The sequence below is a fragment of the Caballeronia sordidicola genome (assembly GCF_002220365.1).
GTDB classification, from domain to species: domain Bacteria; phylum Pseudomonadota; class Gammaproteobacteria; order Burkholderiales; family Burkholderiaceae; genus Caballeronia; species Caballeronia sordidicola_C.
Genome location: NZ_MTHB01000305.1, coordinates 57317 through 114553 on the forward strand (window position 1 = coordinate 57317; position 57237 = coordinate 114553).

54 protein-coding genes, 1 tRNA gene and 1 pseudogene are annotated in these 57237 nt (G+C 59.4%); 30 read left to right on the forward strand and 26 right to left on the reverse strand.

Going from position 1 to position 57237, the window contains the following annotated elements; all coding sequences use genetic code 11:
• Positions 1-79: 79 nt before the first annotated feature.
• The 6 genes from BSU04_RS44470 to BSU04_RS44495 all read right to left on the reverse strand — a co-directional run bounded on the left by BSU04_RS44470 (position 80) and on the right by BSU04_RS44495 (position 6308).
• On the reverse strand, positions 80-1165 hold the full coding sequence (locus BSU04_RS44470; protein ID WP_089166518.1) for a CobW family GTP-binding protein: 1086 nt from the start codon (positions 1163-1165) through the stop codon (positions 80-82).
• Positions 1166-1349: 184 nt separating this feature from the next.
• Entirely contained in the window at positions 1350-2552 is a 1203-nt protein-coding gene (locus BSU04_RS44475; RefSeq protein WP_089166519.1) for a class I SAM-dependent rRNA methyltransferase, read from the reverse strand.
• A gap of 207 nt (positions 2553-2759) precedes the next feature.
• A complete protein-coding gene (gene xerC, locus BSU04_RS44480; RefSeq protein ID WP_089166520.1) occupies positions 2760-3680 on the reverse strand; it encodes a tyrosine recombinase XerC in 921 nt (306 codons plus the stop codon).
• A gap of 1 nt (position 3681) precedes the next feature.
• Positions 3682-4401, reverse strand: coding sequence for a DUF484 family protein (locus BSU04_RS44485; RefSeq protein WP_089166613.1), 720 nt, complete (start codon positions 4399-4401; stop codon positions 3682-3684).
• 28 nt (positions 4402-4429) lie between these two features.
• Complete coding sequence (gene dapF, locus BSU04_RS44490) at positions 4430-5314, reverse strand: diaminopimelate epimerase (protein ID WP_089166612.1); 885 nt, start codon at positions 5312-5314, stop codon at positions 4430-4432.
• 109 nt (positions 5315-5423) lie between these two features.
• Complete coding sequence (locus tag BSU04_RS44495; RefSeq protein ID WP_089166521.1) at positions 5424-6308, reverse strand: lipid A biosynthesis lauroyl acyltransferase; 885 nt, start codon at positions 6306-6308, stop codon at positions 5424-5426.
• Positions 6309-6601: 293 nt separating this feature from the next.
• Here BSU04_RS44495 and metK point away from each other — a divergent pair, with 293 nt between their 5' ends.
• On the forward strand, positions 6602-7789 hold the full coding sequence (metK, locus tag BSU04_RS44500; protein ID WP_089166522.1) for a methionine adenosyltransferase: 1188 nt from the start codon (positions 6602-6604) through the stop codon (positions 7787-7789).
• A 222-nt stretch (positions 7790-8011) separates the two neighbouring features.
• On the opposite strand, the gene BSU04_RS48465 is transcribed toward metK, so the two are convergent.
• The gene (locus BSU04_RS48465; RefSeq protein WP_256983958.1) at positions 8012-8371 is read right to left on the reverse strand and encodes a hypothetical protein; all 360 of its coding nucleotides are present in this window, start codon (positions 8369-8371) and stop codon (positions 8012-8014) included.
• A 382-nt stretch (positions 8372-8753) separates the two neighbouring features.
• Between BSU04_RS48465 and BSU04_RS44510 the strand changes: the two genes are divergently transcribed.
• Positions 8754-9518 carry a phytanoyl-CoA dioxygenase family protein gene (locus tag BSU04_RS44510; protein ID WP_089166523.1) on the forward strand — a complete coding sequence of 255 codons (765 nt, stop codon included), beginning with the start codon at positions 8754-8756 and terminating at the stop codon, positions 9516-9518.
• A gap of 18 nt (positions 9519-9536) precedes the next feature.
• Here BSU04_RS44510 and BSU04_RS44515 read toward each other — a convergent pair whose 3' ends face one another.
• Entirely contained in the window at positions 9537-9740 is a 204-nt protein-coding gene (locus BSU04_RS44515; protein WP_089166524.1) for a DUF3185 family protein, read from the reverse strand.
• Between the two features lie 33 nt (positions 9741-9773).
• Complete coding sequence (locus BSU04_RS44520; RefSeq protein ID WP_089166525.1) at positions 9774-10613, reverse strand: mechanosensitive ion channel family protein; 840 nt, start codon at positions 10611-10613, stop codon at positions 9774-9776.
• Positions 10614-10863: 250 nt separating this feature from the next.
• Between BSU04_RS44520 and mgrA the strand changes: the two genes are divergently transcribed.
• The 12 genes from mgrA to BSU04_RS44580 all read left to right on the forward strand — a co-directional run bounded on the left by mgrA (position 10864) and on the right by BSU04_RS44580 (position 24699).
• On the forward strand, positions 10864-11907 hold the full coding sequence (mgrA, locus tag BSU04_RS44525; RefSeq protein WP_089166526.1) for an L-glyceraldehyde 3-phosphate reductase: 1044 nt from the start codon (positions 10864-10866) through the stop codon (positions 11905-11907).
• A 628-nt stretch (positions 11908-12535) separates the two neighbouring features.
• Entirely contained in the window at positions 12536-13306 is a 771-nt protein-coding gene (locus tag BSU04_RS44530) for a ferredoxin--NADP reductase (protein ID WP_089166527.1), read from the forward strand.
• Between the two features lie 344 nt (positions 13307-13650).
• On the forward strand, positions 13651-15048 hold the full coding sequence (locus tag BSU04_RS44535) for an amino acid permease (protein WP_089166528.1): 1398 nt from the start codon (positions 13651-13653) through the stop codon (positions 15046-15048).
• A 132-nt stretch (positions 15049-15180) separates the two neighbouring features.
• Entirely contained in the window at positions 15181-16383 is a 1203-nt protein-coding gene (locus BSU04_RS44540; protein ID WP_089166529.1) for a PAAR domain-containing protein, read from the forward strand.
• Between the two features lie 83 nt (positions 16384-16466).
• Positions 16467-17003: a hypothetical protein gene (locus tag BSU04_RS44545; protein ID WP_089166530.1), complete on the forward strand. Its 537-nt coding sequence runs from the start codon at positions 16467-16469 to the stop codon at positions 17001-17003.
• Between the two features lie 175 nt (positions 17004-17178).
• A complete protein-coding gene (locus tag BSU04_RS44550) occupies positions 17179-17655 on the forward strand; it encodes a (2Fe-2S)-binding protein (protein ID WP_089166531.1) in 477 nt (158 codons plus the stop codon).
• 85 nt (positions 17656-17740) lie between these two features.
• Positions 17741-20161 (forward strand): xanthine dehydrogenase family protein molybdopterin-binding subunit, encoded by a 2421-nt coding sequence (locus tag BSU04_RS44555; RefSeq protein WP_089166532.1) that lies wholly within the window; start codon positions 17741-17743, stop codon positions 20159-20161.
• 12 nt (positions 20162-20173) lie between these two features.
• Positions 20174-20974: an FAD binding domain-containing protein gene (locus BSU04_RS44560; RefSeq protein ID WP_089166533.1), complete on the forward strand. Its 801-nt coding sequence runs from the start codon at positions 20174-20176 to the stop codon at positions 20972-20974.
• A gap of 100 nt (positions 20975-21074) precedes the next feature.
• A complete protein-coding gene (locus BSU04_RS44565; protein WP_089166534.1) occupies positions 21075-21962 on the forward strand; it encodes an AAA family ATPase in 888 nt (295 codons plus the stop codon).
• Positions 21963-21968: 6 nt separating this feature from the next.
• Positions 21969-23171: a vWA domain-containing protein gene (locus BSU04_RS44570; protein ID WP_089166535.1), complete on the forward strand. Its 1203-nt coding sequence runs from the start codon at positions 21969-21971 to the stop codon at positions 23169-23171.
• On the forward strand, positions 23162-23707 hold the full coding sequence (locus BSU04_RS44575; RefSeq protein ID WP_089166536.1) for a CoxG family protein: 546 nt from the start codon (positions 23162-23164) through the stop codon (positions 23705-23707). The genes BSU04_RS44570 and BSU04_RS44575 overlap by 10 nt, the downstream gene beginning before the upstream one ends.
• A complete protein-coding gene (locus BSU04_RS44580; RefSeq protein ID WP_089166537.1) occupies positions 23680-24699 on the forward strand; it encodes an XdhC family protein in 1020 nt (339 codons plus the stop codon). The genes BSU04_RS44575 and BSU04_RS44580 overlap by 28 nt, the downstream gene beginning before the upstream one ends.
• Positions 24700-24760: 61 nt before the next feature.
• Here the strand turns inward: BSU04_RS44580 and BSU04_RS44585 are convergent, their stop codons facing one another.
• The 4 genes from BSU04_RS44585 to cas5c all read right to left on the reverse strand — a co-directional run bounded on the left by BSU04_RS44585 (position 24761) and on the right by cas5c (position 29311).
• Positions 24761-25516: a glycosyltransferase family 2 protein gene (locus BSU04_RS44585; RefSeq protein ID WP_089166538.1), complete on the reverse strand. Its 756-nt coding sequence runs from the start codon at positions 25514-25516 to the stop codon at positions 24761-24763.
• A gap of 485 nt (positions 25517-26001) precedes the next feature.
• Positions 26002-26874 carry a type I-C CRISPR-associated protein Cas7/Csd2 gene (gene cas7c, locus BSU04_RS44590; RefSeq protein WP_089166539.1) on the reverse strand — a complete coding sequence of 291 codons (873 nt, stop codon included), beginning with the start codon at positions 26872-26874 and terminating at the stop codon, positions 26002-26004.
• Entirely contained in the window at positions 26871-28688 is a 1818-nt protein-coding gene (gene cas8c / locus BSU04_RS44595) for a type I-C CRISPR-associated protein Cas8c/Csd1 (protein ID WP_089166540.1), read from the reverse strand. The genes cas7c and cas8c overlap by 4 nt, the downstream gene beginning before the upstream one ends.
• The gene (gene cas5c, locus BSU04_RS44600) at positions 28685-29311 is read right to left on the reverse strand and encodes a type I-C CRISPR-associated protein Cas5c (protein ID WP_089166541.1); all 627 of its coding nucleotides are present in this window, start codon (positions 29309-29311) and stop codon (positions 28685-28687) included. The genes cas8c and cas5c overlap by 4 nt, the downstream gene beginning before the upstream one ends.
• A 162-nt stretch (positions 29312-29473) precedes the next feature.
• On the opposite strand from cas5c, the gene istA reads away from it, so the two are divergent.
• Both istA and istB read left to right on the forward strand, forming a co-directional pair.
• A complete protein-coding gene (gene istA, locus BSU04_RS44605; protein WP_089166542.1) occupies positions 29474-30997 on the forward strand; it encodes an IS21 family transposase in 1524 nt (507 codons plus the stop codon).
• A gap of 11 nt (positions 30998-31008) precedes the next feature.
• Complete coding sequence (gene istB, locus BSU04_RS44610) at positions 31009-31776, forward strand: IS21-like element helper ATPase IstB (RefSeq protein WP_089166543.1); 768 nt, start codon at positions 31009-31011, stop codon at positions 31774-31776.
• A 75-nt stretch (positions 31777-31851) separates the two neighbouring features.
• Here istB and cas5 read toward each other — a convergent pair.
• The 5 genes and pseudogenes from cas5 to BSU04_RS44630 all read right to left on the reverse strand — a co-directional run.
• A pseudogene (gene cas5, locus BSU04_RS44615) lies at positions 31852-31998 on the reverse strand (CRISPR-associated protein Cas5); the annotation flags it as partial.
• A 96-nt stretch (positions 31999-32094) separates the two neighbouring features.
• Positions 32095-32253 carry a hypothetical protein gene (locus BSU04_RS46975; protein ID WP_179258647.1) on the reverse strand — a complete coding sequence of 53 codons (159 nt, stop codon included), beginning with the start codon at positions 32251-32253 and terminating at the stop codon, positions 32095-32097.
• A 480-nt stretch (positions 32254-32733) separates the two neighbouring features.
• Positions 32734-33459, reverse strand: a complete 726-nt coding sequence (locus BSU04_RS44620; protein ID WP_373452931.1) for a PepSY-associated TM helix domain-containing protein — start codon at positions 33457-33459, stop codon at positions 32734-32736.
• Positions 33460-33673: 214 nt separating this feature from the next.
• Positions 33674-34738: a serine/threonine protein kinase gene (locus BSU04_RS44625; protein WP_089166544.1), complete on the reverse strand. Its 1065-nt coding sequence runs from the start codon at positions 34736-34738 to the stop codon at positions 33674-33676.
• 84 nt (positions 34739-34822) lie between these two features.
• Positions 34823-35035: a hypothetical protein gene (locus BSU04_RS44630; RefSeq protein WP_047895387.1), complete on the reverse strand. Its 213-nt coding sequence runs from the start codon at positions 35033-35035 to the stop codon at positions 34823-34825.
• A gap of 332 nt (positions 35036-35367) precedes the next feature.
• Between BSU04_RS44630 and BSU04_RS44635 the strand changes: the two genes are divergently transcribed.
• From BSU04_RS44635 to BSU04_RS44650, 4 genes are all read left to right on the forward strand, one after another.
• On the forward strand, positions 35368-36624 hold the full coding sequence (locus BSU04_RS44635; protein ID WP_256983959.1) for an MFS transporter: 1257 nt from the start codon (positions 35368-35370) through the stop codon (positions 36622-36624).
• A 292-nt stretch (positions 36625-36916) separates the two neighbouring features.
• The gene (locus tag BSU04_RS44640) at positions 36917-37102 is read left to right on the forward strand and encodes a hypothetical protein (protein WP_031357016.1); all 186 of its coding nucleotides are present in this window, start codon (positions 36917-36919) and stop codon (positions 37100-37102) included.
• Positions 37103-37418: 316 nt separating this feature from the next.
• Positions 37419-38201, forward strand: coding sequence for a DUF1295 domain-containing protein (locus BSU04_RS44645; RefSeq protein WP_089166545.1), 783 nt, complete (start codon positions 37419-37421; stop codon positions 38199-38201).
• 51 nt (positions 38202-38252) lie between these two features.
• Positions 38253-39338 (forward strand): SAM-dependent methyltransferase, encoded by a 1086-nt coding sequence (locus BSU04_RS44650; RefSeq protein WP_089166617.1) that lies wholly within the window; start codon positions 38253-38255, stop codon positions 39336-39338.
• Positions 39339-39377: 39 nt separating this feature from the next.
• Here the strand turns inward: BSU04_RS44650 and BSU04_RS44655 are convergent, their stop codons facing one another.
• Together BSU04_RS44655 and BSU04_RS44660 are read right to left on the reverse strand one after the other, a co-directional pair.
• Positions 39378-40850 (reverse strand): amidase, encoded by a 1473-nt coding sequence (locus tag BSU04_RS44655; RefSeq protein WP_089166546.1) that lies wholly within the window; start codon positions 40848-40850, stop codon positions 39378-39380.
• 78 nt (positions 40851-40928) lie between these two features.
• Positions 40929-41624: a dienelactone hydrolase family protein gene (locus tag BSU04_RS44660; RefSeq protein ID WP_089166547.1), complete on the reverse strand. Its 696-nt coding sequence runs from the start codon at positions 41622-41624 to the stop codon at positions 40929-40931.
• A 746-nt stretch (positions 41625-42370) separates the two neighbouring features.
• On the opposite strand from BSU04_RS44660, the gene BSU04_RS44665 reads away from it, so the two are divergent.
• Positions 42371-43516, forward strand: a complete 1146-nt coding sequence (locus tag BSU04_RS44665; RefSeq protein WP_089166548.1) for a branched-chain amino acid ABC transporter substrate-binding protein — start codon at positions 42371-42373, stop codon at positions 43514-43516.
• A gap of 208 nt (positions 43517-43724) precedes the next feature.
• On the opposite strand, the gene BSU04_RS44670 is transcribed toward BSU04_RS44665, so the two are convergent.
• Positions 43725-44948, reverse strand: coding sequence for an MFS transporter (locus BSU04_RS44670; RefSeq protein WP_373452932.1), 1224 nt, complete (start codon positions 44946-44948; stop codon positions 43725-43727).
• Positions 44949-45130: 182 nt separating this feature from the next.
• Between BSU04_RS44670 and BSU04_RS44675 the strand changes: the two genes are divergently transcribed.
• The 3 genes from BSU04_RS44675 (at position 45131) to BSU04_RS44685 (ending at position 47921) form a co-directional block, all read left to right on the forward strand.
• Positions 45131-45796, forward strand: a complete 666-nt coding sequence (locus tag BSU04_RS44675; protein ID WP_089166549.1) for a HugZ family pyridoxamine 5'-phosphate oxidase — start codon at positions 45131-45133, stop codon at positions 45794-45796.
• Positions 45797-46169: 373 nt separating this feature from the next.
• The gene (locus tag BSU04_RS44680) at positions 46170-46475 is read left to right on the forward strand and encodes an H-NS histone family protein (RefSeq protein WP_089166550.1); all 306 of its coding nucleotides are present in this window, start codon (positions 46170-46172) and stop codon (positions 46473-46475) included.
• Positions 46476-46727: 252 nt separating this feature from the next.
• Positions 46728-47921 carry a cation diffusion facilitator family transporter gene (locus BSU04_RS44685; protein ID WP_089166551.1) on the forward strand — a complete coding sequence of 398 codons (1194 nt, stop codon included), beginning with the start codon at positions 46728-46730 and terminating at the stop codon, positions 47919-47921.
• Positions 47922-47952: 31 nt separating this feature from the next.
• On the opposite strand, the gene BSU04_RS44690 is transcribed toward BSU04_RS44685, so the two are convergent.
• From BSU04_RS44690 to BSU04_RS44700, 3 genes are all read right to left on the reverse strand, one after another.
• Positions 47953-48411 (reverse strand): Lrp/AsnC family transcriptional regulator, encoded by a 459-nt coding sequence (locus tag BSU04_RS44690; protein WP_062168666.1) that lies wholly within the window; start codon positions 48409-48411, stop codon positions 47953-47955.
• A gap of 94 nt (positions 48412-48505) precedes the next feature.
• The gene (locus BSU04_RS44695) at positions 48506-49162 is read right to left on the reverse strand and encodes an exonuclease (protein ID WP_089166552.1); all 657 of its coding nucleotides are present in this window, start codon (positions 49160-49162) and stop codon (positions 48506-48508) included.
• Complete coding sequence (locus BSU04_RS44700; protein ID WP_089166553.1) at positions 49159-49803, reverse strand: MBL fold metallo-hydrolase; 645 nt, start codon at positions 49801-49803, stop codon at positions 49159-49161. Before BSU04_RS44700 ends, BSU04_RS44695 begins: the two co-directional genes overlap by 4 nt.
• Before the next feature lie 680 nt (positions 49804-50483).
• Here BSU04_RS44700 and BSU04_RS44705 point away from each other — a divergent pair.
• Positions 50484-51110 (forward strand): septal ring lytic transglycosylase RlpA family protein, encoded by a 627-nt coding sequence (locus BSU04_RS44705; protein WP_089166554.1) that lies wholly within the window; start codon positions 50484-50486, stop codon positions 51108-51110.
• Positions 51111-51200: 90 nt separating this feature from the next.
• On the opposite strand, the gene rsmI is transcribed toward BSU04_RS44705, so the two are convergent.
• The gene (gene rsmI / locus BSU04_RS44710) at positions 51201-52103 is read right to left on the reverse strand and encodes a 16S rRNA (cytidine(1402)-2'-O)-methyltransferase (RefSeq protein WP_089166555.1); all 903 of its coding nucleotides are present in this window, start codon (positions 52101-52103) and stop codon (positions 51201-51203) included.
• On the opposite strand from rsmI, the gene BSU04_RS44715 reads away from it, so the two are divergent.
• The 5 genes from BSU04_RS44715 to BSU04_RS44735 all read left to right on the forward strand — a co-directional run bounded on the left by BSU04_RS44715 (position 52102) and on the right by BSU04_RS44735 (position 54753).
• Positions 52102-52530, forward strand: a complete 429-nt coding sequence (locus BSU04_RS44715) for a YraN family protein (protein ID WP_373452933.1) — start codon at positions 52102-52104, stop codon at positions 52528-52530. The two genes, rsmI and BSU04_RS44715, sit on opposite strands and share 2 nt — an antisense overlap.
• A 308-nt stretch (positions 52531-52838) precedes the next feature.
• Positions 52839-53426 (forward strand): SIS domain-containing protein, encoded by a 588-nt coding sequence (locus BSU04_RS44720; protein WP_031357032.1) that lies wholly within the window; start codon positions 52839-52841, stop codon positions 53424-53426.
• A 20-nt stretch (positions 53427-53446) separates the two neighbouring features.
• The gene (locus tag BSU04_RS44725) at positions 53447-54253 is read left to right on the forward strand and encodes a BON domain-containing protein (protein ID WP_089166619.1); all 807 of its coding nucleotides are present in this window, start codon (positions 53447-53449) and stop codon (positions 54251-54253) included.
• Between the two features lie 14 nt (positions 54254-54267).
• Complete coding sequence (locus tag BSU04_RS44730; RefSeq protein ID WP_256983961.1) at positions 54268-54609, forward strand: c-type cytochrome; 342 nt, start codon at positions 54268-54270, stop codon at positions 54607-54609.
• A 68-nt stretch (positions 54610-54677) separates the two neighbouring features.
• A tRNA-Ala gene (locus tag BSU04_RS44735) sits at positions 54678-54753 on the forward strand.
• A 524-nt stretch (positions 54754-55277) separates the two neighbouring features.
• On the opposite strand, the gene BSU04_RS44740 is transcribed toward BSU04_RS44735, so the two are convergent.
• Positions 55278-56957, reverse strand: a complete 1680-nt coding sequence (locus BSU04_RS44740) for a Na+/H+ antiporter (RefSeq protein ID WP_089166558.1) — start codon at positions 56955-56957, stop codon at positions 55278-55280.
• Positions 56958-57237: the final 280 nt, after the last annotated feature.

Here is a 57237-nt window from a genome sequence, read left to right on the forward strand (position 1 = left end):
AAAGCCGCCATGTGAGGGCTTCGCGTTTCGCCGGTTTCTTCGGGTTTTTCGGTCTCTTCAGCGTAATCAGCTTCTTCGATCAGACCAGGCAGGCGTTCAGCCCGTCGATGATCAAATCCTGCGGCAGTTCAATGCCAATGAACACCATCTTGCTGTTCTTCTTTTCGATCGGTTGCCATTTCGCTGCAAGATCGCTGCCCATCATCTGATGCACGCCTTGGAACACGACCTTGCGATCGACACCCTTCATATACAGCACGCCCTTGTATCGCAGCAGGCGTTCGCCGTAGATCTGCAGGATGCCGCCAAGGAAATCTTCGAGCCGGTTGGGATCGAAGGCGCGGTCGCTGCGGAATACAAACGACTTGATCTTGTCGTCGTGATGCGCGTGGTGGTGATTCGCGTGGCCATGCTCATGGTCATGGCTGTGATCGTGGCCGCAGGTGGCGTGGTCGTGATCGTCGTCGTGCGCGTGGTCGTGACCGGCGTGGTCGTGATCATGCGCGTGATCGTCTTCCGCCAGGAAATCCGGGTCGATTTCGAGCTTCGAGTTCAGGTTGAAGCCGCGCAGATCGAAGATTTCCTTGATGTCCGCTTCGCCGAAGTTCACCACTTTGATCGCGGCGCGCGGGTTCATGTGAACCAACCGGTGCTTGAGTGCGTCGAGTGCGGCAGCGTCGACCAGATCCGACTTCGTGATGAACAGACGGTCGGCGAAACCTACCTGGCGCTGCACGACTTCGTGCTCGTCAAGCTGATGGTTGGCGTGCTTTGCATCGACCAGCGTGATGATTGCGTCGAGCAGGAATTCGTCGGCGATGGCGTTGTCCATGAAGAACGTTTGAGCGACCGGGCCAGGATTTGCCAAGCCGGTTGTCTCGATCACCACGCGATCGAAGTTCAGCGTGCCGGCCTTCTTGCGGTCGGCGAGGTCTTCAAGCGCGCGCGCCAAGTCGCCGCGGATCGTGCAGCAGATACAACCGTTGCTCATCTGGATGATCTGCTCGTTCGTTTCCTGGACGAGGATCTCGTTGTCAATATTCTCTTCGCCGAACTCGTTCTCGATCACGGCGATCTTCATGCCGTGTTTGTCGTTCAGGATGCGCTTGAGCAACGTGGTTTTGCCGCTGCCCAGAAAGCCGGTCAGGATGGTAACGGGAATCATGGTGGTCGCCCTGTTCTTTAAAGTCGAAGGATCGTGCGGCATGTTTTAGGGATGCAGGCGCGGTCTGTGGCGCCTGCGCATCGCCCGAAAACATGCGGTCGGTCGATTATTGAAACATATTTGTCAAGCGGGCGCTCTGTGCACCCCTGAACGCGCGCTGTCCGAAGCGCTCAACTATGGGCGATCACGCGATTTGCAACAATAGGCCTTTCAGATATTCCCCTTCGGGAAACGCGGTTAAAAGCGGGTGATCGACGCCTGCTCCCAGGCGCTTCAGGATACGCGCGTCAACTTTCGCATCGGCCGCGGCGCCTGCCACGATCTTCTGGAACAGATCGGCGTCAATAGCGCCCGAGCACGAGTAGGTGAACAGCAGGCCGCCCGGGCGCAACAGCCTGAAGCCGGTCAGGTTGATGTCCTTGTACGCACGCGCGGCGCGGTCCACGTGTTCCCGTGAAGGCGCGAACTTGGGCGGATCGAGCACGATCAGGTCGAAGCGCTCGCCTTGCTCATGCAAGCGGCGCAAGGTCTTGAATGCGTCGGCGTCGAGCCATTCGGCGCACTGCGCATCGAAACCATTCGCCGTGACGTTTTGCTGGGCGAGGACCAGCGCGTCGCCGGAGGAATCAATCGATACCACGCGCTTTGCTCCGCCCTTCAACGCCGCCAGCGAAAAACCGCCGGTGTAGCAGAAGCAGTTGAGAACGTCGCGGTCGCTGGCGTATTGACGCACGAGCGCGCGATTGTCGCGTTGATCGACGTAGAAGCCCGTTTTATGGCCCCGTTCGACGTCGATGTGATACCGCACGCCGCCTTCGTTCGCGATCAGGGTAGCCGGGGGCGGATCGCCGGCCAGCACGCCAGTGATCTGTTCGAGCCCTTCCTTCTGCCGGATCGACACGTCCGAGCGTTCGTATACGTTGGGGCAGCCTGTCGCGCCGATCAGCGCCTGCACGATCGCCTCTTTCCAGTGTTCCACGCCCGTTGCCATGAACTGGCAGACCAGCTGGCCACGCTGGCTTTCATCGTCCGCGATGTAGTAATCGACAATCAAGCCCGGCAGCCCGTCCGCTTCGCCGAAAATCAGCCGTGTGGCGCCGGTGTCGCGCACCATTGTCTGCCGGTGCGCGATCGCCCGCTGTACACGCCGCTTGAAAAACGCGTGATCGATGGGCTCGCTTTCGTCGAAACTCCAGACACGGGCGCGAATTTGCGAGATCGGGCTGTAAGACGCGCGAGCCAGGAAGCGGCCATCGTGGGCGCGGATCAGCACGGTTGCACCGGGCGCGGGCTTGCCTTCCACATGTTCGATCGCGTTGGCATAGATCCACGGATGGCGGCGCACAAGCGACTTGTCTTTCGCCGGTTTCAGCGTAATGGTGTTCATTCGGGTCTTCGGTGAAAGCGCTGACTGGACGGGGAAGTAAAGGCTGGGAGGGTTCGGGCCGCGTTTCTGTTTCTGTTTGCGGCGAGAGAATCTGGCGGTTACGCCGGTTGAGCCGGTTGAGCCGGTTACGCCGGTTTCACGGTGAGTCGGCCACGTTTTTGGGCGTAGCGGCGCGCCCGAATCTTCTTGCTTTGCAGCCTTACAGACTTAGTCGCGTTTTTTTGCACGCGGATGCGTTTGGTCGTAGACGCGGGCCAGATGCTGGAAATCGAGCGACGTATAAACCTGCGTGGCCGCGATACTGGCGTGGCCGAGCAGTTCCTGCACCGCCCGAAGGTCGCCGCTGGATTGCAGCACGTGCGTGGCGAACGAATGCCGCAAGACGTGCGGATGCACATTGGATGGCACGCCAGCCAGCAAAGCCATGCGTTTTACCCGATCACGCACCACGTTCGGAGACATCCGGTTGCCGCGCACAGACAGAAACAGCGCGTGAGGATCGTCTTTCACAAATAGCCCGCGCACTTCAATCCACGCGCGCAGCGCGGTGATCGCCTTGCTGCCCACGGGCACCGACCGCCGCCGGTTTCCCTTGCCCAGCACATTGACTTCGGTGCTGGCGAGGTCGAGCCAGCCGGCCGAGGAATACCCTTCGGACTGCACGAAACGCACGTCCAGCCCGACCAGTTCGGCGAGCCGCAAGCCGGACGAATAGAACAGTTCGAGTATGGCGTGGTCCCGCAGCGCTTCGGGCGTGTCGGCCTGGGGCGCTTCCATCAGCGCGTTGGCGTCGTCGACGGAAAGCGCCTTGGGCAGGGACTTCGCGCGTTTCGGCGCGCGCACGGTCGCAACCGGATTGGCCTGCATTTCAACCTGCTCAGCAAGCCACCGATAAAACGCCCGCCACGCCGACAACCGATGCGCAATCGAGCGCGCCGACAACCCGCCGCCGTGAGCACGCGCTACAGCGCCACGCATGTCGCTGGCGGTCAACGACTCCAGCGCCCGGCCGTTGGCCAGCTTCTTCAGCTCGTCGAGTTCGTGCGTATAACCGCGCAACGTGTGGTCCGATAACCGCCGCTCGTGCTCGAGCATCGACAGATAGGCGGTTACCGGATCGTCGGTCATGTCAGTGGGGCAACAAGCGGCTGAGCGCGGCGCTGGCAAGCGTGCCGATCTGCGTAAGGAAGTCGGTGGCCATGCCTTCGTGAAACCGGCGCGGATCGGGCGACCCCATGACCAGCAAGCCGAACGCGGGCGCTTCGGGGCCGGCCGATGGATCACGCAGCGCGAGCAGCGCGATGGATTCCGTAGTGTTGGCGGTATCGACGACACCATCCGTTGTAGCCGATGCCACCGAGACCGAACTCGCCGATGTCAGCCATTGGGCCGCCTCGAAGCCGGTGTTCGGCCCGCAATACGGGGTGGTCAGGCCGCTCGTGAAAGAGCGGACTTCCTCGCTCGTAGTTCGCGCGAATTCGGCTTGCGCGTACGGTTCTGCGACATCCCACACGCGCAGAGCGGCTTGCGGCACCTCGAAGATTTCACACAGGCCGGCGGGAATGGTTTTCGGCAGCGCGTGCGGATCGCGCTCGGACATGACCCGAATTGTCCATCGATGAAACTTCGCGGCAATGCTGTCGTTCTCATGTCCGTAACGAAGCAGTTCGGCCAACCGGCGTTCGATCTGCTTGTTCTTGTCGCGCAGCATTTGCATCTGACGCTCCTGCAGCGACACCGCGGACTTGCCATGCGGATTGGACAGCCGGATCGCGCTCAGCAACTCGGCATGCTCGGCAAAGAAATCCGGATTGGCGATCAGGTAGTCGGCGACTTCACGTTCGTTCATAGTATCGGGCAGCATCGGGTTCCTGACGTCAGTCGGCGTGAGCGAGTTGGGGATCAAGCTCGATCACGCCTTCGAATACGGTGGTGGCGGGGCCGGCCATGAAAAGCGGGGCCGCGGCGTTGTGCGCGCCATCCCAGGCGATGGTCAGCATGCCGCCATGAGTCTGGACCTGCACCGGCGAGTCGAGCAGACCGCGCCGGATACCTGCCGCGACCGCCGCGCATGCGCCCGTGCCGCACGCCAGGGTTTCGCCCGCGCCGCGTTCGAAAACGCGCAGTTTCGCCGCGCCACGATTCACGATCTGCATGAATCCAGCGTTTACTCGATTCGGAAAGCGCGCGTGATGTTCGATCACCGGTCCTTCGATCAGCACCGGCGCATTTTCCACGTCGGCCACGATCTGTACGGCATGTGGATTACCCATTGATACCACCGAGACCCAGCGTGTTTCACCGTGCACTGCGAGCGGCCAGAGGGTGTCGGCGCCTTCGGCGCGGCCTTGCAAACCTTCCACGTCGAACGGCACCAAGGCAGGTTCGAACTCCGGGCGGCCCATGTCTGCCACCACGTCGCCGTTCTCCTGCATGGTCAGCACGATCACGCCTTGATGGACCTCTACGCGAACGCTCGTCTTGCTGGTGAGGCCCCGGTCGCGCACGAACTTCACGAAGCAGCGTGCGCCGTTGCCGCAATGCTCCACTTCGCCGCCGTCGCAATTGAAGATGCGGTACTTGAAATCAACGCCTTCAATGTCTGGCTTTTCGACCAGCAGCAACTGATCCGCGCCGACGCCGAAATGCCGGTCCGCGAGCGCGCGCACTTGGGCTGCGTTCAGCGAGAGCGGTTTCGAGTAGCCGTCGAGCACGACAAAGTCGTTGCCCGCGCCGTGCATTTTGGTGAATTCGAGTTTCATGACGCTATTGTAAGTGACCCGCAGCAAGGGCATCCACTAGACCGAACGGGCGATGAGCCCGATCCTGTGTAGCAATAGCGCATTGTTTCCCGGAGACTGCTACTAGCCGTCAATAAAAGCCCGGTTCGCCCGGCGGTCGCGTCTTGAAGCGCTTGTGCACCCAGTAATACTGCTCGGGCATCAGCCGGACCTGATCTTCAAGGAACGCGTTCATGCGGCGGGCGTCGGCTGCATCGTCGCCGGTCGGGTAGTTGTCCCACGGCTTGAACACCCGCAGCCGGTAACCCTTGTAGTTCGGCAGCACTTCGCCCACGAACGGCATGATTTGCGCATGTCCGGTCTTGGCCAGGCGGCCAACCGCTGTCAGCGTGCAGGCTTGCACGCCGAAGAACGGCACGAACGTGGAATTGCGCATGCCGTAGTCCATGTCGGCTCCTAGCATGACCGGTTTGCGATCACGCAGCCAGCGCAGCACGATTCGCGCGCTGTCCGCGCGGCTGGCCATTTCGGCGTCGAAACGGCCACGCTGCTTCTTTGCGATGTCGTCGAGCGCTTTGTTCGACATCGGCTGATACAGGGATCCGCAGGTTCGGTGCAGCGAGTAGTTGATCCACACCGAAGCCGCCTCGATGGCGACAAAGTGAAAACCGAGCAACAAAGTGGGCGGCATGTCCGGATCGAGAAGGTCGACTTCGCTGTCCACCTGAATCAGCTTGGCGAGTTTCTCCGCCGAGCCGAACCATTGCACGCTGCGCTCCACGTAACTGCGTATCGCGTGCCGGAAATGCTTCTGAGCGACTTCTTCCCGGCGCTCGGATGTCCACTCGGGGAAACACAGGCTGAGATTGATATGCACAATGCGTTTTCTGTGGCTCGGGACTTGATAAAGCAGCCAGCCGAGACCATCGCCGAAACGTGCGGTGATGCCGTAGGGAATGCGCGCGAGCAGTTTCAGGAAGCCCACTGCGAGGGCGACGCCAATGCGACCTAACATGTGACGCTCCCAAGGGGCCGGAAGAGGGGTGTTCGACTTTGCCGGGGAGCGTTCCGGGCATGATGCGGGTGAGGGTATGTCTTGATCGGCAGCAAACGTTCGGCTCTGTGACAAAAGTGAGAAGCCGCTATAATAAAACCTTCGCCGAGTTAATGGACAACTTGCGGGGCGAAGCTGGAAAGTGTTTAACGGCGCTTTCCGGACCATGTTTTCCGCTAAAGCGTCGCCGCTTCAGACTCCAGACGAAGCCGGCTACGTGAGCAACTTACCCGTACTCAAATGGAGTCTGAAGCGTGTCAAACGATTACTTCTTTACCTCTGAATCCGTCTCTGAAGGCCACCCGGACAAGGTAGCCGACCAGATCTCCGACGCCATCCTCGACGCCATCCTGGCGCAGGACAAATATTCGCGTGTCGCGGCCGAAACCCTCTGCAACACGGGTCTTGTCGTTCTGGCGGGCGAAATCACCACGCAGGCGAACGTCGACTACATCCAGGTCGCGCGTGACACCATCAAGCGTATTGGCTACGACAATACGGAATACGGCATCGACTATCGCGGTTGCGCGGTGCTCGTGGCGTATGACAAACAGTCGCGGGACATTGCGCAAGGCGTGGACGCCGCTCATGACGACAACCTCGATCAGGGCGCCGGCGACCAAGGGCTGATGTTCGGCTACGCATGCGACGAAACGCCCGAGCTGATGCCGCTGCCTATTCACCTGGCGCACCGGCTAGTCGAGCGCCAGGCGAATATGCGTCGCGACGGCCGTTTGAACTGGCTGCGCCCGGACGCGAAATCCCAAGTGACCGTGCGCTATGTGGATGGCAAGGCGCACAGCATCGACACCGTCGTGCTCTCCACGCAACATGCGCCAGACATTGAACTGAAGGCGCTGCGTGAAGCCGTGATCGAAGAGATCATCAAGCCGGTCCTGCCGGCAGAGCTGATCAAGGGCGACATCAAGTTCCTGGTCAATCCGACCGGACGTTTTGTAATCGGCGGTCCGCAAGGCGATTGCGGATTGACGGGTCGCAAGATCATCGTCGACACATACGGTGGCGCGGCACCTCATGGCGGCGGCGCGTTCTCGGGCAAGGACCCGTCGAAGGTCGACCGTTCGGCAGCGTATGCTGGCCGGTATGTCGCGAAGAACATTGTCGCGGCAGGGCTGGCTTCGCGTTGCCTGATCCAGGTGTCCTACGCAATTGGCGTGGCGCGTCCGACTTCGGTCATGGTCAACACGTTCGGCACGGGCCGCGTGTCGGATGCAAGGATCCAGGAGCTCGTGCTCGAGCATTTTGACCTGCGTCCGAAGGGCATCATCCAGATGCTCGACCTGCTGCGTCCTATCTATGAGAAGTCGGCAGCGTATGGTCACTTTGGCCGCGAAGAGCCGGAATTCTCGTGGGAAGCCACGGACAAGGCGCTGCTGCTGGCGGAAGCCGCCGGTACGGAACCGGTTGTTGAAACGGCCTGAGTTTCTGGTTTGAGTAGGTAAAAAGCCCGCTGAGCGTGACGCTCAGCGGGCTTTTTTGTGACGGCGCCGTTGTCGCGGATCGTCTGCAATAGGGCGTCGACCCTATCTCAGCGGGTTCAACCGCAGGCGCAGCGCGCCAACTTCATCCAACGATGATGGCGGCGAACAGCGCACGCATAAAGAAAGCGGGGCCGGATTTCAGCTTTGCGTCTTCAGGAATATTCAGCGGGCAGCAAACGCAAACCATCCGTCGCTAGTTGAAAGCCTGCGCGGACGACGGCTCGTCGTATTAATGACTCCGGGTGCCAATTTCAATTTAGCGACGGGCGCGTGCAATTGCGTAGGTTTGCGCAATAGCGCTTTAAATGCGGCCTGTCGCGATGCCGCCCTTAATCGCAGATTCGAAAAAAATCCGTGAAACCAAGAGCGAATGCCATCGACAGGATGGGTATTCCTGAATTGTCCCGCGAGCAATTGAGTGCGTGCGGAATGATGGCGTAAGGCCCGAACAACGCTGCGTCCGGCAGGACGTGCAGCGCGGACGGCGGCACGGGTAAGACGATTCGTGAAATGGATATTCATGGATTTCACAGGCTCGGGTTCGCAATGGCTGCAACCCGACATTAGTCGGATCAAAAAAAGCGTTCAACAGTTTGATCGATTGAACACAATAAAAGTTGCGAGCTTGAAGCGCGCACTTATTTAATAGATTTTCATCGAAAGGGATTTTCGATGGGCTCTCTCAATGCACGACGGCAGGTTATAGAAGAAATGTTACTGCCGGAAGTCGGCATTTTCCCGAACGGGGGTTCAAGCAAATGTTCGATGGCCCGAAACCCGCAGGACGAAGCGCTGGACGGCCCGGGCGATTTACAATTGATGTATTCGCCCTAATTAGCCGGTTTCCTTACAGGATGGTTGCCTGATGAAGCCAGCCGGCCAGATGCTTTCCCTGTGAGTCGATATGCCGAATCAATCGAAGTTGGAACAAGTCCGCGCGTTGCGTGAGAACGGCTATGTGGTGGTGCCTGGCCTGCTCACGCCGGAGCGCTGCGAAGCCATGCGTGGCGTGGCGCGGCAGCAGTTGGTGGAAGCGGCGGCACCGGTGGAGTTCGAAGTCGACCTGCAATACCCCGGCGCGCCGAATTCGAAAGATGCGCCCGGTGGACACACCGTGCGACGCTTGCTCGATGCATACGGGCGCGATCCGCGTTTCGCCGCTTGGGCCACGTCGCCCGATGTGCGCGGCTGGATGGAGGTGTATTTCGGCGAGACGCCGACGCTTTCTCGCGCTCATCACAACTGCGTGATGACGAAACATCCCGCTTACGGCAGCCTGACCGGCTGGCACCGCGACGTGCGTTATTGGAACTTCGAGCGAGACGATTTGGTGTCGGCGTGGGTTGCGCTGGGTAACGAGACGGTCGAAAACGGCGCCTTGTGGTTCGTGCCGATGTCGCACAAATTGCCGTTCACGTCCGAACGTTTCGATAAAGCCAAGTTCTTTCGTTCCGATCTGCCCGAGAACGAAGTGCTGATTCGCAGCGCGGTATCGCCGAAACTCAATGCCGGCGACGTCGTGTTCTTCCACTGCAACACGCTGCATTCGGCCGGCAAGAATCTCACCGATCAGGTGAAATTCTCGCTGGTCTACACCTTTCGTGGCGCCAGCAACTTGCCGTTGCCGGGTACGCGGTCGGCGTCGATGGAAGACGTGCCCCTTATTTGACGCCTGGGCCTGGACGCGTCAGCGCTTGCCCGGGACCGCCAGGCCGATCAACCCGGCCAGCATGGCGACCATGCCGCCCGCGATCAACCAGATCGTCTTGTTCGTGGGCGAGCCGGTGAAGAAACGCGAGACGTCGTTGCTCAGCGAATGGAATGACTGGCCGCCGAAATACAGCAGCACGACGCCGCCTACGATCAGCGCAATGGAAATCGCCTTGGTCATGAAAATCTCTTCAATGTGCGGACGGCAAGCTTATTAGGGCTTGGCCGCAGCGTCCAGCGCCGCATCAGTTCCAGGCGCGGGCGGCTTCTGGGCTGGCTTCATCCCCGGCTTGATCTGGCGCAGCAAGTCGGCCTGCACGCTCGCGTACTCGGTCCGCTTCGTCCAGACAGCGACATTCAGTTTCACGCCGGTATCGGTGTAGTCGGAGACCGCGATCCACGGTTTGGTCTTTTCGTCGTTGATGATGCGCGGATCGGTTTCCACAATCCGATGCAGCGACGCCAGCGATTCCTCGATATTTTGATCCTCCGGGATGATCACATTCAGCACCACGCGGCGGCGATCGTTCGCGGTGAAGTTGGTGACCGGGTTCGCCCAGATCGTGCTGTTCGGCACGAACATGATGACGCCGTCGTTTTTGGTCAGACGAGTGCTGAACAAGCCGATCTCGTTCACGGTTCCAGCCGTCGCGCCGGCTCCTTCAATGTAGTCGCCCACCTTGAACGGCCGCAGCAGCAACAGCATCAAACCGGCTGCAATATTCTGCAACGTGCCTTGCAATGCCAGGCCAATAGCCAGTCCGGCCGCGCCGAGCACGGTCAGGATGCTGGCCGCCGCGACGCCAAATTTGCCCAGCGCCGCAACAATGGCGACCACCCGGATCGCCCATTGCACCAGGCTTGCCATCACCGGCGTGAACGTCGCGTCCGCGTTCGTGCGGCCGAGCGCGCGTTTCACTGCGTTCGCAACACGGTTCGATACCCACCAGCCGACCAGCAATATCAGTATGGCCATCAGGATGTCGAAGCCATAGGTCACGCCTGCCGTCAGCAAGAAATTGTAGACGGGGCGTAGTTTGTCCAGCGGGTCCATGAAACTTCTCCTCATTCGAATGAACAGAGTTGGGCTGGGTCCGCCCCCTAATCGTTCCCCTTGCTGGCCATTTGGTCGTGTCCCGAATATCGGGATAGCCTTGAAGTCTTTCGGGTCAAGCCTGACGCGAGTTCGCGCGATTCGCTAACATGACGGACCCGGCGCACGTCAGACGACATGTCCCACGCGATTGTTGCCAGCCTGTGCTTACAAACCCCATTTGTCCCTTCACCAATTCGAGGATTCCGTCATGGCTTACGAAGCAGCTTCCGAACGCTATTCGGAGATGGCCTACCGCACCTGTGGCAAGAGCGGCCTGAAGTTGCCGGCGTTGTCGCTGGGTCTCTGGCACAACTTCGGCGACACCACGCCAATCTCCACGCAGCGCGACATCCTGCGCACCGCGTTCGATCTCGGCATTACGCACTTCGATCTCGCGAACAACTACGGGCCGCCGTACGGCAGCGCGGAGACGAATTTCGGGCGGCTGTTCAAGGACGATTTCCGGCCGTATCGCGACGAATTGCTGATTTCGTCGAAGGCAGGATGGGACATGTGGCCGGGGCCGTACGGCCAGGGCGGCGGATCGCGGAAATACGTGCTGGCGTCGCTTGATCAGAGCCTGCAGCGCATGGGCCTTGATTACGTCGATATCTTCTATTCGCATCGCTTCGATGCCGACACGCCGCTCGAAGAAACCGCCGGTGCACTCGCGACCGCCGTGCATTCGGGCAAGGCGCTGTACGTGGGCATTTCGTCGTATTCGTCGGCTAAAACGCGCGAGATGGCCAAGCTGCTGGCCGAGCATAAAGTGCCGCTGCTGATTCATCAGCCGTCGTACAACATGCTGAACCGCTGGATCGAGGAAGATCTGCTCGATACGCTCGATGAAGTCGGGGCGGGCAGTATCGCGTTCACGCCGCTGGCGCAGGGGCTGCTGACGGGCAAATACCTGAATGGCATTCCCGCCGACGCACGCGTCAACAAGCCGGGTGGCGGGTCGCTGAAGCAGGAGCATTTGAGCGGGAAGAATATCGAGCACGTGCGCAAGCTCAACGAACTCGCGCAGCGGCGCGGTCAGAGCCTCGCGCAAATGGCGCTGGCGTGGGCATTGCGCGGCGGGCGCGTGACGTCGGTGCTGATCGGCGCGAGCCGTCCGGAACAAGTGACGGAGAACGTCGGCGCGTTGAAGAACCTGGAGTTTTCGAAGGAAGAACTCGCCGAAATCGATCAGCACGCGACCGAAGGCGGGATCAACCTGTGGGAAAAGCCGTCGACGGATCAGCGGATTTAAGTCCGTACCGACGAGCATGAGGGGCGCGGCATTGGCTGCGTTCCCTGACTCCAGATCGAAACCGCAATACCGCTTCGACACGGACATCTGGCGCGGCGTTGGCAGCAAAGCCAGGGTGAAAGCCGGCTGGTAATGCAGGTGTCAGCGTCGGCTGTCTTCCCGTTTCGACGAAACCAGCCTGACGGCAGCAGGGCCTTTGCCTTGCTGCGCGCACGGATTGCTATCATGCGGACTCCGGAACGCTTGCTTCGCTCGCGAATGAGTTCGTTGTCCGACTTTTCACGCCCTGAGCGCCGGATCCGGACGAGCCCGAGGTTTTCGGTTATCGGCTGGTCATTCCAGTGCCGCGTGTCGAAAGAGCGCGCCTCGAACCCAGAAATCGCGTGTGCGGTAAAATAGCCGATTACGCGCGAGGCAAGCGGGGAATGCGGAACATTCGCTTCGAACGCGCGGGTCATCGCAGTTCTCGACCCGGTGCTCGCGTATCGCCGGAAATTCCGCTTTAGCAGCATCACGCATTGCTTTCGTTGCGCCTTCGAGGTGTTGTCGCCGGAATCGAGCCCGAGTTTCCCAACGGCCGCCGGAACGCACTACTGCGCCGCCCTGATTCCGCACTATCCATGAAGCCATGAGCAACCTTAATCCTCAAACCGTTCTAAGCGTCCATCACTGGACGGACACGCTGTTCAGCTTCACGTGCACGCGCGATTCCGCATTCCGTTTCGAAAATGGCCAGTTCACCATGGTCGGCTTGGAAGTCGATGGCAAGCCGCTGCTCCGCGCTTATAGCCTGGCGAGCGCGAATTACGAAGAGCACCTCGAATTTCTCAGCATCAAGGTGCAGGACGGTCCGCTGACATCGCGTCTTCAGCATTTGAAGGTCGGCGATCCAGTGTTGATCGGCAAGAAGCCAGTGGGTACGCTGGTCGCCGATAACCTCCTGCCCGGCAAGACGCTGTGGCTGCTGTCGACGGGCACGGGCCTGGCGCCGTTCATGTCGATCATCAAGGACCCGGACGTCTACGATCGTTTCGACAAGATCGTGCTCACGCACACCTGCCGTTTCGTCGATGAACTCGCGTACAAGGATTTCATCACCGAGCACCTTCCGGCGCACGAGCATCTGGGCGAGCTGATCCAGGAAAAGCTGGTGTATTACCCGACGGTCACTCGTGAAGAGTTTGCCAATCGCGGCCGGATCACGGACCTGATCGAAACGAAGAAGTTGTTCGCCGACCTGGACGTGGCGCCCTTCTCCGTGGAAAACGACCGCGTGATGCTTTGCGGCAGCCCGCACATGCTGCGCGACACGCGTCAGCTCCTCGATGAAATGGGCTTCCAGGAAGGCAGCAACAATCATCCGGGACATTACGTTGTGGAGAAGGCCTTCGTCGGCTGAGCTTGCCGTTACCGGCGTGCTGGAAAACGAAAACCGAAGCCTTTGTGCTTCGGTTTTTTCATTTGAGCGGCCGTCAACCAATCGCGATCTGCAACTCCGCGTTGCGGCAAGATGCGCTTAAAAGCGGCTTTTACTACTGTTTCAACTTACGAAAGTCGATCTCATCCCAAATTCGGTCTGATACACAATTTTCAAACGTTTTTTTAAAAACTGCGCTGACGCCGAGAAGTCAAAATTCAATTGTGTGCAACGTTTTGCGACGCTTAACTTCCTCAATCCGATAAAATCGCGGGTTTTCCCATCGATTTAGCGCACCGCGCTCGAGGTTTGAGGAGTCACCGTTCATGTCCCTGTTCCGTAAGAAAAGCATCGAGCACATGCTCGCCGGCGCGCAACGCGCCGGACTCAAAAAAACGTTGGGGGCGCTCGATCTGACGTTTCTGGGTGTCGGCGCGATTATCGGCACGGGGATTTTCGTGCTCACCGGGACCGGTGCGGTGCAAGCCGGTCCGGCGCTGATGGTGTCGTTTATTTTCGCGGCCATTGCGTGCGCGCTCGCGGCGCTGGCCTACGCAGAGTTTGCGTCGACAATTCCCGTCGCCGGATCCATTTACACGTATTCGTATGCCACGCTCGGCGAACTGGCCGCGTGGGTCATCGGCTGGGACCTGATGCTGGAATACGGGCTGGCGACCTCCGCCGTGTCGGTCGGCTGGTCGGGCTATCTCCAGTCGCTGTTGTCAGGCTTCGGCATTTCGTTGCCCATGGTGCTGACAGCGGCGCCCGGCGCCGTGCCTGGGCAATTCACCCTGTTCAACTTGCCCGCGTTTCTCGTGATGATGGTGATCACGTCGCTGTTGTCGATCGGTATCAAGGAGTCGGCGCGCGTGAACAACGTGATGGTCGCGATCAAGGTCGCGGTCGTGCTGATGGTGATTGGCGTCGGCGTATTCCACGTCACGCCGGCGAACTGGCATCCGTTCATGCCCAACGGCTGGAACGGCGTGTTCGGCGCGGCGGCCGTGATGTTCTTTGCGTTTATCGGCTTCGACTCGGTGTCGTCGGCGGCAGAAGAGGTGAAGAATCCAAAACGCGATTTGCCGATCGGCATCATTTCCTCGCTGGCGGTTTGCGCGGTGCTTTATGTGGCGGTGGCGGCCGTGGTGACCGGTATTGTTCCGGCGGCGCAGTTCGCCAATATTTCGCATCCGGTGTCGTACGCGCTGCAGGTCGTGGGGCAGAAGTGGGTAGCGGGTTTCATCGATCTGGGCGCGGTGCTCGGCATGCTGACCGTGATTTTGGTGATGAGCTACGGCCAGACCCGCATCATTTACGCGATGTCCCGCGATGGCTTGCTGCCCGCGCGTCTGTCGACGGTGCATCCGAAATTCGGCACGCCGTTCTTTACGACGTGGCTGGTGGGCCTGTTCTTCGGTTTGATCGGTGCGCTCGTGCCGCTCAACGTGCTGGCGGAACTGATCAATATTGGCACGCTGGCCGCGTTTTCGATGGTGTCTATCGCGGTGCTGATTTTGCGTCGTACGCATCCTTATCTGCCGCGTGCATTCCGTTGCCCGGGCGTGCCGGTCGTGCCGGTGCTGGCGGTCGCGGCTTGCCTGTTCCTGATGCTGAATCTGAAAGCCGTGACGTGGTTTGCATTCGTGGTATGGCTGGCAATCGGGTTGGCGATTTATTTCGGCTATTCGCGCTGGCATTCGAAACTGGGTCGCGGGGTGGAGTGACGCGCCAGGCTTGAACGTAGCTGCTGAGCTTGTGGCGCAAGCCGTCGAAAGCCGTTTCAACGCAAGTTGAAACGGCTTTCGCATTTCTCTTCGCCATCTGTTGCCTTTTTCGTTTCACGACAACTTTAGGACTTGTCTGATTCACCCACGGGTTCAGCGGTCGTTAAAAACCATGGTTTGAATCCAATAAAAGGCAAAGAACCTGTGAGACGAAATTATCTTAAGGTTGGTGATCAAGCGGATAACGGCGCAACGATCATAGAAGGTATCGATAAGGTCAGTTACGGCGGTATGTACCTGACTTATCTCTACGCGAAAGTCCGTTGTCCCGTTTGCAATACCATCGGAATGATCATTCCATCGGGACCCCGCCGCCCCGGATACTGGATGGGCAAGGAGCCAGCCTTACATAACGATCTCTGTGCCTGTAAATGCGATCCCAAGCCGCGTTTGATCTCCTCGCAGAACGGCATGTTTATGTCGTTCGAACCTCAAGAGTTAGCTGCAATGGGCTTTTCGCCGACGGGCATGCCGCTGCCAAAATCGTCATTGCCTGTGGGACGGGGGGATCAGGATCTAGCCGAATCGACGAAGAACAATCCGGCAAGCGGCCCTAGCGGCCAACCGGCAACTTATTGTTCGTATCTCGACGGGTCAAAGAGTCGAATCGATGCACCGGCAGATTTTTACGTCTCTCGAAATACTATGAGTCTGTCACCCGGAAAATCAACCCAGGTTGACTTCCCGGCGGGCGGCGCAGCAGCCGCAACGCAATACGATGCGAAGGTCGGTGGCAAAGAGATTCCGATCTTCGTGCCGACTCGGCCGCCTGCGGACGGCTTGCCGATGATCGGCGAACGCCAACTCGCGAAAGCGCTGGAAAAACTGCCGCCGCAGAACCTGGAAAATATCGGCCAAATCACGACCAATGCGAGTGCAAATCCGGAAGACGCGATCTGGCGACGCGATTATGGGCAAGCAGACTTCTCATCGGCTGCGACCGCCAGCCTCAAACAAGGCGTCGCCTTCTATCCGTGGGCCGCATGGAAAGGACAAGGCGAAATCCCTCAAAGATATATCGACAGCACGATGCTCCATGAGACAGGACATCAGGTGAGTGAGGCACTTTGGAAGAATCCTGCGATGAAGCAACGTTTTGAGGATGCGATTTCCAGCGATGGACAGGCACCGTCGCAATACGCGAGACGGAACGCGAACGAAGACTTTGCTGAATCGGGGAATATGTACTGGTCGAGCAAAGGAACGCCCTGTGAGGCAGAGGGACGCAAGCGGTATCCGGCCAGATTTGCCTACTTCGATTCAGTTAGCAAATGATGAAACTGGTCGCGCTAACTACTGCACTAGCGACGTCGATCATGCTCGTCGCTGGATGCCCGACACAAACAGAAGGAAAGGTAATGCCAAAAGATTTTTCGTTGGAAGGGTTTCAGCCGGCAAGCTTACCGCACCCTGGCACCATTACGTTTATCGAGTCGTGGACCGACATTCCCAAGCGGAAAAGTGCAGATGAATATCCCGACTCGTTCAAATTTCTTTGCCTTGACGAGAACGAGAAGGAAGTGTCTCGTGACAAAGCTAAGTGGTGCATCCCTATAGTGGAATTCGATGTTTTTTCTGTGGACGACAACGGAAAGTCAGTTCCTTTCAAAGAGGGATCCTCCATTTCGATAACTGCGTATGGACCCGGCCATCGGTTTGTCCGATCTCTGTCGACTGCGCCGCCGCCCCCATCGCCTGCGCCGCCCAATCCGAAGTCCGGCGCAGGAAGCGCAGTGCCGCCTGGGGATATTGGCGACGCTTCTCGAACGGCCTGGTCGCCGAGCGCTAACCCTCGGAACCCGGACCCATCGGCTTCCCAGTCTTTCGGCAGCGAACTGGACAAAACGCGGATGACATTCTGGGAAAGGCTCAAAAGGACAATTCTCAACATTTAACCCGGTCCCCACCCGCCTTTAGCCCAATAGCGACGGTCTTCATTTTGTGCTTTACTCATTGCTACAACAAATAACCATGAACCCAGCCAGACCCTCACACTCGTGAAGTCGCAAGGCCAGTGAAACAAAAGCGGTGAGTGAGCTTCGGCTGTTTATCCCCGAAGGAGACAGAAGCATGGCGCTCAGCATCAGTCTGACGGTCAACGGCAAAGCCGTTACCGCCACCGTCGAACCCCACATCCTGCTAGTCCAGTTTCTTCGTGAGGAGTTGCATCTCACGGGCACGCACATCGGCTGCGACACCGCCCAGTGCGGCGCGTGCACCGTTCACCTGGATGGCCGCGCGATCAAGTCGTGCAACATCCTCGCCGTGCAGGCCGACGGATCGTCGGTGACGACTATCGAAGGAATGGCGAAGGACGGCGAACTGCACCCCATGCAGGCAGCGTTCAAGGAGTGCCACGGCCTCCAATGCGGCTTCTGTACGCCCGGCATGGTGATGAGCGCGACCTCACTCGCCGCGCAAAAACCCGACCTCACCGAAGCCGATGTCCGCGAACAACTCGACGGCAATCTCTGCCGATGTACGGGGTATCACAACATCGTGAAAGCCATAGTGCAGGGCGCGCAGGCCATGAAGGCCTCGCCCTGAGCCGCCGCCCGCGCTTCCAGCCAAGCCTCACCGAACCCGCACTCACCTTTTCCGATGAAGATTCGCGCCTGAACAGGAGTCCGCGATGAACGCCCCTGAAACACCTGATACCCACCGCCTGATCGGCGCTGCCGTGAAACGCAAGGAAGACTATCGCTTCCTGACGGGCAACGGCCAGTACACCGACGACGTCGTCCTTCCGCAGCAAACCTTCGGCGTCTTCCTGCGCTCGCCCTACGCGCACGCGACGATCCGCAGCATCGACATCACCGCGGCCAAGGCCGCGCCGGGCGTCGTTGCCATCTTCACCGGCGCCGACATGGCCGGCGAAAGCGTCGGCGGATTGCCGTGCGGCTGGCTGATCCACAACATCGACGGCAAGCCGATGAACGAACCGCCGCATCCCGTGATCGCGCATACGAAAGTGCGCCATGTGGGCGATCAGGTGGCGTTGATCGTTGCGGAGTCGGTGAAGGAAGCGAAGGACGCTATCGAGTTGATCGAGGTGGATTACGACGTGCTGCCGGCCGTCGTCGATACCGCCACTGCCGCCGACCCAGGCCAGCCGCAAGTCCACGATGAAGCGCCGAACAACCTCTGCTACACCTGGGGCCACGGCGATAAAGCCGCCACCGACGCCGCCTTCGCCAAGGCCGCGCACGTGACCACGCTGGATATCGTGAATCAGCGCCTGGTGCCGAACGCGATCGAACCGCGTGCCGTGAACGCGAGTTATTCGAGGTCCGACGACAGTTACACGGTGTACGTCGCGAACCAGAATCCGCACGTCGAGCGTTTGTTGATGGCGGCGTTTGTGTTGTCGCTGCCTGAGTCGAAGCTAAGGATCATCGCGCCGGATGTCGGCGGCGGTTTCGGCTCGAAGATTTATCTGTATGCGGAAGATGTGGCGTTGACGTGGGCGTCGAAGAAAGTCCGGCGACCGATCAAGTGGACATGCGAGCGCTCGGAAGCATTCCTCTCCGATGCCCATGGCCGCGATCACGTGACGAAAGCCGAACTCGCGATGGACGCCGACGGCAAGTTCCTGGGCCTTCGCGTTCATACGACGGCCAACATGGGCGCGTATTTGTCGACGTTCGCGTCCGCGATTCCGACCATCCTGTACGCCACGCTGCTCGCCGGCCAGTACGCCACGCCCGCGATCTACGCCGAGGTGAAGGCTGTTTTCACGAACACGGTTCCCGTCGATGCCTATCGCGGCGCCGGACGTCCTGAAGCGACCTACGTGCTTGAACGTATCGTGGAAACGGCGGCGCGGGAGATGAACATTGATCCGGCTGAATTGAGGCGACGCAACTTCATCCGGTCTTGGCCGTACACCACCCCGGTTGGCCTGACCTACGATTCCGGCGATTACTCGGCGCTGCTCGACCGGGCAATGCAACTTGCCGATGTGGAAGGGTTCCCTGCACGGCGCGAGGAATCGAAGAAAAACGGCAAGCTTCGCGGGCTTGGGTATTCCTGCTACATCGAGGCGTGCGGGCTGGCGCCATCGAATCTCGCGGGTGCGTTGGGCGCGCGGGCGGGCTTGTTCGAAGCCGGCGAAATTCGCGTACATCCCACGGGTTCGGTCACCGTGTTCACCGGCTCGCATAGCCACGGTCAAGGGCACGAAACCACCTTCGCGCAAGTGGTGGCGGACCGGTTGGGGGTATCGATGGATAACATCGAGATCGTCCACGGCGACACCGGCCGGATTCCTTTCGGCATGGGTACGTACGGCTCACGGTCCATCGCGGTGGGCGGCTCGGCGATCATGAAGGCGCTCGACAAGATCGAGGACAAGGCCAAGAAAATCGCGGCGCATTTGCTGGAGGCATCCGCGGAAGACATCGAGTTCAAGGACGGCATTTTCCGGGTGGCGGGCACCGACCGGACGAAGGCGTTCGCGGAGGTATCGCTGGCGGCTTACGTGCCGCACAACTTCCCGCTCGACAAGCTCGAACCCGGCCTCAACGAAAACGCGTTCTACGATCCGAGCAACTTCACGTATCCATCGGGCGCGTATTTATGCGAAGTGGAAGTCGATCAGGACACCGGCGAAACGCGCATCCAGAAGTTCACGGCCGTGGATGATTTCGGCAACATCATCAATCCGATGATCGTCGAGGGTCAGGTGCATGGCGGGATTGGCCAGGGCATTGGTCAGGCGATGCTGGAACGTGCCGTGTATGACAACGAGAGCGGCCAGTTGATGTCCGGCTCGTTCATGGATTACGCCATGCCGCACGCGTCCGACCTACCGAATTTCGATGTGGAAACATCGAAAGGCACGCCGTGCGTCCATAACCCCTTGGGTGTGAAGGGGTGCGGCGAAGCGGGCGCGATAGGCTCGCCGCCGGCGGTGATCAACGCGATCATCGACGCGCTTTCGCCGCTCGGCGTGACCGACCTGCAGATGCCTGCCACGCCGCATCGCGTATGGGCTGCGATGCATGCCGCCGCCGATGAATCGGCCGCTCGCGGCGTTTCGACTCCCGCTTAAGAGGACTTCGACATGTACTCATTCGATTACCAACGGCCGGACCAGTCCGACGCAGCGGTGGCGTTCCTCAAGCAACACGAGGACGCCAAATATCTATCGGGCGGGCAGAGCTTGCTGCCGACCATGCGCTTGCGGCTCGCTCAGCCGTCGGCGCTGGTGGATGTGACGCGGATCGGCACGATGAAGGACATCACCTTGACGAGTGACAAGGTGACGATTGGCGGCGCGGTGTGTCATGCGCAGGTTGCGGCGAACCCGGAGGTGCAGCGCGCGCTGCCGGGGTTGGCTGACCTTGCCGGTCATATTGGCGACCGGCAGGTTCGGGAGCGCGGGACGATCGGCGGATCGCTTGCCAACGATGACCCGGCGGCGTGTTATCCGGCCGCGGTGTTGGCGTTGAACGCGACTATTGTCACGGACAGGCGGCGTATCACCGCCGATGACTTTTTCCTTGGCATGTACGAGACCGCGTTGGAGCCCGATGAGCTGATTACATCGGTTGAATTTCCGATCGCCGAGCGGGCGGGCTACGAGAAGTTTCGCAATCCCGCGTCGCACTTTGCTTTGGTTGGGGTGTTCGTTGCGAAGCATGCGGGTGGTGTGCGAGTGGCCATCACGGGTGCTGCAGCGTGCGTGTTTCGGGCTACCGAACTCGAAGCGGCCTTATCGAAAGATTTCTCGGTTGCAGCGGCGCGCGGTACATCGATTTCCGCCGATGCGCTCAACGAGGATATGCACGCGAGTGCGGTGTATCGGGCGCATTTGATTCCGATTCTTGCCGGGAGGGCTGTTGATCGGGCCAACGCGTTCTAGCTTGTTGTTCGCCCCGGTTTTTTGCTCGCGCCGATGAATGGGCTGGGGTTCTCCCGGCGCGAGCGAAACAAAGATTGACCTACCCAGACCCAGGAACCTCATGGACCCGGCATCGATCGACGAAACCCTCGCCGCCCTGGGCGGGCAGCAATACTTCGCCAGCCGCGAACTCGCAACGGGGCTTTTCCTCGCGTTGAAGATGCAGCGCCCACTTTTCCTCGAAGGCGAACCGGGCGTTGGCAAGACCGAGCTGGCAAAAGCGGCCGCCGGTTTACTCGGCACGCAAATGCTGCGGCTGCAATGCTATGAAGGTCTCGACATCGCCAGCGCACTTTACGAATGGGACTACCCACGCCAGATCATGGCGCTGCGGCTTGCCGAGGCGGCAGGCGAACAACCATCGAACGATTCGCTCTATAAAAGCGAATTCCTCCTCAAGCGCCCGCTGCTGCAAGCACTGATGCCGGACCCCTTGAATCCGGCCGCTCAACGCGTGCTGCTGATTGACGAAATCGATCGCGCCGATGAACCGTTCGAAGCTTTCCTGCTCGAGTTGCTGTCGGATTTCCAGGTATCGATTCCCGAATACGGAACCGTGCGCGCCGAGCGGCCGCCGCTGGTCGTGATGACATCGAATCGCACGCGCGAGGTCCATGACGCGCTCAAGCGACGCTGTTTATATCAATGGATTGGCTATCCGGCCCGCGATGTGGAACTGCAGATTGTGGCGGCGCGTGCGCCCGAAGCCAGCGCGGACTTGCAGGCGCGAGCCGTGGCGTTTGTGCATCGGCTGAGGACGCTCGATTTGTTCAAGGCGCCCGGCGTGGCGGAAACGATTGACTGGTGTCGTGCGCTGGCGGCGCTTTCTGTCAGTGAACTCGATCCGCAATCGGTGCAGGACACATTGGGCGTGCTGCTGAAGTACCAGGACGATCTCGCGCGCGTGGACGCCGCCGAGATCGCGCAGTGCCTCGCCGCACCGGCCTGAGCCATCATGTCCACGCCAACGCTTGCTCACAACGTCGTGCATTTCGTCCGATTGCTGCGTGGCGCGGGTCTCGCGATGTCACCGGCGCACAGCGTCGATGCGCTCGAAGCGTTGCGCTGGATCGATATCACCCGTCGCGACGATGTCCGGGCCGCGCTCGCCGCGCTAGTTGTTCATGCGCCCGACGAGCGCGAATTATTCCATCAGGCCTTCGATCTTTTCTGGCGCGATCCCGACTGGGAAGGGAAACTGCGCGCGCTATTGCTGCCGAAAGTGACGAACGGCGTGCCGCCGCCCAAGCGCAACAACCGTCTCGCCGATGCCCTCGCCGCACGCGCGGCTGCGTTGAACCCGGCGAACCAACAGCCGGACAACGTTGAACATCTCCACGCGCGCATTACGTTCAGCGCGCAGGAACGCCTGAGCCATCGCGATTTCGATACCCTTACGTCCGATGAATGGCGCGCGCTTCGACATCAAATTCGTTCGCATAGAATGCCGCTAGCCACGGAGCCGACACGGCGTTTAAAAACCGCGTCGCACGGCACGCATGCTGATCTACGGGCCAGCGCCCGCAGCGCCGTGCGTTCGGGCGGCGACTGGACGACATGGAAGTACAAGAAGGTCGTCGAGCGCCGGCCGCCGCTTGTCCTGCTGCTCGACATTTCCGGGTCGATGAGCGCGTATTCCCGGGCTGTGCTTTACTTCTGCCATGCATTGCTGCAATCGCGCGAACGCCTGCAGGTCTTCCTGTTCGGCACGCGCCTGACCAACGCCACGCGGGCGTTGCGCGAACGCGATCCCGATGTCGCGATCGCCGCTATCTCCGATCAGGTGGTCGACTGGTCGGGCGGCACGCGGATCGGCGCGGCGCTGGCCGAGTTCAACCGGCGCTGGGCGCGGCGGGTGCTCAACGGCCGCGCGACGGTGTTGTTCGTCACGGACGGGCTCGATCACGAAGCAATCGATGTCCTCGAGACCGAGATGCTCCGTTTGCGCCGCTTTGCGCATCGGCTGGTGTGGCTCAATCCGTTGCTTCGATACACCGATTTCACCCCGCGCGCGCGGGGCGTGCGGGCAATCCTGCCGCATGTCGATGCGATGCTTGCGGCTCACAACCTCGACAGCCTGAATGCTGTCGGCCGGGAGCTGGCGGCGGTGACGCGTCGAGCGGACCGGAAATCAGCCGGAGACACGTCATGGAACTGAGTGAAACGCATAATCTGCCCGTGCCGCAGAATGTCGCGTGGGCAGCGTTAAACGATACCGAAATCTTGCGCGCGTGCATTCCGGGTTGCGAAAGTATCGAAGCCGATGGCGAGAACGCGTATGCGGTGGCCATGACGGCGTCGGTCGGACCCGTAAAAGCGAAATTCAAAGGTCGCATGAATTTGGTGGACATCGACGCGCCGCACACGTACACCATCGTGTTCGAGGGACAAGGCGGGACGGCCGGTTTCGGCAAGGGGCAGGCGAAGGTCAATCTGGAACCGGGTGACAATGCGGATTCGACCACGTTGTCTTACACGGCGAATGCTCAAGTGGGCGGCAAGCTCGCGCAGATCGGCTCGCGGTTGGTGGATGGCGCGGCCAGAAAGATTGCCGGGGAATTTTTCAAACGTTTCAGCGCGCAGTTGACGCAGAGTGACGAGCCCGCTGGTGGACCCGATGAGGCGGCCGCCGACGGTGCAGGTGAAGAGAAGAAGGGGAAAAGATCATGGACAGCGTGGATCTCGAAGTCCTGAGAAACAGCGCGCGATGGCTCGAACGTGGGCATCGTGTGTTGCTGGTTACGGTTGTTAAGACGTGGGGCTCGTCGCCCCGGCCAGAAGGCGCGATGCTCGCCGTGCGCGATGACGGCGCGGTCATGGGATCGGTGTCGGGCGGGTGCATTGAAGACGACTTGATCGAGCGCGTCAGGCAGCGCGGCATCGAGCAGACGACGCCCGAAAGCGTGAAATACGGAATCTCGGCGGAAGAAGCGCATCGGTTCGGACTGCCTTGCGGCGGGACGATTCAACTGGTGCTTGAACCGTTGTCGATGGCGAGCGGTATTGCTGAATTGTGCGATGCCGTTCTCGCCGGGCGGCTGGTGACACGCACGCTCGATATGACCAATGGTGCGGTCAAGTTAGAGCCGGCGCAAGCAACGGATGGCGTTTCCTTCGACGAAACCACGCTCTCGACTATTCACGGTCCGCGGTACCGGATGCTGGTGATCGGCGCGGGGCAGTTGTCGCGGTATCTGTGCAGTATCGCGGTCGGGCTGGATTATCACGTGACCGTCTGCGATCCGCGCGAGGAGTACACGGACGAGTGGGATGTGCCGGGGACGAAGATCGTACGCACCATGCCCGACGATACCGTGATGGAAATGAAACTCGATGAGCGCTGCGCGGTGATTGCGCTAACCCACGATCCGAAGCTTGACGATCTCGCATTGATGGAAGCGTTGAAGACGGCGGCGTTTTACGTGGGCGCGTTGGGATCGCGGAAAAATAACGCGGCGCGCAGGGAAAGGCTGAAGGAGTTCGATCTCTCCGATGCCGAGTTGTCGCGCTTGCATGGGCCGGTGGGGATCTATATCGGCAGCCGGACGCCGCCGGAGATCGCGGTGTCTATTCTTGCTGAGGTGACGGCGGCGAAGAACGGCGTTTCGTTGCCAACTATTCTGCAGGTTGAAGGGGCGAAGGCTGCGCGGGAACTTGAGGGGACCGGCGAGATTTGCGGAATTTAGGTGTACGCGGCGTCGGCGCGCTTTGAACGGTTCAAAGCGTTAGCGCGCGGCGTTCAAACGTTCACGAAATATTGCCGCGAAGCTTCATGGAATGCAGCCACTGTCCTGACACTTCCGACATGCCGTAATGCACGACTGTCTCGTCGATGAGTGCCCAGACCGATAAGCCTGCCTGTCGGACTCGTCGGCAAAACGAGATATCTTCTCCCTGATATACCCCTTTCTCTTCGACCGTCTCAAAAAATCCATAGAACTTCTGGTCGGGTAGCATCGACGCATATTGTTGCGGCGGAGCGTAGCATTCCGTGAATGGTTTTGTTGCCTCGAACGCTTCACGTTGCGCTAGAAAAACACCCGTTCCGACGTGCTCGGCTTCAATGAATCCATTCGCGAAACTCACACTTCCGTCTTCCTCCGTCAGCGGGCTGACGGTGTAGTCGGCGTACTTCTCTAGCCACTGGCGTACGGTCAATCCCACATCGGCTGCAGATATAGCCCCGTCCAGATTCATTCTCCTGAACGGATATGCGACGCCTGAAACGATTTTGTTCGCGGCCAGCAGTCTCATGACTGCGGTGGCTGGGAACTTCATGTCGGTATCGAGGAAAAGGAGGTGCGTGAATTCAGGATGGTTCAGGAAATAGTTGGCGAAGAAGTTACGTGCGCGAATGATCTGGGATGACGCAACGTGCAACGTTTCGTAGGTCGAGCCTGAATCCGTCAATGCACGCGTCAAGTCGAGCAGCGAGAAGGCGAAATTGACATGGACTTCTTCACTATAGGTGGGCAGGCAGATGAGGACGTGGTGGGAGGGCATGGGGGTGTCCGTATGGGGGTGTCCGTATGGGGATGATCGAGTTTGCGCCTATAGGGAAATGGGCGATATAGTTAGGATTGTTAAAATAAATTTTCGAAATAAGATGTGGGTGTTGATTGGATATCGTGATGGTACATGGCGGAATGCGCTGGCGACAGTTTCAGGCTTTATCGACTCGCAATAATCCTGCGGGGATTACACCCTGTGATTTGAAGCCGATTAGTTTTTCAATCTATGGGTTCGTCGGGCTAGACGTTGCTAGCGCGCCGAGGGAGAAGACATCGTGTTTTAATCCACGCGCTCGTGAAGAGCGCGACCGTCAATGCGGGGTCATGCGCATGCGTCCATAGTGTTTCAATCCACGCGCTCGTGAAGGGCGCGACGTACATCGATCGACAACTTTCGGGCACCAGCAATTGTTTCAATCCACGCACTCGCGAAAAGCGCGACATTATTTTTCGGGGTGGGGCGCGTTGGTCATCAGATCAGATTCGATCGATGACTTCGACGCCGCGCGCAATCTTCGTTGTATCGATCGACACGGCGTAGTCGGAGAAGTATCGAGCGGGCAGATCGGCTCCCTCTTTTACGCGATCGACTTTTACTGCATCGAATAGCGTATGCGCCGGCGCGTTGCCCAAAGCGTTTTCGTGCTTGAACACGATGAGTTTGCGCGCGGCCATTTCGCCGCGGGCCGCTGAGCGATCGTGCTCAAACATGTTGGTCAGCGAACGCCAGACGAGTTCGAGATCGTCTTCAGTGAAGCCGGTGCGTTCGGCAAGCTTCGCAGATATGAAGCCATGCGCCCGATATAGTCCGTAGGGCAAGATATGTTTTCGACCCATCGTGCGGTTAGAGTTCTCGGCGTCCTTTTCGGTGGTGACGGCCATGCGCGTGATGGAGACTTCCATCGGCACGACGGGTTCTATCGATTTAGCGAAAGCCAGTTGAATCGGACCGCGCACTTGTCCGCAGTTCACGCCGGTGCTCATGACTGCACCGAAGGCCCTGATATCGAAGAAGTTCGTGCACATCCATTTGGTGAGCGCTTCCGCGTCCTTCGCATCCTTAGGCAGCTTCTTGTCCACCGGGACGAGATTGAGCGCCGCATAACCCAGTTTGTGCTGAAGATTGAGCGCGGCTTTCTCCTGCATATAGATGGCGTGACCGGCCTTGTTGCCACTCTCCAGCGTCACGTAATTGCGAATCTTCCGTTTCAGGCAGACATCGGTGACGAGGCCGAGATTGGTTTCGGGATCGAGACGGGGCAGGTTTCCCGCATCGGGATCGCCGTTCGGATTGCCGTTGGTGACATCGAACAGATAAACGAATTCGTAGCGGTTAGCGAGGATGGTCATACGGTTGTCTCCAGGATGTCGCTGGTGATGATTTCTGCGGCGTCGTCTTTGCCAGCCTTCGAGCGGAAACGTTCGTTGCGCTGGTGGTAGTAGCCGATGGCAAAGCGGCCCTGGTCTTCTAGTCGAAGCGTCTTTGGAAATTCACAGCCAAGACCATCGATAATGTGTTGCATTTCTTTTTCGAGCGATATCGCGAGTCCTTTTTCCTTCGGGTCTTTCATCGCCTTGGACAAGTGGTTTTGCGCGCCACGCATGAGGACCGGAAATATGCCTGCGGGCATGGCAGAAGCGGACCCGTAATAATGGTCCTTGATGCTCGCACTGACAGAGTGCAGCGCGGCTTCCTGAATGCTTTCCAGCACGGAGAACAGCCGCCCGAGCAAATAACCCGGCGCGGTATTGCTTCTATCGAGACTCACAGGGACCTCCTCTTGAACATCTTCATTGTCGAGACGCTGGTCGCGTGTCAAAACGGCTTTGCACAACGCCACGCGAAGTCCGGAAATATCTCCATCTGCGCGCATGCGCATGATCGCGGCGCTCAACAAAGTGCGCGGGTAACGTCCGCCGCCGAGCACCGCGCGCATCACCGATCCTGCTAGTTGCGGCGAGACGTTTTCAGTCTTTTCCTGTGCCGCGATAGCGCGCAGCAGGCGCCAGGGGGCTGGTGGCGTTTTCCACGGCGTGGGTTCGATCGCGAGATCGTCGTAATGCTGTGAGAATCGTTTGGTGAACACGCCAATGCTCTCGCAGAACCAGTAGCGGACCGAAAGCCGGGACGCATTCGGTGACAACCCAAGCACGAATATCTTTGCGGCTGAATCGAAATTCAGATCGAGGTCGTGCAGCGCACGTCCCTCCGATACCCCATCAAGCGCATGCTTGAGCTTGGCGGCTTCGGCGGAGTCGCTGGGCGGTGGTTCAAGCGTACTGAAGAACAGGCTTTCCGCTGCTTCCTGCTGGTGTTGATCCTTGGCTTGCGCCCAGAACACCACACTTGCGTCACCTATCTGAACGCATTGACGATGACGCGGATCGCGCAGCAACAAGTGGTTCAGCACCGTTGTGTAAGCGAAGGCCGCATGCACGGAAACGGGTGAGTTGGCGCCGCGATCCTTGCCGTATGAGTTGAAGGCGTCGAGGTTGAACGAGACAATGGATGCCCCTGACGCCTGCGATCCCCACACGCCTTTAATAGCAGGATGAAGACGCGCGATCGGGCGCGCTTCTCCACTGACCAGGCACAAGCCAAGGGTCGCTTCGTCGGCTGCGCTGTAGCGCTTGACCAGTTCCTGCGCCGCGGGTCGCTCGTGGATGTAGCCAGGTTCACCATCGAGCCGGAAGACGACGTTCGCGCTGAAAATGGCCGGGGTGTGTTTAACGATGTGTTCGCACTGCCGCCACTCGCCCGGAATCCATGTTTCTATGAACTTGCGTAACGCGACAAGCCCATCGTCGGTTGCCCCGGCGAGACGATCCAGATGGAGATCCTTGAAAACTTCGCATGATCTCGGATTGAGCGTCGGTGTATCGGCCCCCGCTTTTTGCTCCACACCGAGAACGAATGCGGTCTTGTCCCACAAAAAAAATGGAGGTGGTGCAATACCGGAGCGTTTAAACGACGCAGGAACAGTGAGCATTGTCCACTTCGATTTCTTGTCGGCGCAATCGCTGAGATTAATGACGTCCTTCACTTTGCCGTCGCGATTCAACAGGATCGAGTAGCCGACCTTTTCCTGCGTCAATCCGAACGCGGGTACCTTGCCCTGAGCAGCGAGCCGTTCGTAATACTCGACAAGAGCGGTGAGGATCATGCCGGGCGTTCCACGAACGGTAAGGGCGGAACGTCGATCCAGCCATCCTTCATGGACGCCCTGAAGAAGTGCGGCGTCATGGCATTCTTGAAGTCGATGTCGTGAAGCATCCAGCCGAGATCCTTCACCTTCATGAGCGATGAATGCGGCTCGCAGAGGGGGGCATCGTCTTCCAGCAAACTGAAACAGGCGGGAAATTCACGCACGCCTGGGCATGGGATTTGAAAACACTGACCTTTGCGCGCGCGCCGGTTAAAGATATCGAGGTGTTTGCCGATCGAGTCTCCTTCTTCGGCCTTATCGGTGAGTTCGATGTGCGCTTCAATGATGTACGCCACGTCCTTGAGAATGTACGCCGCGCGTTGCTGCCGGTCTTCATCAACGTAGTTGACGAGGCCCTTCAGTGTGCCGTTTTTCATGGCCGATCGCGCGCTCGATGCCGGGATCTTGCTCGCGACTTCATTTCGACGGATAGTGTCGAAGCGAATCTCGTTGAGCACCTGAATCCGGTCGACGACCCAACGAATGGCCGGTTTCCAGTGAATTGTGGGTATTCCGGAGCATCGTGACCGATGATTCCGGCCGAACGTGACCGACCATTCTGGTTCATCGTGACCGCTCATTCCGGGCGAACGTGACCGATTTCGGAGGACCTCCGGAATCACTGGTCACGATACCGGAATCATCGGTCACGATGCCGGAATGGCGTTGTACGGCGCAGGAATGATGTTACGCATATGAGCAACTGAGTGGGTACGCTTCCAGCTTTTTCGTCTGGAGACAGCGTGCCCGCACCAAGGATCAATATGCGTAAGATAAAAGACGTATTGCGTTTGAAACTGGACGCCAAACTTTCACACGAGCAGATTGCTGGCGCGCTGGGCATCTCCAAAGGCGTCGTCACCAAGTATGTGGGGCTCGCCGCGGCAGCGGGCCTGGACTGGCCTATGGTGCAAGATGCCGACGAGATCACACTTGAGCGGCGACTGCTGGTGGCGCCCCAGAAGCCACGTAATCATGTCCAGCCGGACTATGGTCGCCTGCACCAGGAGTTGCGCCGCAAGGGCATGACGCTGATGCTGCTGTGGGAGGAATACCGGGCCGAGCACGCGGACCGCCAGACCTACGCCTACTCCCAGTTCTGCGACAACTATCGGCGCTTCGCCAGGCAGCTCAAGCGCTCGATGCGGCAGATTCACCGCGCAGGTGAGAAGATGTTCATCGATTACGCCGGCCCCACCATCGCATTGACCGATGGCAGCCGGGCCCACATCTTCGTCGCCGCGATGGGTGCCTCCAGCTACACCTTTGCCTGTGCCACGCCGCGCGAGACGATGGCTGACTGGCTTGAATCAACGGCGCGCGCACTGAGCTTTTACGGCGGCGTGACCCAGCTCATCGTGCCCGACAACCCACGTGCGCTGATCTCGGACGCCAACCGATACGAACCGCGCAGCAACGACACGGTGCTCGACTTCGCGCGCCACTACGGCACCTCGATTCTGCCGGCGCGTCCCTATCATCCGCAGGACAAGGCGAAGGCGGAGTCGGCGGTGCAGATCGTCGAACGCTGGATCATGGCGCGCCTACGTCATCAGCAGTTCGCCAGCGTGCATGAAGTGAACCAGGCTGTCGCGCCTTTGCTGACGCGGCTCAACGAGAAGCCGTTCCAGAAGCTGCCCGGTAGCCGTGCAAGCACCTTTGCCGCACTCGACGCGCCGGCCTTGCTGCCCTTGCCGTTGCAGCGCTATGAGATGGCGCACTTCAAGACCGTCAAGGCCCACATCGACTATCACGTCGAGGTCGAGCAGCATCGCTACAGCGTGCCGCACGCACTGGTCGGGCAAGTGCTGGAAGCGCGCATTACGATCGCGGTGGTCGAGCTCATGCATCGCGGGCAGCGAGTGGCCAGCCATGCGCGCAGCAGCCGGCACGGCGGCTTCACCACCACCGCCGCACACATGCCGGCCGCGCATCGCGCCCACATGGAGTGGACGCCGCAGCGCCTGATCCACTGGGGTCAAAGTATCGGCCCGGCTACCGCCGAGGCGGTGACGCGACTAATGCAGGAGAACAAGCATCCCGAGCACGGCTACCGCGCCTGCCTGGGTTTGCTGTCGCTGGCTAAGCGCTTCGGCAAGCCCAGGCTTGAAGCGGGCTGCACGCTGGCGTTGCAGATCGGCGCCTGCCAGTACCGCCACGTACGCGACATCCTGGTCAACAACCGTGACCAAAGCGCGCCAGCAACAGCCGGCGACTGGGTCAGCCCCAACCATGCCCACGTCCGCGGCCCCGGCTACTACCAATGAGGAATTCTGCAATGATGATGCACACCACTTTGGCGCAACTGCGTACATTGAAACTGGACGGCCTGGCGACGGGCCTGGAAGAACAACTGACCCAGCCCGGCATGGCTGCGATGAGCTTCGAGGAACGCGTGGCGCTGCTGGTTGACCGCGAAGTACATTGCCGCAACGACCGCAAGTTGCTGCGTCTGCTGAAGAACGCGCATCTGAAATATGCGCAGGCGGCCATCGAGGACGTCGACGCTCGCTCGGGCCGCGGGATCGACCGGCGCGAGGTAATGAGCCTGGCATTGGGAGACTGGGTTAGTGCCGGCCACAGTGTCTTGATCACCGGTCCGACTGGCGCCGGAAAATCCTGGCTCGCCTGCGCACTGGCGCAACACGCCTGTCGTCGAGGGTACTCCGCCATCTATCAGCGTGTACCCCGCCTGCAGGAAGAACTACGCATTCGGCACGGCAGCGGGGCCTTCGGCAAATGGCTACTCCAGTTGGCCAAAACTGATGTGCTGGTCCTGGACGACTGGGGCATGGGCGCAATCGACAGCACGACCCGATCCGATCTCCTGGAAGTCATTGACGATCGCGCTGCCAACAAAGCCACGATCATTACGAGTCAATTACCAGTTGAGCACTGGCATGCCTGGATCGGCGACGCCACCATTGCCGACGCCATTCTCGACCGGATCATGCAGCGCCATCATCGATTTACGCTGACCGGCGACTCGCTGCGAACGGAACGACCAACAACCAGCAAAAAGGAGCAAACTATCGACCCATCGTGACCGCAGATATTACGATCTAATCGCGTAGCACCATCTCATGCGCAACGGTCACGTTCAGCCGGAATGAGCGGTCACGATCACCGGAATACGCAGAATTGCTTCCAGGATGCCGCGCGCAGCGGACGGTGTGATGACGTCATAGGACACGCGCTCAACCTTCATCTCCGGCCGGGTGAACAACGCGCGCTCGCCCTGGACGTGCAAACGTATTCCGTATGCCACGGTTCTCTCCTTTGTATGTCGCGATGGGATGCGTGATCGGCTTCGACCGTTACTCCCTCTGCCTCACCGGGTGGATCAAACCGGTCTGGAACAGGCTTAATAAATCAGCCGGCCAGGGTCGGGAAGCATGGGTACGTCAAGCTGCGAACCATAGCGGTGGCTGTACAGATCCATGGCAACAAGCTGCATGAATTGCGTGCCTGAGTTGCGTGCCTGAGTTGCGTGCCTGAGTTGCTTGCCTGAGTTGCGTGCCATAAAGCGGGCCGTACAGTTGGGTTGGTGCGCGATCTTCGCGCCCCACGTTGCGTGGTCCACGCGCGAGCCACCACGGATGCGCTGTTGGTATGCGTCGGTGTACTTACCAAGGTGGTGGAGTTTTTCGGCGGTTTCCGCAAGTTTGGATGCGCCGAAGTGCGTGCCGATTGCACTGCGAGTTGACCGACCGCGTTGAGGTGTTGCGGGAGTGCTTGCCAGCCGCCTTCGTCCGGATTTGGCGTTGAATGTGCGTGAAAAACTCGAGTCACGGGCGCCGCCTTTTCGGGAGGATTGGTGGGCGCTGCGATCATCGAAATCAAGCGACTAAGTTTGCCGCCATGCCGCTGATCGGCCCGGGTCTGAGTGAGCTTAATATCGGCGGCATCTTAAAATTCGGTTTGAAACGTAATAATTGTTGTGATGCGCGTGGTTTTCGCGGGTTCCAGATTCAGGCACCCGCGCAATTGAAGACCGAAGCCATCACATCAACCCCATCCAAACCATCGCCACAATCGACGCCATCACAATCATCGCGCCCACCGTCTTGCGCTTATTCAACTCGGTCCAGAGCAACACGCCCGTCAGCGACAGCAGAATAATGCTACCCGCCAGGGTATCGATCAGCAGCACCCAGCCCACGCTCAATCCCACGCCTTTGTGCAAGTTGCTCATGGTCGCGAGAAAGCTGTTCTCGCTCTTCTTCACCGATACAAAGCCGTTCCCCACCCAGTATTCCGCCGATACCGACCCGCTTGGCGACGCCACCGCCACCGTCCACAACTCCGGTTGCATGGTCTTCTGATCGCCCCAGCCCACCGCGTGCGCAGACTCACGTTTCGACCGGCCGATATTGCCGTCGAGCCTGAGTTCCTGCTTGAGCCATTTCCCGAGTTCCATCGGCGACTTGAGACCGTGTTCGGGTACGGCCATTTGCATTTGCGAAACCTGTGGTTCTCCGCTCGAAATCTTCAGCGGACCGGCGCGATGATTCAGCAGAAACCCCGTTGTCCCGAACAACAACCCCAGCACGGCGCCCCACAAACCGACCCAGCCATGCACCTTGCGTAGCCATTTGATGAAGGTTGCGCGGCGCGAACGCTGTTTGCGAACGTATTGCTCGGCGTCGTCAATAGGGCGGCCGGCGCGCGGCGCGTACGGCATCGTGGTCACGTTGGACGCGGGTTCAAAAGTCTCAGGCGCGTTCACGCGTCTCTCCAAGGGCATGGCGAATAAGGGGATGCGTCGGATGGATTTCTCATCGATGCGGCTAACAAGCACATCGGCGATGTCAAACTTTCAAATGATAATGGTTATCATTACATGAGCAATAAAAATCTTCAATAGTCACGTTACGCGGCCGGCGCAGGAGGGGCGCGCCAGCCGCGGCAAAGAGACACGGGCAAACGACCGCCGAAACCCGTCAAACCGGCCAGAGCGGACCTTCTTCCATCGCGCCGACCTGCTCACGTAACTCCAGAATCCGGTCTTCCCAATACCGTTGCGTGTTGAACCACGGAAAAGCGGCGGGAAACGCGGGATCGTTCCAGCGACGGGCCAGCCACGCCGCGTAATGAATCAATCGCAGCGTGCGCAGTGCTTCGACCAAGTGCAGCTCGCGCGGCTCGAAATCGCAGAAATCTTCGTACCCGGCCAGCAAATCCCCTAATGCGCGCGTTGCCTCCGGGCGGTCGCCCGGCAGCAACAACCACAAATCCTGGATAGCAGGCGCCATGCGGCTATCGTCAAAGTCGACGAAGTGCGGACCCGCGTCTGTCCACAACACGTTGCTTGGATGGCAATCCCCGTGCAGCCGGATGCTTTTGACGTCACCGGCTCGCTCGTAGCATCGCTCGACCCCTTCCAGCGCCATTTTCACCACGGTTTCATACGCTTGCCGCACGTCCTTCGGCACAAATCCGTGGGTCAGCAAAAACTCGCGCGGTTCGTATCCGAAGGTCTGGATATCGAGTGAAGGCCGTTCGACGTACGGCTTGATCTGCCCGACCGCGTGAATCCGGCCGATAAAACGCCCGAGCCATTCCAGCGTCTCCGGCCGGTCGATATCCGGCGCACGCCCGCCGCGCCGTTCAAAGATCGAGAACCGGAAACCCTCGAAGGTATGCAGCGACGCGCCGTTCAGCACGCGTGCCGGAACCGCCGGGATTTCGCGTTCGTAAAGCGTCGAAACGAAAGCATGCTCTTCGAGAATGGCGTCGTCGGACCAGCGCAAGGGCCGGTAGAACTTCGCGACCATCGGCGGCCCGTCTTCCATGCCAACCTGGTACACACGATTTTCGTAGCTGTTGAGCGCAAGCATGCCGCCGTCGGTGCGTTCGCCAAGCGGCATCAGGACGCTGTCGAGCGCATCGAGCACACGCTCGGGCGTGAGTTCGGCGAAAGGCGGAGGCGGGAGATTAGCGTCGTCGCCGGAGAGAGACAGATTGTCTCCGGACGCGCGCGGTGCATCGGAATGGTTCGGGTTCATCCCTGCATTGTGACGCGCATCGCGGGGGGAAGCATCAGCGATGCGCGCTTACAGCGAAACAGAGTTCTGAAACGCGGTAATTCCTTAATGCATGAGCGCGTTGGTCGGGCGAACGAGTTCGCCGGTATCGATCAGATCTTCGAGGAAGAAGGGTTCCGTGTTTAGCAGCTCCGACGTGCCGGGTTCATCCGCGTACCAGGCGACCATGGCCATGTCGCCGAGAATCCGCATGACGATCCCGCGTGCGCCTTGTGGCACAGCGATATGGACGGAGCGAACGATTGAACCAATTTGCATGATGACTCCCCGAGGTGTGCCGGCAAAACAGTGCGCGTGCCGGTCGGTTCTGCATGAAGCACAGGAGCGTGAGGTCCAGTGCACGAAACTGAAGTGCCGCGCGTAAATTCCTCGAATGCCTGCAAACTGCAGTCCTGTTCCGATGATTTCGGCTGAAACGATGTTCTACTTTAGCGCATCAATTCGCGTGGGTCGAAAACTTGCATCGCTTTGGAACAACGAATTTTCATCCAACTGTTTTTCGAAAGTTGATTGAAAGCGCTCGGCGCGGCGTCCGGCACAACCCTGACGATCACGGTATCGTTAAGGCATTCGCCACCGGAGATCCACTTGTGACTTCATCGCCGGCGCCGTCCCGGTCAGCTTCGTCCACCTCGCTTCCCCCTGATCCCTTGCCGTATCTCGAACGTGGCTCGCCTGCTTACTGGCAAGCGGCGATTGCCTTGCTATTTGCAGGCTACGCCACCTTCTCGCTGCTCTACTGTGTGCAGCCGCTCCTTCCGGAGTTCACCAAGACGTTCGGCGTGAGTCCGGCGCAAAGTGCGCTGTCGGTATCGGTGACGACGGCTTCACTCGCCGTGGCGATTTTTATCGCCGGCTTTGTTGCAGAGGGCTGGAGCCGGCACCGGTTGATGACGCTGTCGCTGACGGCGTCGTCATTGCTGACGATCATCGTGGCGTTCTTGCCGAGCTGGCACGCGCTGCTGTTCGTGCGTGCGTTAGAAGGTCTTGCGCTTGGCGGCGTACCGGCCGTCGCAATGGCCTATCTCGCGGAGGAAGTGCATCCCGACGGCCTCGGCCTCGCGATGGGACTCTATGTCGGCGGCACGGCGATCGGCGGCATGGCCGGGCGCGTGGTCAGCGGGATTCTCGCGGACTTCTTTTCGTGGCGCGTGGCTATCGGCGGGATCGGGGTGCTTGGGCTGCTCGCCACGCTGGCGTTTCGTGCGCTCCTGCCGCCATCACGACGTTTCGTGCCGCGCGCCGGGATGGGATTTCGCCATCATCGGACAGCGCTGGCCGGGCATCTGAAAAACCGTGGCCTGCGATGCGTGATCTTGATGGGTTTCGTGCTCATGGGCAGTTTCGTGACGCTTTATAACTACGTCGGGTATCGGTTGATCGCGGCACCGTTCAACCTGAGCCAGACGGAAATTGGCGCAATCTTCGTGGTGTATCTGACGGGCGTGGTGGCATCGCCCTGGTCCGGAAAAATGGCCGATATCTTCGGCCGTGGCCGCGTCCTGATCGCCGCGCTCCTGCTAATGATTTTCGGCGTGGCGTTGACTTTGTCGAGTTCGCTGCCCATGGTGATCGCCGGCATCTCATGCATGACATTCGGGTTTTTCGCCGGGCATTCGGTCGCAAGCGGCTGGATCGGCTTGTTGGCGAAAGGCCCGAAAGGACAGGCAGCCGCGCTCTATCTGCTGGCGTATTACATCGGCTCCAGCGTGCTTGGTTCGTGGGGTGGGCATTTCTGGACTATCGCCGGCTGGCCGGGCGTAAGCAGCTTCGTATTCGTTCTGCTGTTAATCGGTTTGGGCGGCGCCGAATATTTGCGTCGGAGAGAACGGCACCTGAACGCTTGATCGCGTACCTGATCGCTCATCTGACCGCTTATCTGACCGCTTATCTTGCCGTTTAGATACACGTGTGAACGTAATGAAAGTTATTTGTAAATACTGGCGGGCGAGGGTTTTTCCGTATCCGCTTAAAACATCTGGCCGCGAAGTCCCGCTCCATAAGGCGTTTCGTGGATCGTTCGCTAACGTTTGCGCAAAGCGGCACAAATAAAGCTCAAACAACGGCCTATACTCGAATCGACAGTGCGACGTCTCATGCAACCAGGTGGACGCTGAGCACGAATGATGGGAGACGAGTATGACCACCTACTTCACGATCGGCGACTTCATCCTGATTATCCCGATGGCGCTTGCAGGCATTCTCTTTCTCGGCGCTGTACCGTGCGCAACGCAATTCCGGAAGAACACGCTGCGTGTATTTGGCGCGCTGCTCGGCGTGCTGATTGCGTTTTTGCTGGTGGAAGGATTGCCGGCGCTGGTTTAGCAGTCCGATGGGCTGATTGGCGCGGCGAGTTAAGGCTTCGGTTTCCACTTTCCACGCCTGTCGATCGGAAACGGTGTGTCGGAAGACGCACCGTTTCCGCGTTCCCGGTTATCGTCGGGAATATCTCGTGCTCGCGTTCGTTCTGAACGTCGACGCTTGCTGTGCTTCCACTACTGCTTGGCTACCTTGCGTCGGCGCATCCGCCGGAGGACAACGTGCGTAATTACTCCAAGTCGTAGTCCGGGTCGTAATTGCAATCGCTCTCCAGTCGATGCCATCTATATCTAACGAACAAAAAATCGACATCGAGGAATTCATGCCACCGCTCACCGTTGCCGTTATCACTTTTATCGCGCTCATCGTTGTTTTCACGGCGGTCTGGGCTTGGCAAATCAAATCGAAGAATGCCGGGATGGTCGATCCCGTCTGGGCGATGTCGCTAGGCGCGGTCGCAGTGCTGGTCGCAGTACTCGCCGAGGGCGACCTCCACACGCGGGTCGTGGTCGGAATTGGCGGGTTCGTGTGGGGCATTCGGCTCGGTCTGCATCTTTGGAAGCGCAATGCCGGTCACGCTGAAGATCCCCGGTATCACAAGTTCCGCGAGCAATGGGGCGCCGATGCGAACAAAAAAATGTTCTGGTTCTTCCAGATGCAAGTCGTGATTTCGATGCTGCTGTCGCTCGCGTTTTTCGTACCGGCCTATCGTGCAACGCCGCCGGGCGCTGCCTGGGTCGCGCTGGCGGCGGTGATCTGGGTGATCTCGATTTTGGGCGAAGCGCTCGCCGACCATCAGTTGCGCGTGTTCAAAGCGGATCCGGCGAATCATGGCACTGTATGCCGCACGGGCTTGTGGCGTTATTCACGGCACCCGAACTATTTCTTCGAGTGCGTGCATTGGGTCGCGTACATCCCGCTCGCCATCGGCGTTGGCGCGTGGATTTTCGCCATGCTGTTGCCGCCCGTGCTGATGGCGTGGCTGCTGATGAAAGTCTCGGGCGTCCCCATGATTGAAGCGGAATCGGCTAAAAAGCGCCCGGGATATGCCGATTACATGCGTACAACCAGTGCATTGATTCCATGGCCGCCGCGTCATCCTTAAATAATAATAGCGAGGAGTTTCCACATGAGCGACCTGCCATCGCGAGCGGTTATGTCACAACCACAAGAAAAAGAAGTGCCGACGGAGAACTGGCTGATCGACTGGTGCGAGCGCGGCCGGCTTCCAGACTCGCTCGTGCGCATGGGAATGCGCCGCCTGATGAAACAGCGTCTACGCGATGAGGGTATCGACGATGGGGAAGCGCGTTCGAAGCGCTTTAATCGTCTGGTCGATGAACTGCGGGCAAGCCCGATCGCGATCGAAACGCAAGCCGCGAACACGCAGCACTACGAGGTGCCGGCGGCGTTTTTTCATGGCCATTTGGGCGAGCACCTGAAGTACTCGTGCTGCTTGTATCGGACGGGAACGGAAACGCTCGATCAGGCCGAGCGCGCCATGCTTGATGAATATGCCGTCCGCGCGCAACTCACCGATGGCCAGCGCATTCTCGATCTCGGTTGCGGCTGGGGTTCGCTCTCGCTGTGGCTGGCGGAAACTTATCCGCGCTCGCAGATCGTGGCTTTATCGAATTCGCAGGGGCAGCGCGAGTTTATCGAGAGCGAGGCAGCCGAGCGCGGCATAACCAATCTGAGCGTGGTGACGGGGAATATCGTCGATCATCAGTTCGATCCGGCATTGCTCGGCGATGGGTTTGACCGCGTGTTGTCGATCGAGATGTTCGAGCACATGAAGAACTATCGATTGTTGCTGAACAAGATCTCTGGCTGGATGCGCGAGGACGGCAAGCTTTTTGTGCATGTGTTCGCGCACCGCACGCTGGCTTATCACTTTGAGGTGAAGGACGGCAGCGACTGGATGTCGAAGTACTTTTTCACGGGCGGGACGATGCCGTCGGAGGCGTTGCTGCTGCATTTCCAGGACGATCTCACCATTGACCGTCAATGGTGGGTCAGCGGCGCGCATTATGAAAAGACAGCGAATCACTGGCTGGCGAATCTGGACGCGGCGCGCACCGAATTGATGCCGCTGATGGTCCAGACGTATGGCGCGGCTGACGCCGGTATCTGGTTTCAGCGCTGGCGCATGTTTTATATGGCGGTGGCCGAGTTGTTCGGGTACGCGGGCGGCAACGAATGGGGCGTCGCGCATTACCGCTTTTCCAAGCGCTCAGGCTAGGTTGTCGTCTCTTGGGTTGGGCAAACCCAAAGCCTTCTTTCACCTCGCCGCCATCAACGCCGGGCGGCGGGCGAACCACGGCCTCGCGGCCTCTAGTTGCGCCGCCAGCCGGAACAACGTGGCATCGTCGTTTATCCGCCCGGCGAACTGCACGCCGATCGGCATGCCGCGGGCGTTCCAGTAGAGCGGCACGGACATCGCCGGCTGACCGGTAAAGTTGAAAAGCTCCGTGCAACCCGCCCAGTCAAACGCCTTCTTGGCAGAAACCGACAACATCCGCTGCAACAACGGTTCAATAGGAACCGCCGAGAGCACGTGCATCTGGAAACGCTCGAATTGGCTCGGCTGCTTGGCGCCGATCTTGAACGGTGCGGCCGCCAGCGTGGGTGTCAACAACACGTCATACCGCGACATCAGCGTAGCCATCTTCGCCTTGAACTGACGCTGCGTTTCCAGCGCCGCCGGCAGATCGCGCTCGCCAATCTTCCGGCCAATATGCGCCATCGCCCACGATGCAATTTCGAAATCAGCGCGCTTCGGTTTCTGGCCGCTGATGCGGTCGGCATGCAGCACAATCTCTTCGGCCAGCACCGACCACATCACTAGGAACGCATAAGCGAGCACGCCGAAGTCGAGCCCGAAAGACGCCGGCTCCACATGATGACCGAGCGATTCAGCGAGCCTGGCGGCATCGTCGAGAGCGGCTTTTACATCCGCCGACAACGCCCCTGCAAGCTGCGGCTCTTCCATATAGCCGATGCGCAACGGCCCGCACGGCTCGCCGGCGGCCCGGAAGAAAGCGCTCGATTGCCCGGACGACGTGAGATCGAGCAACAGGGCGCTGTCGCGGACACTGCGCGACACGGCATGATCCACCCCCAGGTCACCGGGTGCGGGCAGCAGTTGCGGCTGTACTTCGCTCGACGGCTTGTAGCCGAAGAGCCCGCAACACGACGCCGGGATGCGGATCGACCCGCCGCCATCCGCCGCGTGCGCGAGCGGGACGATGCCGCCTGCGACCGCCGCCGCGGCGCCTCCGCTGGAACCACCGGTGGTGTAATCGAGTCCCCACGGGTTGCGCGCCGGGCCGAACAACTCAGGTTCGGTGTACGGCATCTGGCCAATTTCCGGCGTGTTGGTCTTGCCAAAAATGTTGAGCCCGGCCTGCTTCGAGCGCGCAACGATCGGCGAGTCTTCCGTGGGCGTGAAATGCTGGAAATGGCGGCAGCCCATAGACATCCGCAAACCCGCGACCGCCGCACCCAGATCCTTGATGAGGTAGGGAACACCCGCGAGCGGACCTTGGCCCAAGGTGCCGGAGCCGTCGCGCCCGCCACGGCTCGCGCGGTTACGCGCTGCCTGATAGTCCTTCAGGACAATGGCGTTGAGCGCCGGGTTGACGGCTTCGGCGCGCGTGATTGCCGTATCGATCAGTTCCCGCGCGCTAACCTGGCCGCTGCGCACGAGCTCGGCCAAGCCGATCGCGTCGTAGTCGAGATACTCGGACTGCAAGGTTCCCCCTACTTTAATGCGGTTGTGTCCCGTCTTCTAAGGCGGCCAACCGTGCAGTCCGCGCGGCAGTGCGCCGAGTCAGGAATGCTCGCCGAGGAACGTGAGTGTGCGGCCGTGCGCCAGTGCCGACGCCGCTTGATTGTACGATGCGCGGTCCGTGCAATTGAAGCCGTGATCGGCGCCCGGGTACACGTGGACCTGGGCGTCCTTGCCCGCGAAGCGCTGCTTGACCGAGTCAACCGCGGCGGACGGGATGTGGGCGTCGAGTGCGCCGTAGTGGAACTGCATCGGCACCTTGACCTTGTCGGCCTGGTCCAGCTCGTTCTGGATGCCGCCGCCGTAGTAGGCCACGGCGATATCGAATGCACCTTGAGCAGCGGACAAATACGCCAGCCGGCCGCCGAGACAATAACCGACAGCCGCGACCTTGCCCGTGACTTCCGGCAGTGCGCGCAGCGCGGCGGCGGTGGCGGTGACATCGGCGACTGCATGCGCCACGTCGAGCTTGCCGTAGATTTCCATTGCCTTCTCGCGGTCTGCGCCGTCGTAGCCGAGTTCCACGCGCGGCTGGACGCGCCAGAAAATGTCCGGTGCGAGGGCGACGTAACCATCGGCCGCGTACTGGTCGGCCACGGCGCGGATATGCGAGTTCACGCCGAAGATTTCCTGGATGATGACGACGCCCGGACCTTTGCCGCTTTTGGGCAACGCGAGATAGCCCTGGAAGGTGTCGCCGTTTGCAGGAATGTCGATCCAGCGGGATGTCACGGTCATGATGAAGCTCCTGGCTGATGCCTGAATGAGTGGGGCCAAATGATAGGGGACGAAAGGGGACGAACCGCAGCCGAGCAGTGTGCCACCATTCGATGCGCCTTGCTGGCAAGGGCGCGGGCTGTAAAGAGGCTGTAGGCCATGCACGCGGCGGCGCGCTTTTAGCGACGATTCCGCAACTTTGCGCAGTCGTCATGGAGCACGGCACCCGGCTGTAAAGCGGCGACTAGTTAATAGTGCTAACCCCAGTGCTTATCTGAGTGGATCACTGAGTCGATCACTGAGTCGATCACTGAGTCCGTCACTGAGTCCGTCACTGAGTCCTTAACCGAGTTCTTAACCCGCGCAATTGACTTGAAACAAGCGGACAGGATATTAACGGCATGGCCGGCTAAAACTAAAGCGTTGCCTCTAGCATGCCGTGAACGCTCACTTGGGAAAACGTGTCAATCTGCTGAAGAACCGCATGAACAGGACCTTTGCGCACTGCACCAGCACACTTTCAATCGCTTCTCAACACATCTCTTATTAGTAGTCTCACCACTATCCTAAAAAACTTCCCCAAATTAATTTGACAACCCTACACTTGCGCGCAGTACGGATGCTGGTCGTCATAAACGGCCCGCGGAAGTACGAGCCAAGTGCATGACGATGCATCCGGCGTGGTCGTCCACGGGGCTGAGCGAAACGTGACGAAGACGAAGCACAGGGCGACACCGTTGTTTTTGGGACCGAAACTGGAGACTTACATGAACACCAAGCTTCACAAATTGTTGCCTATCAGCGCTGCAGCGCTAATGTTCGCCTCGATGGCAACAACCGCTACGGCCGACGAGGTCGTCAAGATCGGTCACGTTGCACCGTTGACCGGTGGTATTGCCCACTTGGGCAAGGACAACGAAAACGGCGCGCGCCTCGCAGTTGAAGAAATCAATGCCAAGGGTCTGACGATCGGCGGCCAGAAGATCACGCTTCAACTCGACCCGCAAGATGACGCGGCTGACCCGCGTACGGCTACGCAAGTGGCGCAGAAGCTCGTCGACGATAAAGTCGTCGCCGTGGTTGGCCACTTGAATTCGGGCACCTCGATCCCGGCTTCGAAGATCTACAGCGATGCGGGTATCGTGCAGATTTCGCCGTCGGCAACGAACCCGGTGTACACGCAGCAAGGCTTCAAGACGACGTATCGCGTTGTGGCAACCGATGCACAACAAGGTCCGGCACTCGCTAACTATGCATCCAAGGAACTTAAGCTGAAGAGCGTCGCGATTGTCGATGACTCAACCGCTTACGGCCAGGGTCTCGCGAACGAGTTCGAAAAGACTGCCAAGTCGCTCGGCATGAACGTGATGTCGCATGATGCGACCAACGACAAGGCTGTCGACTTCCGCGCAATTCTGACGAAGATCAAGGGCGAAAATCCTGACGCTGTGATGTTCGGCGGCATGGACGCAACCGGCGGCCCGTTCGCGAAGCAAGCCAAGCAACTCGGCCTGCGTGCCAAGGTACTGGCGGGCGACGGGGTTTGTACCGACCAGTTGTCGTCACTTGCTGGCGATGCAACCGACAACATCGTCTGCTCGGAAGCCGGTATGGCGCTCGAGAAGATGGCGGGCGGCGCGGAATTCGCGGCCAAGTTCCAGAAGCGTTTTGGCCAGCCGATCCAGATCTACGCTCCGTTCACGTATGACGCGGTGTACATCATTGTCGATGCTATGAAGCGCGCCAATTCCACCGATCCGGCGAAGATTCTGGCAGCCATGCCGAATACGGATTACAAGGGTGTGATCGGCGAAACGACCTTCGACTCGAAGGGCGACCTGAAGCACGGCGTGATCTCGCTGTACGACTACAAGGGCGGCAAGAAGACGCTGCTGGACGTGGTCAAGATGTAATTGCCGCGAGCGGTCATGGTCGTGATGTTTCGACCAAGGCCGCCTTCGACGATTTTCATTCTTAAAAAAACGCGCTGATTTCGGTCAGCGCGTTTTTTTTGCGCGGTGATTTGGCAAGTAGTCGCCAATGAATTGATCAATGCTTATCGAATGGTTGGCGCTTGCGGCCGGTTACCGTGGTGCAATCCGGTGACCGCGACGTGTCCGTTCACAGCTTCAACTGTTTCATGATTCTTGGTCCCACGAGCGCGATCAGCGCGGCGCACGCCGCGACCACCGACAACCCGATCGGCAACGTGCTCAACTGCGCCACACCGCCTATCAGCACCGGCCCGAACAGCAAGCCGAAGTAAGCCAGCCCCGCGACCTGCGCCAGTCCTTCCGCCGGGCTCACGCCTTCCACACGCGCCGCCGCCGCGAACAGCACCGGCATCATGTTCGCGAGTCCAAGCCCCATCAGCGTGAATCCTGCGAGCGTGACGACCGCATTCGGAAGCAACAGCGCCGCCAGCATGCCGACAAACGCCAGCGACGCGCTCGCGAAGATGAGCTGAGGCGCGCCGAAGCGGGCACGCACCGCGTCGCCGCCGAAGCGTCCGGCCGCCATGCCGCCGGTGAAGGCCGCGTAGGCCGCGCTGGACAGCGCAGGCGTGGCAAGCACAACGTCGCGCATGTAGACCGTTGCCCAGTCGTACATGGCCCCTTCGGCGATCAACGCGACCAACGCCATGCCGCCGAGCGCCCACAAGGCCCTGGAGCGCCAGCGATTCGACGACGACCCGCCATGTACATGGTCCGCGTGAGGGACGTGCGGCAGCACGGCGGGCATCGACACCAGCAGCACGATCAAGCTGACCACTGAAGCGAGCGCGAGATGCGCGGCCGGCGGCATGCCGTGCGCGAGCAACGCGCCGCCGGCGGCCGCACCGGCCATCCCGCCGACACTGAACATGCCGTGCAGCGACGACATGATGGGCCGCTCGAGCGCTTCTTCAACGGCGCTGGCTTCCGCGTTCATGGCGACATCGAGTGTGGCCATGCTGAAGCCGAACAGCGCCAGCACGACCAGCAGCAGCCAGTAGAACGGCGCGACCAGGATCAGCGCGCCGCAAATCGTCATGCCGATACCGCCGGCGAGGCACGCGCGACGAGTGCCGACGCGCGCGATCCACGGCGCGTTGGTGAGCATCGCGACAATCGAGCCGAGGGCAACCGCCAGGAGCGCAATGGACAGCGATCCGGGACTCAGGTGAAATTTGTCGCGCACCGTGGGCACGTGCACGCCCCAGGAGGCGTACAGCATCCCGGCGATGAAAAACACGGCCATGGTCGCGTAGCGCGCACGCTCGCGTTTTGCCGCGGGAAGCCGCCGATGCACGGCATTCGGGGTGTCGTGCCCGACGGCGCGGGCACTTGAGACAGATTCGGACACAGGAATTGCTCTCTTTGCTTTCTTGTTTTAACGGCCGGCCCTTTCATTGGCCGGCGAAGCTTTCAATTCTAACGGGTTGCGGACGGACCTGGTTTTAGTGCTTTAAGATCGCAAGGGCCGCTCGCTGCGCTTATCTGGTTCGCCTGCAGGGCCGCTGGTGAATTTCCTCGTGAGGTCCCGCTTTGAATATCCCGTCGCATGCTCCGTTGCATCTGTTGCATCAAGTGCCGCACGGCACGCTTGCCACGCACTCGCGTGAGCCACGCGGTTTCCCTTACCCGACCGCATTACCGTTCGCGCCGACTTCCCGTCACGTGCCAATGGTGCTCATTAGCCATCTGGCCGAACACACGCGCAATCTGCAACTGGACGCGCGGGCGGGTTTTCTGATTACCCAGACGGCCAGCGATGCCATTCTCGAAGGCCAGCGTCTTACCATGCTCGGCTCGTTTTCTCCGGCGCCGCCTGAATCCGTCGATGAACTGGCGCGCCGCTATCTGCGATATCACCCGGATGCCGCGCGTTATCTCGAATTGGGAGACTTCACGTTCTGGATCATGTCGCTGGAACGCATGAGGTATATAGGCGGTTTTGGTGCAATGGGTTGGCTGGATGCAACGGCGCTTGATCCACTCGAACCGTTATCCGAACAGAATGAGCATCGGCTCCTGGAATTATTTGCCGATTCTCCCGCGCGGCCGGCAGAGCTCGAACTAATGGGTATCGACAAATATGGTTGCGATCTGAGGACGCCCGGAGCGCGCAATCGTTTCACCTTCGATAAACCGAAACAAACTCGCACAGAACTGAATGCTGCGTTGATCGATTGTATTGAACGGCATAGGTGATTGTCTGAACTTGTGATCACCCGATACGCGTCTTTATGTCGCTAAATTACGAGATGGTGTTACGACGACGGGAGAATTTGGGCAAACTCGCACGGGATGGAAGGTTTAGTCGGTACGTTTCGGGTTATTTTCATTCCATGAAAGACTTTGCAGGTTAATTTAACGATGTAAGTAAGATGAATGCGTAAGCACGCTAATTTTCACGGAATATCACGAATTGTTACGTACGCCCGTTCGACTGAACTGATTTAAATCGATAGCGTAGAAACGCGCGCAGAATCCTACTTGTGTTAATCTGCGATTCATTGAGAGGCTTAACGTTATAACCGGAACGGGCGACGACTCGTACACTGCAAACCACAAGGAACAGATCATGCCGTCTTACAAGGAACTTCTCGCGCAGCGCGAAAATCTCGAACGACAGATTGAAGAAGCGAAGTCGCGGGAATATGCCGAAGTTCTCAATGAAATCAAGCAGAAGATGGCCGACTATGGGATCACGCTTGCTGAATTGGCAGGTGGCCGCGGCGGCAAGAATTTGAAAAACGCCGGGCGTCCGCGTGCCGGTGTTGCCCCGAAGTATCGCGACCCGGACAGCGGCAGCACGTGGTCGGGCCGCGGTAAGCCGCCGAAATGGATTGCCGGTCAGGAGCGCGATAACTTCCTGATTCAGAAGTAAGAGGTGGATTGTTTGAAAAAGCCGCACCATTAAAACGGTGCGGCTTTTTTGCGCCTGCGTGGCGGTCGGCCGATAGTCGGCACGGTTGAAATCAACCGGCCGTGCGGTATGGCGACAGAATTCACGGTATGACATGAGAACACGTCGCGTTCAACATAAATCTATGATTTTTATAGAGTTTTTCGTTTTTGATCGAATATGTGGCAGTGCAGCTTGGTAAAATTCAGTCAAACGATGACTTCGAGTGATGACATGTCGCAATCAACGGCGCGCGCCGCAGAAAAGCAGGACGTAGCCCGAAAAACAACCTTCGCTAGTATCGCGGTGAATTCTGTGCTGATGGTGGCACAGATTTTCGTCGGCATGTTTGCGCATTCCCAGGCCCTGATAGCCGACGGTATTCATTCACTGTCTGACCTGGTGTCGGACTTCATCGTGCTCCTGGCCAATCGGCATAGCACCGCTGCTCCTGACGACGATCACAATTATGGTCACAACCGTTATGAAACAGTCGCTTCATTATTTCTCGGCGCACTTTTAATTACCGTCGGCGTGGGGATGTTATGGCGAGCAGGTGAACGTATTACCAATCTTCAAGACATCCCGGAGGTTCACGCAAGTGCACTGATTGTCGCGGTGTTCGTTCTGATTTCTAAGGAACTATTGTTCCGCTATATGCTCCGCGCGGCCGAACGCGTGAGATCGGCACTGCTGATCGCAAATGCGTGGCACGCTCGCTCGGACGCGGCGTCGTCGCTGGTCGTCGCTATCGGCATTATTGGGAGTATGGCCGGCTGGCGTTTGCTCGACCCTATCGCGGCCGCAATCGTCGGTTTTATGGTCGCTCGGATGGGATGGACGTTCGGATGGGATGCCCTGCAGGATTTGTCTGATCGCGCACTGGATCAGGCCGAAACCGAGAAGTTACGCATGTTGTTACGCGCCACTCCGGGTGTTCGCGACGTGCATGAATTGCGTACGCGGAAAATGGGCGATCTCGCCATTGTCGATGCGCATATTCTCGTCGATCCCCTCATTTCAGTTTCAGAGGGTCACTACATTGCGGAATTGGCGCGAGCGCGCTTGTTGACGAATACCCACATTTTGGATTCATTGATTCACGTCGATCCGGAAAATGATGAAATCAACCCGCCGCCGCCCAGAATGCCAACGCGTTCGACAGTCAGTGATGCCATTAGCGCCGTATTGGGGGCTCATGGTCTCACCTACAGCGCGCTGAACCTGCATTATCTGAGTAGCGGCCTTGATATCGACGTGACGCTTCCCGCAGACTTAAGCGACGGTCAACTGGCCAGTCTAGAACTCGGCGACTTTGACGCACTCAAGCGAAAGCTAGGTGCGCGTGAAATTCGGTTTTCGCGAACTGTAAGAAACGGGCCGGGCATTGTCATTACTGAATCTATTGCCGTTTCACGCCTGGATTAGCGCGACGGAATTAATGTATTTGAAAGCTGCCTTAAAGCGGCAATTGTGTATCGAATTTGATTTCGCGCAGGACTACGCTGGTCCTCACTTGCGCGACCGCTGGAATCTTGAAAATGCGGTCGTGGAGAAAAGCGTCATACGACTTGATGTCCGGCGCAACAATTTTCAAGATGTAATCGGCCTCGCCGGTGGTGCTGTAGCACTCGGTGACTTCCGGGCACGTGATGATCTCGCGTTCAAATTGCTCGACGCCGCCTTCTGTGTGACGCGTGAGATGAATATGAGCGAGTGCGCAGACATGCAAGCCAAGCTTTTCGCGATCGAGCAACGCGGTGTACCGCTGGATCACGCCCGATTGCTCCATGTCCTTGATACGCCGCCAGCACGGAGTGCTCGAAAGCCCGACTTGGTCGGATATCTCCTGAACCGAACGGCGGGCGTCCAGTTGCAGAAGTCGCAGGATTTTTTGTGAAAACGTGTCGAGAGTCAACTGCGCCTCCTGTCGGTCGCTACCAAGTCCAATAGTAGAGGGGGCAGAAAGGAAGCGCAATGTCAAACGCCAACTCTGAGCAATATTGCCTAACTCAACGCCCAGACTGCGCGTTTTGTCCTTCGATGTCAGTACCGTCCGGCGTTTCGACAGCCGCTTTTAGCGACGCCAGCAATGTCCGTTGAGTCCGCAATTCGGCAAGCATGTTGCAGAAGAGAGCCCCTTGTTCAACGGCATCATCGAGCGCGACGTGAGTATGCGGGAGTTCATCGAACCAGTGTTTCGGCAAACGCGGTTTGATCGCCTTCCGGTATGGCAGATCGGTCAGTGCGAACGCAAGCGTCTTGATGTCGAGCGCCGACCAGGAGAACGGACAGCGTTCAGCGAAACGCATCATGTACCAGAACATATAAGTGAAGTCGAAGCCTGCCGGATACGCGACGAACACCGGCTTGCCAGGCAACGCCTCGACCCATTCCACGTACGCGCGCAATGCAATGAGCGGTTGCTGCAGGTCGGTCCGGCATGCGGCCCATGCCTCGGGCTGAGTTTTCCACCAAGCGGCCTGAATCGGGTGAGGCGCCGCACCTTCCAGCGTCTCCAGATTCGCTGAAAACGTGCCGATCAGCTCCTTGTGTTCCGTGTAGGCCGCCGACGCAAAACTCAGCATGGAGTGCGGTCCGGGGATAGGGCCATCAGCTTCGACATCCGTGCTGACGTAAATTTCAGGAATGGCGGTAGCGGTGTTCATGCGGTCATCCGGTCGGCGACAAACGGGTTGGTTCGGCGTTCATGCCCGAACGTGGATGTGGGTCCGTGACCCGGTACGAACGTGACGTCATCGCCCAGTGGCCAAAGCTTTTCCTTCACGGAGCGCACAAGGTCGGAATGGTTGCCACGCGGAAAATCCGTACGGCCGATCGAGCCCGCGAACAGCACGTCACCTACCAGCGCCACGCGATTCACGCGGCTGAAGAAGATCACATGGCCCGGCGTATGTCCGGGGCAGTGATAGACCTCCATGGTTTCGTCGCCAAACTGAACCGAGTCGCCATCTTGCAGCCACCGGTCGGGCGTGAAGGCCTGCGCCTCGCCGAAGCCGAAGCGTTTGCTTTGAGCCGGCAACTGTTCAATCCAGAAAGCGTCTTCGGCGTGTGGTCCATGGATCTCTACGCCGTAGTGATCCGCGAGCGCCTTTGCTCCGCCGCAGTGATCCAGGTGCCCGTGCGTGAGGAGCACCTTGTCGACGCTCACTTCGAGTTGTCCGACCGCACTGATGATCCGTTCGACGTCGCCGCCGGGATCGACAACGACCGCACGACCGGTTGTCTCGCACACAACGATCGAACAATTTTGCTGGAATGGTGTCACTGGGATAAGGGTGACCTTCATGGCTGGGCAACCGGGGCGTGTAAAAACGTCCATTGTAACGGGCGAAAACTCGCGCTGCCGTAGCACGCCGGGCGTTAGTCAAACGGTCGAGGTGTGCTCAAAAAACAGGCGGAATCCGCAATTTTTACGTTAACAGAGAAAATAAGTAACATTCTGTTCGTCTCCGGGCGGCTCGCCCGTGGGTTTGGGTATAATCCGGTCCAGTTGTGCATGGTTTGACCATGCCATCAATGGGCAATGAGAAACACGAGTAGCGCGTTTTTACAATTGTCATCAAGTACGCAATTCGGAGCAGAGATGCTTCGAAATCGCAATCAAGCATCGGTTTCGGCCGATGTGCACGTCTTGTCCAGCCAGGTGCGATGCGCCTGCCAACGGCCTTAGCTGCCGTTACGCTGGATGGGGCCTACGCCGCCGTTCCTGCGCAGTTCAACGCGCAAGAATGTGTGATCCACGTTCGATGGCGGCATGTGGGGTCTGGTCAGGCTGCCGGGGACAGGTTGCGCCAGACGTGAAAACTAACCGGGCATTTGTGGCGAGGTACGCCGCACCCGAGCACTGGCTCGCCGTTCGATTTTTCGAGCGGTGTGTACCTTTGCGCGGAAAAAAGCCTTGAGCTGCCTACGCACGTCCGCGTTTTGTCGGATGGTTAGGTGGCTCTAACCGTTGATTACACGTCTATGAATGTACGACTAACCCGACGTCTCGGGAGTCTTTTGGTATTTGCAATCCTCACCGGTTGCGCCATGCCGCCAAGCGGCGGCGATCAGGCCAGCGCGCTGAAAACCGGCTCGCAGCTTACCACCGCAAACAACGCTGCGAACCAGGGCCGAGGGTCGGTGCCGCTCGCCTATGATTCCCAGCTCAACGCGTTGCCTTCGTCAGCCAGCAATTCGTCTGATACCTCCTCGCTCGCCAACGCGAAGCCCATTACTGCCGGACCCGATGTCAGCGACTTCGAGCAGCAGGGGCGCGCCTCTTGGTATGGCCGCGGCTTCCACGGTCGCAAGACGGCGAGCGGCGAACGTTACGACATGCACGCGCTGACGGCAGCGCATCGCACGTTACCGCTTGCTTCGTGGGTTCGTGTGACCAATGAGGCGAATCAGAAAACAGTGGTCGTCAAGATCAACGACCGCGGCCCGTACGCGCGTGGCCGCGTGATTGATCTTTCCTATGCGGCAGCCGCGGTACTGGGCATGCGTGGCGCGGGTGTCGGAAAGGTGAAGATCGAAGGCTTGACGCCGCAGGAAGCGCGGGCGGCGGCACGAGATCAATCGCTGGCGTCAATCAACCCAGTCGACTGATCATCGTCAGTTTGTTGCTTAAGAAAAACGGGCCGTTTCGACGGCCCGTTTTTTATTGCCCAGCGCGTTTGCCTGCCTAATTCCTGCTCGTCATTCCTGCTCGTTTTCGCCCTGTTCTCCGCGGGCCTTATCCATTGCCAGCGCCCTTGTGTAAAGCGCGTTGCGTGATGCGCCCGTCAGCGTTGCGGCCAGTCTTGCAGCGCTGCTTACCGATAACTCCTCCAGCAAGGTCGCGAGCAACGCATCGTGAGCGTCTTCCGCCGCCTCCTTCTGCTGTGCGCCTTCCACTACAAGAACGAACTCGCCGCGTTGCCGGTTTGCATCGCCGGATAGCCACGTTGGCCCTTCGGCCAGGGTGCAACGATGGATGCTCTCATGTAACTTGGTCAGCTCACGAGCAATCAGCAATTGCCGCTCGCCACCGAATGCGCGCTCGAGCGCTTGCACCGTTTCCACAATCCTGTGTGGCGCTTCGTAGAACACGAGCGCCGGCGTGTGCGTGAGCAGCGACTGCAATTGCGTGTCGCGCTGCTTCGGTTTGGTCGCAAGAAAGCCGATGAACGAAAACGTGTGAACCCATGAGCCGGCTACGCTGAGCGCGGTGGTGAGGGCGCTTGCGCCCGGCAAAGGAATAACGGGAAAGCCCGCTTCTCGCACCGCATCGACCAGTTTCGCGCCGGGGTCGGAAATGCCTGGGGTGCCTGCGTCGGACACGCATGCAATGCGTTCGCCGTTGCGCAGATGCGCGATCACGTTCTCGGCGGCGCTGCGCTCGTTGTGCTCGTGTACCGCGATGGTCGGCTTCGAAATGCCGTAGCGCGAGAGCAGTTGCGAAGTGTTGCGGGTGTCCTCGGCAGCCACTCGGTCGACGAGACCCAGCACATGCAGCGCGCGCACCGTGATGTCCGCGACATTGCCGATCGGCGTCGCGACTATATAAAGCGCGCCAGCCGGAAACTGCTGGCCAAGGGCCAATTCGGAGAGTGGAGTCATGAGGGCGGGTGGCATGCGGAGGACGTCATTGTGCCATGCGATGAGGGACAACTTTTTGGGAAACGGGATGTCGAAAACGATCGGAAGCGCGTTCGAACAACGCGCGCTTGAATATCTGCAGCGGCAGCGCCTGCATTTTGTCGCCCGCAATTTCGCCTGTCGCGGCGGCGAAATCGATCTCGTGATGCGTGAAACCGGCAGTCAGCGCGCACTCGTATTCGTGGAAGTGCGCGCGCGGCGCAGCCGCCAGTTCGCGGCAGCGGCGGCGAGTGTCGGCGTGCATAAACAGCGGCGGCTGGTGCTCGCGGCGCAGTACTACCTGACGACGTGGCGCGGGGCATTGCCTGTGTGCCGCTTCGACGTGATCGCGTTCGATGCGGGCCGTATCGTGTGGTTACGCGATGCTTTTCGCGCCGATACGTCGTGAAAATGGCTGCATCTTGAGTGACGCGGACAGCGAGTGCGGTAAACTGCGCGGAGCCTGCGCGCCGGGTTGATCGAGGTCTTATGGTCTTATGTTCAACCGCTGCGAGAGCGCGCGTTGCGGCGAATCGTGAATCGTCAGGCGCCGGAGCTTAACTATTGAACTGGTGAAGCATCGGCTTCGGGGACCTTGGCAGCAAGTCGTCGAAGCCAGCCGTCGAAGCCAGCCGTTGAAGCTAGCTGTTGAAGCAAATCATCGAAGCAGCCCGTCAATGAACCACCGCGCATGGCGCGGCCGATAACCGAGAGTCGATGTCCGTCGAACGTATCCAGCAACATTTCCGCGAAAATGCGGCAGTCCATCGTGAAGCACTCGACACGCTTGCTTTCCCCGTCGCCGCAGCCATTGACGTGCTGTTCGGCGCGCTCGCCAACGGCTCGCGAATCCTCACCTGTGGCAACGGTGGATCAGCGGCTAACTCACAGAGGCTCGCGTCTGCGCTGGTAGGGCATTTCGAGCGCGAGCGCCCTGGCTTGCCGGCTATTGCTCTGGACGCGAATGTCCTGACGCTTACGGGCATTGGCAATAACTCGGCGTTCGAAGAGATCTATTCGAAGCAGATCCGCTCACTCGGGCAGGCCGGCGACGTCTTGGTCGTCATCTCAACGTCGGGCAACTCGGTCAACCTGCTCTCGGCGATCCAGGCCGCGCATGAGCGCGAGATGTTCGTGATCGCAATGACGGGCGCGGGCGGCGGCGTGATCAGCGAAGTGCTCGCCGATACCGACATCCATATCTGCGTGCCGTCCGAACGGCCGGCGCGAATCCAGGAAGTCCATCTGCTAACCATTCACTGTCTGTGCGATGGCATCGACGCGATGCTGCTGGGCGACGAATGATTCTTAAGGGGAAAGAGTTGATGAAAAAGACACGCGTCAGGTCGACGCTAGCCAGAGCCACGTTGCTGGCGAGCCTGTTATCAGGCGTTGTGCTGACCCTGCAAGGTTGCCCGCTTGTGGTCATCGGTGCAATGGGGGGGGCAGTGGGCGGCGGCACGTTGGTCGCCACTGACCGGCGTACGCTCGGCGCGCAGACCGAGGACCGCGAGATTCAGGTGAAAGCCAAGTCGCGCATCAATGAAAGCCTGCCCGATCAGGCGCACGTCAGCGTGACCGTGTTCAACCGGCGTGTGTTGTTGACCGGCGAAGTGCCGACTGATCAATCGAAACAGAAGGCCGAAGAAGTGGTGCGCGGCATCAACAATGTGAACAGCATTGTGAATGAGCTCGCTGTCCAAGGCGCGAGTTCGCTGTCATCGCGTACTAACGATGCCTATCTCGAGAGTCGCGTGAAAGGTGCGATGGTCGGCGAGAAGGATATGCGGGCGAACTTCTACAAGGTGGTGTGCGAGCGCGACACGGTGTATCTGATGGGCCTGGTCACGCGTGACGAAGGCGCCGCCGGCGCGAATGTGGCGGCGCAGGTCCCGGGTGTTGCACAGGTGGTCAAGGTATTCCAGTACATCAAGCCGGAAGATGCTCAGGCGTTGTCGGCCGCGGCTGCATCGGGTGCGAGCGCGCCGGTGGTAACACCCATCGACAGTGATCCAACCGTCGGCGCGGTGCCGGATTCGTCGGTAAGCTCAAAACCGCTCGATGGGCAGTCGCCCGCGCCGGTCGTGAACTCCGCTGTGCATCCGGGTAATCCTGCGCCCGCAGCGAAATGAAGCGGTGGCTCTCCATGACCGTGATCGCAATCGCGATCACGGTCGCGACTGGCCACGCCGCGCTCGCGGTCGACGCTCCGGCCGCTTTTTCCCCCGCCGATGCCATGAACATCGCTGGCAAGAATGCCTGCATGGGATGTCACGCGGTGGATCGCAAGATTGTGGGGCCATCGTTTCAGCAGATCGCCGCGAAGTACAAGGGCGACGCGCAGGCGCAAGCGCGGCTTGAAACCAAGGTGAGGGACGGCGGTAGTGGAGTGTGGGGCGTCTTGCCCATGCCGTCGCATCGAACCATGGATGGGGCGGATATCAAGGCGGTTGTGGGCTGGATTCTCGCGGGTGCGCCGTCGAAATAAGGCGCGCTGCAGGCGACTTTTAGGCCTTGTCAGACGGTCTTAAGGCTGTGCTATTATCAGGAAACGTTGGGGGGGTAGCTCAGCTGGGAGAGCGTCGCGTTCGCAATGCGAAGGTCGGGAGTTCGATCCTCCTCCTCTCCACCACGGTTAATTTCACGGTACATGACGGATGTTAAGAAGCCCGCACGGCGCAAGCTGTGCGGGCTTCTTTGTTTTGCGGCCCCTGACTTGGACCGCCGGATTCGATCCTGCGCCCGTGACATTTCTCGACGCGACACATTAGCCACGCTCGATAGTCCGTGAACACGTTCTCTCGAAAAACTTAAGCCGGCTTTGGAGAGCGGCAACTGCAGAGTCGAGTCGGCGCGACGTGAGTTCAAGCCAGAACTCGTTCGTTATCCAGAAAAAACGCCAAAAAAAACCGCCCAGAGCCGGTGGCTGTGAGCGGACAAGATCGGAGAGTTACAACGACATCATGCACATTCATGGATTGCGCATGAGATGAAGTATGCGGCGCTGCGCGTCGGCGGCGAATACGAAAACTCTTAAAATTCGGTGGGTTGATCCGTTTGCGTACATTGTGTCGAAGCCCGGAACGCAGCGGTTCCCCGTGTGGCGGATCGCCGTGAAGCAACGAACAAGAAAATGTCGAAACGTCGAAATTTCGTTTACGCAGTGCTTCCTTTTTTCCGATTCACAATCGCCGTCTCCGACAAATCGATCTCCCGCATCAGCTTGTTAAAGGTTTCGTCGTTGATCGCTTGCCGTGCGCGCATCTTGAGCAATTCCGAGCGCTCCGCCCTCAATGCGGCCATTTTCAGCTTCGTTTCCACCATCTCGCTTTGACGCGCGGCCCGGCGTGGTTCCTCGTCTTCGCCGAGCCCTTCAAGACGCCGACGATACAAACTCATCACGCGCGCCGCCGTATCCGTGCAACGTGCCGACGCCGCTTCGTCCATCTGTTCGCTGAGATTTTCCTGGGCGGTATCGATAGCGCGAATTGCGGCCTGCGCCGTATGCCGGCGCGCGATGCGTTCCTCGGCCGCGTGCGGATCACCGCGTTTTTTCAGGCCGTTCAGCAGCAAAGGCAAGCCGACCACGCCGATCAGCAATGACATCAGGATAGTCGCCGATGCAATGAAGACCGCGAGGTCGCGTCCGGGTAGTTCGGACCCATTCGGCAGCACCTCGGGCAACGACAGCACGCCCGCGAGGGTGATTGCTCCGCGCACGCCGCCGATAGTCGTCATCGCGACCGTGCGCACGCCCGGCACCGCGTTCGCAACGCCTTGTTTCGCGGCACCTCGGCTCGCGACCCAGCGCAGCACCCAGACCCAGGCGAAACGCAGTCCGTACAGTGCGATGACGACGGCTGCCACATAGCCGAGCAGCAAGCCGACCTGCTGAAGACCATCGTGATGTGCCTCGATCAACGCGCGTCCAATAATGTGCGGAAACTGCAGCCCGAGCAGGATGAACACCATGCCGTTGAACACGAATTCGATCATCGTCCACGTGCTGGTCATGCGGATTCGTGCTGCCGTCGGAATGCCCTCGCGCAGGCTCTGGAAGTTCATCATCATCCCGGCCGACACGGCCGCGAGAATGCCCGAGCAACCGAACCGCTCGGCAATGAGATACGCCGCGAACGGAATCAGCAGCGTCAGGATGACGCCGGCGGCGGGATCGTCGTCTTCGGACAGTTTGACGACCCGTCCTGGAATCGATGTCACGAGCCAACTGATTGCCGCGCCTATCACCAGACCGCCCACCGCAATCAGCACGAAACTGATCGCCGCCGCGCGCAACGAGAAAACGCCCGTCAGTGCCGCCGCGATGGCAAATTTCAGCGCGACCAGGCCGGACGCGTCGTTCATCAGCGCCTCGCCTTCCAGGATGTGCATCAGGTTCGCCGGAATGCGGCCCTTGCCGGCGATGCCGCTGAGCGCAACGGCATCTGTCGGCGATAACACCGCAGCCAGCGCGAACGCGACCGGCAGCGGCATCACGGGGATCATGACGTGCAGGAACCAGCCGAGCGCGCCCACCGTCATGAATACGAGGCCGAGCGCGAGCAGCAGGATCGCGCGGCGTTGCATGAAAAATTCGCGTTTGGGGATGCGCCAGCCGTCGGCAAACAAAAGCGGCGGGATGAAGAGCATCATGAACAACTCGGGATCGAAGGAGACGTGCAGGCCGAATCCCGGCCACGCGAGACACGCGCCTATCGCGATCTGGATCAGCGGCAGTGGCAGCGTGAAGGGCAACGCGTTGGGCAACAGGCTGGTGACAAACCCGGACAGGGCGACCGCCAGCATCAGGATCAAGACAGTGAAAACGATTTCCATAGATTTATGCGATCTGGCAGGAGCGCGGCGAGTCGACAGCGGCGCTCCTTTTTAACGGGGAAGGGGCAAAGTTTAGCTTGGACGTGATTCGAAGGTGTTTTGACGACTCGGGCTGTGCTGGAGCTTGTGCCACGATCCGCACTGTGTTGGTGCATTCGCACGCTGCGCCGTGAAGCCGGCGTCTCGCGGCGGTGCACATGCCGTTGGGCAGTCACGAAACGCTTGGACTTGCGTGAGCACGGAGCTTGCTTTATCGAAGGCGACGGGACGAGTAGATTCC

Bases quoted from the DNA above. Each gene is read 5' to 3' on its own strand.
- BSU04_RS44470 (WP_089166518.1), bottom strand. From the start codon at position 1,165: ATGATTCCCGTTACCATCCTGACCGGCTTTCTGGGCAGCGGCAAAACC.
- BSU04_RS44475 (WP_089166519.1), bottom strand. From the start codon at position 2,552: ATGAACACCATTACGCTGAAACCGGCGAAAGACAAGTCGCTTGTGCGC.
- xerC (WP_089166520.1), bottom strand. From the start codon at position 3,680: ATGACCGACGATCCGGTAACCGCCTATCTGTCGATGCTCGAGCACGAG.
- BSU04_RS44485 (WP_089166613.1), bottom strand. From the start codon at position 4,401: ATGAACGAACGTGAAGTCGCCGACTACCTGATCGCCAATCCGGATTTC.
- dapF (WP_089166612.1), bottom strand. From the start codon at position 5,314: ATGAAACTCGAATTCACCAAAATGCACGGCGCGGGCAACGACTTTGTC.
- BSU04_RS44495 (WP_089166521.1), bottom strand. From the start codon at position 6,308: ATGTTAGGTCGCATTGGCGTCGCCCTCGCAGTGGGCTTCCTGAAACTG.
- BSU04_RS48465 (WP_256983958.1), bottom strand. From the start codon at position 8,371: ATGAATATCCATTTCACGAATCGTCTTACCCGTGCCGCCGTCCGCGCT.
- BSU04_RS44510 (WP_089166523.1), top strand. From the start codon at position 8,754: ATGCCGAATCAATCGAAGTTGGAACAAGTCCGCGCGTTGCGTGAGAAC.
- BSU04_RS44515 (WP_089166524.1), bottom strand. From the start codon at position 9,740: ATGACCAAGGCGATTTCCATTGCGCTGATCGTAGGCGGCGTCGTGCTG.
- BSU04_RS44520 (WP_089166525.1), bottom strand. From the start codon at position 10,613: ATGGACCCGCTGGACAAACTACGCCCCGTCTACAATTTCTTGCTGACG.
- mgrA (WP_089166526.1), top strand. From the start codon at position 10,864: ATGGCTTACGAAGCAGCTTCCGAACGCTATTCGGAGATGGCCTACCGC.
- BSU04_RS44530 (WP_089166527.1), top strand. From the start codon at position 12,536: ATGAGCAACCTTAATCCTCAAACCGTTCTAAGCGTCCATCACTGGACG.
- BSU04_RS44535 (WP_089166528.1), top strand. From the start codon at position 13,651: ATGTCCCTGTTCCGTAAGAAAAGCATCGAGCACATGCTCGCCGGCGCG.
- BSU04_RS44545 (WP_089166530.1), top strand. From the start codon at position 16,467: ATGCCAAAAGATTTTTCGTTGGAAGGGTTTCAGCCGGCAAGCTTACCG.
- BSU04_RS44550 (WP_089166531.1), top strand. From the start codon at position 17,179: ATGGCGCTCAGCATCAGTCTGACGGTCAACGGCAAAGCCGTTACCGCC.
- BSU04_RS44555 (WP_089166532.1), top strand. From the start codon at position 17,741: ATGAACGCCCCTGAAACACCTGATACCCACCGCCTGATCGGCGCTGCC.
- BSU04_RS44560 (WP_089166533.1), top strand. From the start codon at position 20,174: ATGTACTCATTCGATTACCAACGGCCGGACCAGTCCGACGCAGCGGTG.
- BSU04_RS44565 (WP_089166534.1), top strand. From the start codon at position 21,075: ATGGACCCGGCATCGATCGACGAAACCCTCGCCGCCCTGGGCGGGCAG.
- BSU04_RS44570 (WP_089166535.1), top strand. From the start codon at position 21,969: ATGTCCACGCCAACGCTTGCTCACAACGTCGTGCATTTCGTCCGATTG.
- BSU04_RS44575 (WP_089166536.1), top strand. From the start codon at position 23,162: ATGGAACTGAGTGAAACGCATAATCTGCCCGTGCCGCAGAATGTCGCG.
- BSU04_RS44580 (WP_089166537.1), top strand. From the start codon at position 23,680: ATGGACAGCGTGGATCTCGAAGTCCTGAGAAACAGCGCGCGATGGCTC.
- BSU04_RS44585 (WP_089166538.1), bottom strand. From the start codon at position 25,516: ATGCCCTCCCACCACGTCCTCATCTGCCTGCCCACCTATAGTGAAGAA.
- cas7c (WP_089166539.1), bottom strand. From the start codon at position 26,874: ATGACCATCCTCGCTAACCGCTACGAATTCGTTTATCTGTTCGATGTC.
- cas8c (WP_089166540.1), bottom strand. From the start codon at position 28,688: ATGATCCTCACCGCTCTTGTCGAGTATTACGAACGGCTCGCTGCTCAG.
- cas5c (WP_089166541.1), bottom strand. From the start codon at position 29,311: ATGAGCGGTCACGATGAACCAGAATGGTCGGTCACGTTCGGCCGGAAT.
- istB (WP_089166543.1), top strand. From the start codon at position 31,009: ATGATGATGCACACCACTTTGGCGCAACTGCGTACATTGAAACTGGAC.
- BSU04_RS46975 (WP_179258647.1), bottom strand. From the start codon at position 32,253: ATGGCACGCAACTCAGGCAAGCAACTCAGGCACGCAACTCAGGCACGC.
- BSU04_RS44625 (WP_089166544.1), bottom strand. From the start codon at position 34,738: ATGAACCCGAACCATTCCGATGCACCGCGCGCGTCCGGAGACAATCTG.
- BSU04_RS44630 (WP_047895387.1), bottom strand. From the start codon at position 35,035: ATGCAAATTGGTTCAATCGTTCGCTCCGTCCATATCGCTGTGCCACAA.
- BSU04_RS44640 (WP_031357016.1), top strand. From the start codon at position 36,917: ATGACCACCTACTTCACGATCGGCGACTTCATCCTGATTATCCCGATG.
- BSU04_RS44645 (WP_089166545.1), top strand. From the start codon at position 37,419: ATGCCACCGCTCACCGTTGCCGTTATCACTTTTATCGCGCTCATCGTT.
- BSU04_RS44650 (WP_089166617.1), top strand. From the start codon at position 38,253: ATGTCACAACCACAAGAAAAAGAAGTGCCGACGGAGAACTGGCTGATC.
- BSU04_RS44660 (WP_089166547.1), bottom strand. From the start codon at position 41,624: ATGACCGTGACATCCCGCTGGATCGACATTCCTGCAAACGGCGACACC.
- BSU04_RS44665 (WP_089166548.1), top strand. From the start codon at position 42,371: ATGAACACCAAGCTTCACAAATTGTTGCCTATCAGCGCTGCAGCGCTA.
- BSU04_RS44680 (WP_089166550.1), top strand. From the start codon at position 46,170: ATGCCGTCTTACAAGGAACTTCTCGCGCAGCGCGAAAATCTCGAACGA.
- BSU04_RS44685 (WP_089166551.1), top strand. From the start codon at position 46,728: ATGTCGCAATCAACGGCGCGCGCCGCAGAAAAGCAGGACGTAGCCCGA.
- BSU04_RS44695 (WP_089166552.1), bottom strand. From the start codon at position 49,162: ATGAACACCGCTACCGCCATTCCTGAAATTTACGTCAGCACGGATGTC.
- BSU04_RS44700 (WP_089166553.1), bottom strand. From the start codon at position 49,803: ATGAAGGTCACCCTTATCCCAGTGACACCATTCCAGCAAAATTGTTCG.
- BSU04_RS44705 (WP_089166554.1), top strand. From the start codon at position 50,484: ATGAATGTACGACTAACCCGACGTCTCGGGAGTCTTTTGGTATTTGCA.
- BSU04_RS44715 (WP_373452933.1), top strand. From the start codon at position 52,102: ATGAGGGCGGGTGGCATGCGGAGGACGTCATTGTGCCATGCGATGAGG.
- rsmI (WP_089166555.1), bottom strand. From the start codon at position 52,103: ATGACTCCACTCTCCGAATTGGCCCTTGGCCAGCAGTTTCCGGCTGGC.
- BSU04_RS44720 (WP_031357032.1), top strand. From the start codon at position 52,839: ATGTCCGTCGAACGTATCCAGCAACATTTCCGCGAAAATGCGGCAGTC.
- BSU04_RS44725 (WP_089166619.1), top strand. From the start codon at position 53,447: ATGAAAAAGACACGCGTCAGGTCGACGCTAGCCAGAGCCACGTTGCTG.
- BSU04_RS44730 (WP_256983961.1), top strand. From the start codon at position 54,268: ATGACCGTGATCGCAATCGCGATCACGGTCGCGACTGGCCACGCCGCG.
- BSU04_RS44740 (WP_089166558.1), bottom strand. From the start codon at position 56,957: ATGGAAATCGTTTTCACTGTCTTGATCCTGATGCTGGCGGTCGCCCTG.